The sequence below is a fragment of the Klebsiella sp. CN_Kp066 genome, from assembly GCF_040065135.1.
GTDB classification, from domain to species: Bacteria; Pseudomonadota; Gammaproteobacteria; order Enterobacterales; family Enterobacteriaceae; genus Klebsiella; species Klebsiella oxytoca.
In genome coordinates, this window is record NZ_JBEAIU010000051.1 from 1 (window position 1) to 56,333 (window position 56,333).

General features: G+C 55.5%; 56 protein-coding genes, 1 tRNA gene, 1 other RNA gene and 1 pseudogene (1 of these 59 running past the window's edge). 32 read left to right on the forward strand and 27 right to left on the reverse strand.

Features of this window, described 5'->3' with window-relative positions; all coding sequences use genetic code 11:
• On the forward strand, positions 1-276 hold a 276-nt coding region (locus tag ABLV75_RS19630; RefSeq protein WP_348855115.1), incomplete at its 5' end, for a transketolase C-terminal domain-containing protein.
• Positions 277-487: 211 nt separating this feature from the next.
• Here ABLV75_RS19630 and ABLV75_RS19635 read toward each other — a convergent pair.
• From ABLV75_RS19635 to ABLV75_RS19655, 5 genes are read right to left on the reverse strand one after another with little or no spacing between them, the layout of a single operon-like run.
• Positions 488-1,144: an ATP-binding cassette domain-containing protein gene (locus ABLV75_RS19635; RefSeq protein WP_004105638.1), complete on the reverse strand. Its 657-nt coding sequence runs from the start codon at positions 1,142-1,144 to the stop codon at positions 488-490.
• The gene (locus ABLV75_RS19640) at positions 1,138-1,815 is read right to left on the reverse strand and encodes an energy-coupling factor ABC transporter ATP-binding protein (RefSeq protein ID WP_047720691.1); all 678 of its coding nucleotides are present in this window, start codon (positions 1,813-1,815) and stop codon (positions 1,138-1,140) included. Before ABLV75_RS19640 ends, ABLV75_RS19635 begins: the two co-directional genes overlap by 7 nt.
• Positions 1,803-2,510: an energy-coupling factor transporter transmembrane component T gene (locus ABLV75_RS19645; protein ID WP_004105636.1), complete on the reverse strand. Its 708-nt coding sequence runs from the start codon at positions 2,508-2,510 to the stop codon at positions 1,803-1,805. Before ABLV75_RS19645 ends, ABLV75_RS19640 begins: the two co-directional genes overlap by 13 nt.
• Positions 2,511-3,089 (reverse strand): ECF transporter S component, encoded by a 579-nt coding sequence (locus ABLV75_RS19650; RefSeq protein WP_004105634.1) that lies wholly within the window; start codon positions 3,087-3,089, stop codon positions 2,511-2,513.
• A 22-nt stretch (positions 3,090-3,111) separates the two neighbouring features.
• Positions 3,112-3,537, reverse strand: a complete 426-nt coding sequence (locus tag ABLV75_RS19655; RefSeq protein WP_004105632.1) for a PPC domain-containing DNA-binding protein — start codon at positions 3,535-3,537, stop codon at positions 3,112-3,114.
• Positions 3,538-3,914: 377 nt separating this feature from the next.
• Here ABLV75_RS19655 and epd point away from each other — a divergent pair, with 377 nt between their 5' ends.
• The 7 genes from epd to ABLV75_RS19690 all read left to right on the forward strand — a co-directional run bounded on the left by epd (position 3,915) and on the right by ABLV75_RS19690 (position 11,020).
• Positions 3,915-4,934: an erythrose-4-phosphate dehydrogenase gene (gene epd, locus ABLV75_RS19660; protein ID WP_004105629.1), complete on the forward strand. Its 1,020-nt coding sequence runs from the start codon at positions 3,915-3,917 to the stop codon at positions 4,932-4,934.
• A 51-nt stretch (positions 4,935-4,985) separates the two neighbouring features.
• Positions 4,986-6,149 (forward strand): phosphoglycerate kinase, encoded by a 1,164-nt coding sequence (gene pgk, locus ABLV75_RS19665; RefSeq protein WP_004105627.1) that lies wholly within the window; start codon positions 4,986-4,988, stop codon positions 6,147-6,149.
• 97 nt (positions 6,150-6,246) lie between these two features.
• Complete coding sequence (gene fbaA / locus ABLV75_RS19670) at positions 6,247-7,326, forward strand: class II fructose-bisphosphate aldolase (RefSeq protein ID WP_004105626.1); 1,080 nt, start codon at positions 6,247-6,249, stop codon at positions 7,324-7,326.
• A 189-nt stretch (positions 7,327-7,515) separates the two neighbouring features.
• Entirely contained in the window at positions 7,516-8,373 is an 858-nt protein-coding gene (locus ABLV75_RS19675) for a small-conductance mechanosensitive channel MscS (protein ID WP_004105624.1), read from the forward strand.
• A 148-nt stretch (positions 8,374-8,521) separates the two neighbouring features.
• On the forward strand, positions 8,522-9,157 hold the full coding sequence (gene argO, locus ABLV75_RS19680) for an arginine exporter ArgO (RefSeq protein WP_016809856.1): 636 nt from the start codon (positions 8,522-8,524) through the stop codon (positions 9,155-9,157).
• A 90-nt stretch (positions 9,158-9,247) separates the two neighbouring features.
• The gene (locus tag ABLV75_RS19685; protein WP_004105619.1) at positions 9,248-10,003 is read left to right on the forward strand and encodes an oxidative stress defense protein; all 756 of its coding nucleotides are present in this window, start codon (positions 9,248-9,250) and stop codon (positions 10,001-10,003) included.
• 120 nt (positions 10,004-10,123) lie between these two features.
• Positions 10,124-11,020, forward strand: a complete 897-nt coding sequence (locus ABLV75_RS19690; protein WP_004105617.1) for a LysR family transcriptional regulator — start codon at positions 10,124-10,126, stop codon at positions 11,018-11,020.
• Here the strand turns inward: ABLV75_RS19690 and ABLV75_RS19695 are convergent.
• The 5 genes from ABLV75_RS19695 to argP all read right to left on the reverse strand — a co-directional run bounded on the left by ABLV75_RS19695 (position 11,017) and on the right by argP (position 17,527).
• Complete coding sequence (locus ABLV75_RS19695; RefSeq protein WP_004105615.1) at positions 11,017-12,483, reverse strand: acetyl-CoA hydrolase/transferase family protein; 1,467 nt, start codon at positions 12,481-12,483, stop codon at positions 11,017-11,019. The genes ABLV75_RS19690 and ABLV75_RS19695 overlap by 4 nt on opposite strands.
• A 23-nt stretch (positions 12,484-12,506) precedes the next feature.
• Complete coding sequence (gene scpB / locus ABLV75_RS19700) at positions 12,507-13,292, reverse strand: methylmalonyl-CoA decarboxylase (protein ID WP_004105613.1); 786 nt, start codon at positions 13,290-13,292, stop codon at positions 12,507-12,509.
• A 10-nt stretch (positions 13,293-13,302) separates the two neighbouring features.
• Positions 13,303-14,298, reverse strand: coding sequence for a methylmalonyl Co-A mutase-associated GTPase MeaB (gene meaB, locus ABLV75_RS19705; RefSeq protein ID WP_004105611.1), 996 nt, complete (start codon positions 14,296-14,298; stop codon positions 13,303-13,305).
• Positions 14,291-16,435 carry a methylmalonyl-CoA mutase gene (gene scpA / locus ABLV75_RS19710; RefSeq protein WP_004105609.1) on the reverse strand — a complete coding sequence of 715 codons (2,145 nt, stop codon included), beginning with the start codon at positions 16,433-16,435 and terminating at the stop codon, positions 14,291-14,293. The genes meaB and scpA overlap by 8 nt, the downstream gene beginning before the upstream one ends.
• Positions 16,436-16,633: 198 nt before the next feature.
• A complete protein-coding gene (gene argP, locus ABLV75_RS19715) occupies positions 16,634-17,527 on the reverse strand; it encodes a DNA-binding transcriptional regulator ArgP (protein WP_004105608.1) in 894 nt (297 codons plus the stop codon).
• Positions 17,528-17,696: 169 nt separating this feature from the next.
• Here argP and rpiA point away from each other — a divergent pair, with 169 nt between their 5' ends.
• Together rpiA and serA are read left to right on the forward strand one after the other, a co-directional pair.
• The gene (gene rpiA, locus ABLV75_RS19720) at positions 17,697-18,356 is read left to right on the forward strand and encodes a ribose-5-phosphate isomerase RpiA (protein WP_004105606.1); all 660 of its coding nucleotides are present in this window, start codon (positions 17,697-17,699) and stop codon (positions 18,354-18,356) included.
• Positions 18,357-18,625: 269 nt separating this feature from the next.
• A complete protein-coding gene (gene serA, locus ABLV75_RS19725; protein ID WP_004105602.1) occupies positions 18,626-19,858 on the forward strand; it encodes a phosphoglycerate dehydrogenase in 1,233 nt (410 codons plus the stop codon).
• Between the two features lie 375 nt (positions 19,859-20,233).
• Here serA and ABLV75_RS19730 read toward each other — a convergent pair whose 3' ends face one another.
• From ABLV75_RS19730 to zapA, 3 genes are all read right to left on the reverse strand, one after another.
• Positions 20,234-20,830, reverse strand: a complete 597-nt coding sequence (locus ABLV75_RS19730; RefSeq protein ID WP_004105600.1) for a 5-formyltetrahydrofolate cyclo-ligase — start codon at positions 20,828-20,830, stop codon at positions 20,234-20,236.
• Between the two features lie 100 nt (positions 20,831-20,930).
• A non-coding RNA gene (ssrS, locus tag ABLV75_RS19735) (6S RNA) lies at positions 20,931-21,114 on the reverse strand.
• Positions 21,115-21,155: 41 nt separating this feature from the next.
• A complete protein-coding gene (zapA, locus tag ABLV75_RS19740) occupies positions 21,156-21,485 on the reverse strand; it encodes a cell division protein ZapA (protein WP_004105598.1) in 330 nt (109 codons plus the stop codon).
• A gap of 165 nt (positions 21,486-21,650) precedes the next feature.
• Here zapA and ABLV75_RS19745 point away from each other — a divergent pair, with 165 nt between their 5' ends.
• The 8 genes from ABLV75_RS19745 to ABLV75_RS19780 all read left to right on the forward strand — a co-directional run bounded on the left by ABLV75_RS19745 (position 21,651) and on the right by ABLV75_RS19780 (position 31,711).
• Entirely contained in the window at positions 21,651-22,229 is a 579-nt protein-coding gene (locus tag ABLV75_RS19745) for a YecA family protein (protein WP_016809851.1), read from the forward strand.
• A 28-nt stretch (positions 22,230-22,257) separates the two neighbouring features.
• On the forward strand, positions 22,258-23,574 hold the full coding sequence (gene pepP / locus ABLV75_RS19750; RefSeq protein ID WP_004105594.1) for a Xaa-Pro aminopeptidase: 1,317 nt from the start codon (positions 22,258-22,260) through the stop codon (positions 23,572-23,574).
• Positions 23,571-24,749: a 2-octaprenyl-6-methoxyphenyl hydroxylase gene (gene ubiH, locus ABLV75_RS19755; protein ID WP_004105592.1), complete on the forward strand. Its 1,179-nt coding sequence runs from the start codon at positions 23,571-23,573 to the stop codon at positions 24,747-24,749. Before pepP ends, ubiH begins: the two co-directional genes overlap by 4 nt.
• Before the next feature lie 10 nt (positions 24,750-24,759).
• Complete coding sequence (gene ubiI / locus ABLV75_RS19760) at positions 24,760-25,962, forward strand: FAD-dependent 2-octaprenylphenol hydroxylase (RefSeq protein ID WP_032734294.1); 1,203 nt, start codon at positions 24,760-24,762, stop codon at positions 25,960-25,962.
• A 420-nt stretch (positions 25,963-26,382) separates the two neighbouring features.
• Positions 26,383-27,477, forward strand: a complete 1,095-nt coding sequence (gene gcvT / locus ABLV75_RS19765) for a glycine cleavage system aminomethyltransferase GcvT (protein ID WP_004105587.1) — start codon at positions 26,383-26,385, stop codon at positions 27,475-27,477.
• A 22-nt stretch (positions 27,478-27,499) separates the two neighbouring features.
• Complete coding sequence (gcvH, locus tag ABLV75_RS19770) at positions 27,500-27,889, forward strand: glycine cleavage system protein GcvH (RefSeq protein WP_004105585.1); 390 nt, start codon at positions 27,500-27,502, stop codon at positions 27,887-27,889.
• 144 nt (positions 27,890-28,033) lie between these two features.
• A complete protein-coding gene (gcvP, locus tag ABLV75_RS19775; RefSeq protein WP_004105583.1) occupies positions 28,034-30,907 on the forward strand; it encodes an aminomethyl-transferring glycine dehydrogenase in 2,874 nt (957 codons plus the stop codon).
• A 60-nt stretch (positions 30,908-30,967) separates the two neighbouring features.
• On the forward strand, positions 30,968-31,711 hold the full coding sequence (locus tag ABLV75_RS19780; protein ID WP_004105581.1) for an SDR family oxidoreductase: 744 nt from the start codon (positions 30,968-30,970) through the stop codon (positions 31,709-31,711).
• 109 nt (positions 31,712-31,820) lie between these two features.
• Here the strand turns inward: ABLV75_RS19780 and ABLV75_RS19785 are convergent, their stop codons facing one another.
• The 3 genes from ABLV75_RS19785 to ABLV75_RS19795 all read right to left on the reverse strand — a co-directional run bounded on the left by ABLV75_RS19785 (position 31,821) and on the right by ABLV75_RS19795 (position 34,783).
• A complete protein-coding gene (locus tag ABLV75_RS19785) occupies positions 31,821-32,312 on the reverse strand; it encodes a protein disulfide oxidoreductase (protein ID WP_004105578.1) in 492 nt (163 codons plus the stop codon).
• Between the two features lie 188 nt (positions 32,313-32,500).
• Positions 32,501-33,934 (reverse strand): 6-phospho-beta-glucosidase, encoded by a 1,434-nt coding sequence (locus tag ABLV75_RS19790; protein WP_004105576.1) that lies wholly within the window; start codon positions 33,932-33,934, stop codon positions 32,501-32,503.
• A gap of 120 nt (positions 33,935-34,054) precedes the next feature.
• Positions 34,055-34,783: a MurR/RpiR family transcriptional regulator gene (locus tag ABLV75_RS19795; protein WP_064352017.1), complete on the reverse strand. Its 729-nt coding sequence runs from the start codon at positions 34,781-34,783 to the stop codon at positions 34,055-34,057.
• A gap of 50 nt (positions 34,784-34,833) precedes the next feature.
• Between ABLV75_RS19795 and yqfB the strand changes: the two genes are divergently transcribed.
• Both yqfB and ABLV75_RS19805 read left to right on the forward strand, forming a co-directional pair.
• The gene (yqfB, locus tag ABLV75_RS19800) at positions 34,834-35,145 is read left to right on the forward strand and encodes a N(4)-acetylcytidine aminohydrolase (protein WP_004105571.1); all 312 of its coding nucleotides are present in this window, start codon (positions 34,834-34,836) and stop codon (positions 35,143-35,145) included.
• A 161-nt stretch (positions 35,146-35,306) separates the two neighbouring features.
• Positions 35,307-35,966 (forward strand): hemolysin III family protein, encoded by a 660-nt coding sequence (locus ABLV75_RS19805; RefSeq protein ID WP_004105569.1) that lies wholly within the window; start codon positions 35,307-35,309, stop codon positions 35,964-35,966.
• A gap of 127 nt (positions 35,967-36,093) precedes the next feature.
• On the opposite strand, the gene ygfZ is transcribed toward ABLV75_RS19805, so the two are convergent.
• Complete coding sequence (gene ygfZ / locus ABLV75_RS19810) at positions 36,094-37,077, reverse strand: tRNA-modifying protein YgfZ (RefSeq protein ID WP_004105567.1); 984 nt, start codon at positions 37,075-37,077, stop codon at positions 36,094-36,096.
• 243 nt (positions 37,078-37,320) lie between these two features.
• On the opposite strand from ygfZ, the gene sdhE reads away from it, so the two are divergent.
• Positions 37,321-37,587 carry an FAD assembly factor SdhE gene (gene sdhE, locus ABLV75_RS19815; protein ID WP_004105561.1) on the forward strand — a complete coding sequence of 89 codons (267 nt, stop codon included), beginning with the start codon at positions 37,321-37,323 and terminating at the stop codon, positions 37,585-37,587.
• Positions 37,568-37,978, forward strand: coding sequence for a protein YgfX (locus ABLV75_RS19820; protein ID WP_004105559.1), 411 nt, complete (start codon positions 37,568-37,570; stop codon positions 37,976-37,978). The genes sdhE and ABLV75_RS19820 overlap by 20 nt, the downstream gene beginning before the upstream one ends.
• 8 nt (positions 37,979-37,986) lie before the next feature.
• On the opposite strand, the gene fldB is transcribed toward ABLV75_RS19820, so the two are convergent.
• Positions 37,987-38,508: a flavodoxin FldB gene (gene fldB / locus ABLV75_RS19825; protein ID WP_004105557.1), complete on the reverse strand. Its 522-nt coding sequence runs from the start codon at positions 38,506-38,508 to the stop codon at positions 37,987-37,989.
• 121 nt (positions 38,509-38,629) lie between these two features.
• Between fldB and xerD the strand changes: the two genes are divergently transcribed.
• The 5 genes from xerD (at position 38,630) to lysS (ending at position 44,712) form a co-directional block, all read left to right on the forward strand.
• The gene (gene xerD, locus ABLV75_RS19830) at positions 38,630-39,526 is read left to right on the forward strand and encodes a site-specific tyrosine recombinase XerD (protein ID WP_004105555.1); all 897 of its coding nucleotides are present in this window, start codon (positions 38,630-38,632) and stop codon (positions 39,524-39,526) included.
• Between the two features lie 22 nt (positions 39,527-39,548).
• A complete protein-coding gene (gene dsbC, locus ABLV75_RS19835) occupies positions 39,549-40,262 on the forward strand; it encodes a bifunctional protein-disulfide isomerase/oxidoreductase DsbC (protein ID WP_004105554.1) in 714 nt (237 codons plus the stop codon).
• A 5-nt stretch (positions 40,263-40,267) separates the two neighbouring features.
• Positions 40,268-42,001 (forward strand): single-stranded-DNA-specific exonuclease RecJ, encoded by a 1,734-nt coding sequence (recJ, locus tag ABLV75_RS19840; RefSeq protein WP_004105553.1) that lies wholly within the window; start codon positions 40,268-40,270, stop codon positions 41,999-42,001.
• Between the two features lie 85 nt (positions 42,002-42,086).
• Positions 42,087-43,185 (forward strand): peptide chain release factor 2 gene (prfB, locus tag ABLV75_RS19845; protein WP_097365639.1). Its coding sequence is split into 2 segments (ribosomal slippage): positions 42,087-42,161 and positions 42,163-43,185, totalling 1,098 coding nucleotides; the frame shifts between segments, so codons are not numbered across the junction.
• Positions 43,186-43,194: 9 nt separating this feature from the next.
• Positions 43,195-44,712 carry a lysine--tRNA ligase gene (gene lysS, locus ABLV75_RS19850; RefSeq protein WP_004105551.1) on the forward strand — a complete coding sequence of 506 codons (1,518 nt, stop codon included), beginning with the start codon at positions 43,195-43,197 and terminating at the stop codon, positions 44,710-44,712.
• A 105-nt stretch (positions 44,713-44,817) separates the two neighbouring features.
• On the opposite strand, the gene idi is transcribed toward lysS, so the two are convergent.
• The 4 genes from idi to ABLV75_RS19870 are packed head-to-tail and all read right to left on the reverse strand — an operon-like array spanning position 44,818 to position 48,234.
• A complete protein-coding gene (idi, locus tag ABLV75_RS19855; RefSeq protein WP_004105550.1) occupies positions 44,818-45,366 on the reverse strand; it encodes an isopentenyl-diphosphate Delta-isomerase in 549 nt (182 codons plus the stop codon).
• Positions 45,367-45,418: 52 nt separating this feature from the next.
• Positions 45,419-46,135, reverse strand: a complete 717-nt coding sequence (locus tag ABLV75_RS19860; protein ID WP_004105549.1) for a DUF554 domain-containing protein — start codon at positions 46,133-46,135, stop codon at positions 45,419-45,421.
• Between the two features lie 14 nt (positions 46,136-46,149).
• On the reverse strand, positions 46,150-46,728 hold the full coding sequence (locus ABLV75_RS19865) for a UbiX family flavin prenyltransferase (protein ID WP_004105547.1): 579 nt from the start codon (positions 46,726-46,728) through the stop codon (positions 46,150-46,152).
• 12 nt (positions 46,729-46,740) lie between these two features.
• Positions 46,741-48,234, reverse strand: coding sequence for a UbiD family decarboxylase (locus tag ABLV75_RS19870; RefSeq protein ID WP_004105546.1), 1,494 nt, complete (start codon positions 48,232-48,234; stop codon positions 46,741-46,743).
• A 215-nt stretch (positions 48,235-48,449) separates the two neighbouring features.
• On the opposite strand from ABLV75_RS19870, the gene ABLV75_RS19875 reads away from it, so the two are divergent.
• The 5 genes and pseudogenes from ABLV75_RS19875 to ABLV75_RS19895 all read left to right on the forward strand — a co-directional run bounded on the left by ABLV75_RS19875 (position 48,450) and on the right by ABLV75_RS19895 (position 51,464).
• Positions 48,450-49,346, forward strand: coding sequence for a LysR family transcriptional regulator (locus ABLV75_RS19875; RefSeq protein WP_016809684.1), 897 nt, complete (start codon positions 48,450-48,452; stop codon positions 49,344-49,346).
• An 89-nt stretch (positions 49,347-49,435) separates the two neighbouring features.
• Positions 49,436-50,161, forward strand: a complete 726-nt coding sequence (gene actS, locus ABLV75_RS19880; RefSeq protein ID WP_004105542.1) for an amidase activator ActS — start codon at positions 49,436-49,438, stop codon at positions 50,159-50,161.
• A gap of 80 nt (positions 50,162-50,241) precedes the next feature.
• Positions 50,242-50,315: transfer RNA gene (locus ABLV75_RS19885), tRNA-Gly, on the forward strand.
• A gap of 163 nt (positions 50,316-50,478) precedes the next feature.
• A pseudogene (locus tag ABLV75_RS19890) lies at positions 50,479-50,544 on the forward strand (DUF4102 domain-containing protein); the annotation flags it as partial.
• Positions 50,545-50,570: 26 nt separating this feature from the next.
• Entirely contained in the window at positions 50,571-51,464 is an 894-nt protein-coding gene (locus tag ABLV75_RS19895; RefSeq protein ID WP_004105540.1) for a LysR family transcriptional regulator, read from the forward strand.
• A gap of 68 nt (positions 51,465-51,532) precedes the next feature.
• Here ABLV75_RS19895 and tal read toward each other — a convergent pair whose 3' ends face one another.
• The 5 genes from tal to ptsP form a co-directional block, all read right to left on the reverse strand.
• Positions 51,533-52,483, reverse strand: a complete 951-nt coding sequence (gene tal, locus ABLV75_RS19900) for a transaldolase (RefSeq protein ID WP_001515339.1) — start codon at positions 52,481-52,483, stop codon at positions 51,533-51,535.
• An 84-nt stretch (positions 52,484-52,567) separates the two neighbouring features.
• Positions 52,568-53,821 (reverse strand): class II D-tagatose-bisphosphate aldolase, non-catalytic subunit, encoded by a 1,254-nt coding sequence (locus tag ABLV75_RS19905; protein ID WP_001515338.1) that lies wholly within the window; start codon positions 53,819-53,821, stop codon positions 52,568-52,570.
• A 9-nt stretch (positions 53,822-53,830) separates the two neighbouring features.
• The gene (locus tag ABLV75_RS19910; protein WP_001515336.1) at positions 53,831-54,934 is read right to left on the reverse strand and encodes a PTS fructose transporter subunit IIC; all 1,104 of its coding nucleotides are present in this window, start codon (positions 54,932-54,934) and stop codon (positions 53,831-53,833) included.
• Between the two features lie 167 nt (positions 54,935-55,101).
• Positions 55,102-55,422, reverse strand: a complete 321-nt coding sequence (locus ABLV75_RS19915) for a fructose PTS transporter subunit IIB (protein WP_001515335.1) — start codon at positions 55,420-55,422, stop codon at positions 55,102-55,104.
• A 60-nt stretch (positions 55,423-55,482) separates the two neighbouring features.
• On the reverse strand, positions 55,483-56,333 hold the end of the coding sequence (gene ptsP, locus ABLV75_RS19920) for a phosphoenolpyruvate--protein phosphotransferase (protein ID WP_004105536.1). The gene runs 1,660 nt beyond the window's last position; only the last 851 of its 2,511 coding nucleotides appear in the window; its start codon lies off the right edge, out of view — the gene reads right to left on this strand; it ends in the stop codon at positions 55,483-55,485.

Genomic DNA, 56,333 nt, shown 5'->3' on the forward strand with positions numbered 1-56,333 from the left:
GCCGAAGGCGTGAAGGCGCGCGTGGTTTCCATGCCGTCCACCGATGCGTTCGACAAGCAGGATGCGGCTTACCGTGAAGCGGTGCTGCCGAAAGCGGTCTCTGCGCGCGTGGCCATCGAAGCGGGTATCGCCGACTACTGGTTCAAATACGTGGGCCTGAACGGCGCGATCGTTGGCATGACCACCTTCGGTGAGTCAGCGCCGGCGGAGCAGCTGTTTGAAGAGTTTGGCTTCACCGTGGACAACGTTGTCGCGAAAGCGAAAGCGCTGCTGTAGTCCTTTCCCCCTTCCCGGGGGCGGCGCGGTAAAGCCGCGCCTTGCCCGGGCTACGGGGCCAGCGCGGTCGGGTAGTCCGGACCGGTGCGCGGCACCGCCAGCGGGAAAAGCATCTGGTATCACCGTGGAAAACGCGGTTGCCAGAGCGGAAGCGCTGCTGTGATTATTCTCACAGCCTGATAAAACGGGTCGCTCAGGCGGCCCGTTTTTTTTAAACCACTCGCAGCAGTCTGCCTTTTTCCATGCGCACCTGGCGGGAAAAGTGCCGCTGTGTAAAAGCCGCGTCATGGCTGATAGCCACTACGCTGGTTCCTCTTTTGCGGCAAACCGTCAGCCACGCTTCAAATATTGCCAGCCAGTGCCGATCAAAATCGCGGCTGGGTTCGTCGAGCAGCAGAATCTCTGGCGCCATGGCTTCCAGACAGGCAACGGCGACCATACGGCGCTGGGCGGTATGCAAATCCAGCGGATGCGCATCAGCTACGCTCTCCAGCCTGCATAAACGCAGCGCCGCCGCGGTGCGTTGCGCAACTTCCGCTGCCGGTAATTTCTGTAACCGCAGCCCATAGGCGACCTCTTCAGAGACTTTGCTGTGGAAGAGCTGGTTTTCGGCCTCCTGAAACAGGACGCCGATAATTTTGGCGCGCTGACGATTTTTATACTGCGCCATCGGCTTATTTAACAGATTGACGCTACCGGACTTTGCCGACAGCAGCCCGGCCATTACCCGCAGCAGGGTGGATTTTCCCGCGCCGTTATCGCCGGTAAGCGCCAGCCATTCGCCCTGGCCGAGCGTCAGGGAGATGTTTTGCAAACAATCATCCGCCGCGCCGGGCCAGCGCCAGGTTACCTGATTCAACGTCAACATAGCGGGGAAAGCGCTCCATCATGTAGTCGCCATCCCTGCTGACACCAGGCAAGAAAAGGCGAAGGGGTGCGTTCAAAAAGGATGATCAGTGAATGCTGCTCCAGCGCCCAGTCCCGCAGACGTGTCAGAAGCATGGCGGTAGCTTGCGCCGTCAGGCGGCTAAAGGCTTCATCAAGGATCAGTAGCGTTGGCTGCATAGCCAGCGCGCAGGCGATCGCCACGCGCTGGGTTTCTCCACCGGAGAGCGTGGACGGATGGCGGTGACGTAACTCCTGGCACTCCATCAGCGAGAGCGCCGCGTCAACACGACACATAATCTCGTCTTCGTGAAGGCAAAGATTTTCAGGGCCAAAAGCGACCTCTTCTTCGACGCTGAAGGTACAACCGGAAAGCTGGAGATAGGGGGATTGCTGGACCAACTGGATGGTCTGCGCCCGTTCGACCAGCGGTTGCTGTCCAATAGGGATGCCAAGCAGAGTGCCATGACCTTCGATATCGCCGGGCAGAAAATCCGGATACCAGCCCGCCATGATCTGCGCCAGAGTGCTTTTCCCGCTGCCGTTATCGCCAAAAATCGCCACCATGCCGGGCTGCGAATAATGGAAATCAAAGCATGATGAAGGACCCGTTGCCCGGGTCGGGTGATAACGGAACTGTTCTAACGTAACCATAGCCAGGCTCCCGCTTCAGCGACCATCGCCAGCAGCATGCCGCAACGCGCCAGACGTTGTAAGGTGCTGTCTTTCGGCGCCCAAAGCGTAGTGCGCCGACGATGTAAACGAAATGCCCGCATATCCAGCGCCGCCCCGCGTATCGCCAGATCGTTAAGCGCGTTATGGGTCAGAGGGATAATGAGCGCAGGCATTGCGCGCAGCCGCTGATATCCATTCTCGTCCAGCGGTACGCCGCGGGCGCGTTGGGCTTCGTGGATAATCGTCAACTGGCGCTTTAGCTGTTCGACAACCAGCAGCGGGCCAGCGAACAGATAAGCGACGCCCGGCGGCAGGCGTGAGGCAAACAGGGCGCGAATAAAGCGCTGTACCGGTACGTACTCCATCCAGAGCTGTGACGTGGAAACAATCGCCAGAATTCTCAGCCACAGCGTGATGGCGTTCGCCCAGCGCTGCGGGTCGCGGGGCTGGCCGCTCAGCCACTGGGTAAACCAGCCGCCGTGGACCAGCCACAGGCCAATGCCCAGCGAGAGTAGTAGCCAGGCGACATATTTTGCCCGCCGTCGCGTCGCTTTTAGCAGCACTAAACTAAGAAACGCCGCGGTGCTATACACCGGCAGCACCGTATCCGTCGGTAGCAGCAGCGTGGTCACTGCCGCCAGCGCCCAAAGCGTTAAGGAGGTAAAAGGGTGCATTTAGCGTACGGCGGACATAGCAGGAAAATGGCGCAACGTACGCAGCGGCAGCTGGCGCAACAGGGTCCAGACGATAATCGCGGTAAGAATTTTATCCACCAGATTGGCGCCTAAGACTGTAATCGCCACCGACTCCAGCAGATTCTGACCTACCGAATGCATCCAGGCGACGAACAGATCCGCACCGCTTCCCGTCACGCCGCCAAACAGCGCCGTCCGCAGCGGCACGGCAACCACGGTCACGGCGAGGGTAATGACAATCCCGCTAACGATCACCTTAGGTAAAGTGCGGAACCATCCCGCTCTCGCCAGCCATCCGGCAACCAGGCCAATCACCATAGCCACTGGCGCGAAGGCGGCGGCAATCGGATCGGTCAGCAGACCCCACAGAAGATTGGTCAGTAAACCGGTCAACATGCCAATGACCGGTCCGAGTAGAACCGCGCTGATTAAGGTGCCGATTGAATCGAGAAAAATGGGAAGTTTTAACATACTGATGAGCTGTCCGCCGATCATGTTGATGGCGACGGCGATCGCAATCAGCACCAGGGACTGGCTGGTAAATTGGCGACGAGCCATAGAAACCTCTTTAAGGGAAAAGTTATCGGGATGAGATGACCAGTTCGTCATAGCCGGAAAGCGCGCAAGGCTGACGGCTAAATGCCAGGGAGGTCAGTTCGCCTATCACCAGCTCAAGGGTGGTGCGGACGGTACAGCCGGGCATCATATGGCCGCCGAGCATCGCGCCTTGCGGATCGGATATCGCTAAATGAAGATGTTCTCCTTTCAATTCCAGCGTGCCATTCAGCGAGATAACCTCGTAGGTTCCGTTCAGTAAGGTGGTCTCATCCTGGCCGGCAAAACGTAGTGCCGCATTGCTTAAGCTACCGGTACAGCCGGCGATCCAGGCTGCCTGAATATGGTGCAGTTGCAGGAAGGCGCGCAGGCGTGAAAAAACCTCCTCGCCCGGAAGTAAGCGAAGCGCATAGTAACGTGCCGCAGAGGGCTGCAAGTGGGGAATGGTCATCTTTTTCGAGGGACTCCGAGACTCGGACGTAGCGGCAATAATATCGCCGCTGTTCAGTATGGTTTCTGATATAAATCAGTAATTGCGGCACGACAACGAAAAGATCTTGCTACGCTTATTCGTAATTCTGGAATATGGAATAAATGCCGCCCCAGAAGGGGTAAAAGTGTGATGTAAGTCAGATAAATGGTTTCTCCAGCTGGACAATCATTCCTTTTATTCCTCGTTTGGCTTATTCTAGCTGAAGCGTTTCAGTCGTCTAAATGTTCGACAATTAATCAATCAGTCGCAGTTTGCGACAGGTAAGGTTCCCCTTAGAGCGTCGCTGCATTACTCTGTCAGCCACCTCATATCATGGATAGCCTTGCAGGAGACCTATGACCATACGCATTGCGATTAATGGCTTCGGTCGCATCGGGCGTAACGTGGTTCGTGCTTTGTATGAATCCGGACGTCGTGCGGAAATCACCGTGGTGGCAATCAATGAACTGGCGGATGCTGCCGGCATCGCGCATTTATTGAAATATGACACCAGCCATGGACGCTTTGCCTGGGATGTGCGCCAGGAGAGAGAGCAGCTGTTTGTCGGCGATGACGCCATCCGTCTGCTGCATGAATCTTCCCTTGAGGCGTTGCCCTGGCGGGAACTGGCGGTTGATGTGGTGCTTGACTGCACCGGCGCTTATGGCAGCCGCGAGCATGGCGAAGCCCATCTTCAGGCCGGCGCGAAGAAAGTGCTCTTTTCACATCCTGGCGGCAACGATCTCGACGCGACGATCGTGTTTGGCGTCAACCATGATGAGCTGCGCGCTGAGCACCGTATCGTCTCCAACGCCTCCTGCACCACCAACTGCATTATTCCGGTCATTAAGCTGTTAGATGATGCCTACGGCATAGAGTCAGGAACGGTAACCACGATTCACTCCGCGATGCACGATCAGCAGGTTATCGATGCTTACCATCCGGATTTGCGCCGGACGCGAGCGGCCAGTCAGTCGATCATCCCGGTTGATACTAAGCTTGCTGCGGGGATCACGCGTATTTTCCCTCAGTTTAACGATCGCTTTGAAGCTATCGCAGTCCGTGTACCGACGATTAATGTGACGGCGATCGACCTTAGCGTCACGGTGAAAAAACCGGTAAAAGCGAGTGAAGTCAACCAGTTGCTGCAAAAAGCAGCACAGGGTGCATTTCATGGTATAGTTGACTATACGGAATTGCCGTTAGTCTCGATAGATTTCAACCACGATCCGCATAGCGCCATCGTCGATGGCACGCAAACGCGGGTAAGTGGCGCGCATTTGATCAAAACGCTGGTCTGGTGCGATAACGAATGGGGCTTTGCTAACCGGATGCTCGACACCACGTTAGCGATGGCCGCACAAGGTTTCAGGTAAGGCGCTCAGGCGCCTGCAAAACTTTATCAAGAATCAACGAGAGGATTCACCATGTCTGTAATTAAGATGACCGATCTGGATCTGGCTGGTAAACGCGTTTTTATCCGTGCGGATCTGAACGTACCGGTTAAAGAAGGGAAAGTAACCAGCGATGCGCGTATCCGTGCTTCTCTGCCGACCATCGAACTGGCCCTGAAACAGGGTGCGAAAGTGATGGTCACTTCCCACCTGGGTCGTCCTACCGAAGGCGAGTACAACGAAGAATTCTCTCTGCTGCCGGTTGTTAACTACCTGAAAGACAAACTGTCTAACCCGGTACGTCTGGTTAAAGATTACCTGGACGGCGTTGAAGTCGCTGCCGGCGAGCTGGTGGTTCTGGAAAACGTTCGCTTTAACAAAGGCGAGAAAAAAGATGACGAAGCGCTGTCGAAAAAATACGCTGCGCTGTGCGATGTCTTCGTTATGGATGCGTTCGGTACCGCTCACCGCGCGCAGGCTTCTACTCACGGTATCGGCAAATTCGCTGACGTCGCTTGTGCAGGTCCGCTGCTGGCCGCTGAGCTGGACGCCCTGGGTAAAGCGCTGAAAGAACCGGCTCGTCCGATGGTGGCTATCGTCGGTGGTTCTAAAGTTTCTACTAAACTGACCGTTCTGGACTCCCTGTCTAAAATCGCTGACCAGCTGATCGTCGGCGGCGGCATCGCCAACACCTTCGTTGCCGCTCAGGGCCACAACGTGGGTAAATCCCTGTACGAAGCCGATCTGGTTGACGAAGCTAAACGCCTCCTGACGACCTGCGATATCCCGGTTCCGACTGACGTTCGCGTAGCGACCGAGTTCTCTGAAACCGCAACCGCTACCCTGAAATCTGTTAACGACATTAAAGATGACGAACAGATTCTGGACCTGGGCGATGCTTCCGCAGAGAAACTGGCTGAAATCCTGAAAAATGCCAAAACCATCCTGTGGAACGGCCCGGTCGGCGTGTTCGAATTCCCGAACTTCCGCAAAGGGACTGAAATCGTGGCTAACGCCATCGCAGATAGCGAAGCGTTCTCCATCGCAGGCGGCGGCGACACCCTGGCAGCAATCGACCTGTTCGGCATTGCTGACAAAATCTCCTACATCTCCACCGGCGGCGGCGCATTCCTCGAATTCGTGGAAGGTAAAGTTCTGCCGGCAGTAGCCATGCTCGAAGAGCGCGCTAAGCAGTAATTCAGTTCAGGCGGGGAGACCCGCCTGTTTTTCAGCGCGCGTAAAAGCTCGCGAACCTTCTTCAACGGTCGAAGATACAGATACAGGACTACGTAACATGTCTAAAATTTTTGATTTCGTAAAACCGGGCGTCATCACTGGCGACGACGTTCAGAAAGTGTTCCAGGTAGCTAAAGAAAACAACTTTGCTCTGCCAGCGGTAAACTGCGTGGGTACTGATTCCATCAACGCCGTTCTGGAAGCAGCTGCAAAAGTTCGTTCTCCGGTTATCGTTCAGTTCTCTAACGGCGGCGCAGCGTTCATCGCGGGCAAAGGCGTGAAAACTGACGTTCCTCAGGGCGCAGCCATCCTGGGCGCTATCTCTGGCGCGCATCACGTTCATCAGATGGCTGAACACTACGGTGTTCCGGTTATCCTGCACACTGACCACTGCGCTAAGAAACTGCTGCCGTGGATCGACGGTCTGCTGGACGCGGGTGAAAAACACTTCGCCGCGACCGGTAAACCGCTGTTCTCTTCTCACATGATTGACCTGTCTGAAGAGTCCCTGCACGAAAACATCGAGATCTGTTCTAAGTACCTGGCGCGTATGGCCAAAATGGACATGACTCTGGAAATCGAACTGGGCTGCACCGGCGGCGAAGAAGACGGCGTGGACAACAGCCACATGGACGCTTCCGCTCTGTATACCCAGCCGGAAGACGTTGATTACGCCTACACTGAGCTGAGCAAAATCAGCCCGCGTTTCACCATCGCCGCTTCCTTCGGTAACGTACACGGCGTTTACAAGCCGGGCAACGTGGTGCTGACCCCGACTATCCTGCGCGACTCTCAGGAATACGTTTCTAAGAAACATAACCTGCCGCACAACAGCCTGAACTTCGTCTTCCACGGCGGTTCCGGTTCTTCCGCTCAGGAAATCAAAGACTCCGTAAGCTACGGCGTGATCAAAATGAACATCGATACCGATACCCAATGGGCAACCTGGGACGGTATCCTGCAGTACTACAAAGCTAACGAAGCTTACCTGCAGGGTCAGCTGGGCAACCCGAAAGGCGAAGACCAGCCGAACAAAAAATACTACGATCCGCGCGTATGGCTGCGCGCTGCACAGACGTCCATGGTGACTCGTCTGGAGCAGGCATTTAAAGAGCTGAACGCGATCGACGTTCTGTAAGAAAGTTTCGTTTCTTACCCGGAAGCCCGCAGAAATGCGGGCTTTTTTATTATCTCAACGACATGAAATGTTGCTAAATAAATGTGATCAATTTGGCAAAACGGACTCTTTTTGTTTACCCTTAACCTGTTTGCAATTATCAGGTTTGGTTATTTTATTTCCCGTCCGGGTATCCATAAGGAAAGTTGAATGGAAGATTTGAACGTTGTCGATAGCATAAATAACGCCGGTTCATGGCTGGTGCGCAATCAGGCATTACTGCTGAGCTATGCCGTCAACATTGTCGCGGCCATCGCGATTATTATTGTTGGTCTGATCGTGGCGCGGATTGTTTCCAACACCGTCAATCGCCTGATGCGGGCTCGACATATTGATGCCACCGTTGCCGATTTTCTTTCTGCGCTGGTACGCTACGCCGTCATTGCTTTCACGCTGATCGCCGCCCTCGGCCGCGTGGGTGTGCAAACCGCTTCGGTTATCGCGGTACTTGGCGCCGCGGGCTTAGCCGTCGGTCTGGCGCTGCAGGGGTCGCTGTCTAACCTTGCCGCTGGGGTCCTGCTGGTCGTTTTCCGCCCATTCCGCGCTGGTGAATACGTTGACCTTGGCGGTATCGCGGGTACCGTGCTGAACGTGCAGATTTTCTCCACGACCCTGCGCAGCGCAGATGGCAAAATTGTGGTGGTACCGAACGGTAAAATCATTGCCGGGAATATCATCAACTTCTCTCGCGAGCCGGTACGTCGCAACGAGTTTATTATCGGCGTGGCCTACGATGCGGACATCGACAAAGTGAAGCAGCTGCTCACCAACATCATCGAATCGGATGAACGTATTCTCAAAGATCGTGAAATGACCGTTCGCCTGAATGAACTGGGCGCTTCATCTGTGAACTACGTGGTGCGCGTATGGAGTAAGAGCAGCGATCTGCAAAGCGTGTACTGGGACGTCCTGGAGCGTATTAAGCGCGATTTTGACGCCAACGGCATCAGCTTCCCGTATCCGCAGATGGACGTTCATGTCATTCGTCCGCAGGAAAAAGCAGAATAATTTCCCTTTTAATACAGGCCGGTATATCCGGCCTTTTTTGTACCCAGTATTAGTCGTCCTTATTAGCGATTAAAATTTTCAATTTCCTCTAATGATTTCTGCACGCTATATTCCCCGGCATTGACTCTTTCAGTGGAAATTCCTCTCGATGTTATCGTATTACTTTCAGGGCCTTGCCCTGGGAGCGGCTATGATTTTGCCGCTCGGTCCGCAAAACGCTTTTGTGATGAATCAGGGTATTCGTCGTCAGTACCATCTGATGATTGCTTTGCTATGCGCCATCAGCGATCTGCTGCTTATCTGCGCCGGAATTTTTGGCGGCAGCGCGCTGCTGATGCAGTCCCCGTGGCTGCTGGCGCTGGTGACCTGGGGCGGCGTCGCTTTTTTATTGTGGTACGGTTTTGGCGCGCTGAAAACGGCCTTTAGCAGCAATCTGGAGCTGGCCAGCGCGGAGGTGATGAAGCAGGGGCGCTGGAAAATCATCGTCACCATGCTGGCGGTGACCTGGCTGAATCCTCACGTTTATCTGGATACGTTTGTGGTGCTCGGAAGCCTCGGCGGACAGCTGGAGATGGAGCCAAAGCGCTGGTTTGCCCTGGGCACCATCAGCGCCTCATTCTTATGGTTCTTTGGTCTGGCCCTGCTGGCCGCCTGGCTGGCCCCGCGCCTGCGCACGGCAAAAGCGCAGCGAATTATCAACGTGCTGGTCGGTCTGGTCATGTGGATCATCGCGCTGGAGCTGGCGAAAGACGGCTTCGCTCATGTGCAGGCGCTGCTTAACTAAGCCTTGTCCGATGGACTTTCTCCGCGTAAGCGCTAAGCTTGCAGGCATGCGTCTGCGTATAGACGACCAATGTAAGATGGAGAAACGACAGTGAAGTTAAAAGTCATGGCCCTGGCGGCGGCACTCGGATTTAGCGCAATGGCAGTTCAGGCCAATGAATTGCCAAACGGCCCACATATTGTTACTTCAGGTACCGCCAGCGTCGCTGCGGTTCCTGATATCGCCACGCTGGCGATTGAAGTTAACGTCTCCGCGAAAGATGCGGCATCCGCTAAAAAACAGGCAGATGAACGCGTGGCTCAGTATCTCTCCTTCCTGGAGAAGAGCGGCATTGCGAAGAAGGATATTAACTCTGCCAACCTGCGTACCCAGCCTGATTATGATTATCAGAACGGCAAAAGCATTCTTAAGGGCTATCGCGCGGTGCGTAGCGTTGAAGTCACGCTGCGCCAGCTGGATAAGCTCAACGGGTTGTTAGATGGAGCATTAAAAGCCGGTCTGAACGAGATCCGTTCGGTCTCACTGGGCGTGGCGCAGCCGGACGCTTACAAAGATAAGGCGCGAAAAGCGGCGATTGACGATGCGATTCATCAGGCTCAGGAGCTGGCTAGCGGATTCCACGGCAAACTGGGGCCGGTTTATAGCGTTCGCTATCATGTCTCCAACTACCAGCCGAGCCCGATGGTGCGGATGATGAAAGCCGATGCGGCGCCGGTATCTGCTCAGGAAAGCTACGAGCAGGCGACCATTCAGTTTGATGACCAGGTGGACGTGGTGTTTGAGCTGCAGCCGACCCAGCCTGCGTCGCCAGCGAAACCGGCTGAAGAGCCAAAAGCAGCGCAGTAATCCTCCCGCCCGGCCTTCGCGCCGGGCTTTTTCTGTGACTATCTGTAAAAATGAGAGCGCAGCACAAGTCTTTTCCCTGAATGAGGTAAGGATAGATCCCTGTCTTCCTGTGAGGTGAGCATGGATATCTTTATTTCTAAAAAGATGCGCAATTTCATTCTGTTGGCGCAGACCAATAACATCGCCAGAGCGGCGGAAAAAATCCATATGACCGCATCGCCCTTTGGCAAAAGCATTGCTGCGCTTGAGGATCAGATCGGCTATACGTTATTTACCCGCAAAGATAACAGCATCAGTCTCAATAAAGCGGGGCAGGAGCTCTATCAGAAGCTGTTTCCTATTTACCAGCGCCTATCGGCCATCGATAACGAAATACACTATTCCGCGCGCCGCTCGCGCAACGTTGTTATCGGCATCGACAACACCTATCCGACGATAATTTTCGACCAGCTCATCAGCCTGGGCGATAAATACGATGGCGTGACCACCCAGGCCGTGGAGTTCAGCGAGAATGGCGTGATTGATAATCTTTTCGACCGTCAGCTGGATTTTATTATTTCGCCGCAGCATGTTTCGCCCCGCGTGCAGGAGCTGGAAAATCTGACCATCAGCGAACTGGCGCCGCTGCGTCTGGGGTTTCTTGTTTCTCGCCGTTATGAAGATAAGCCGCCGCAGGATCTGTTACGTGAACTGCCCTGGCTGCAGATGCGTTTCCAGAATCGGGCCAATTTTGAGGCGATGCTGGACGCCTATATGCGCCCCTGCGGAATCAACCCGACGGTTATCTATCGCCCCTATAGCTTTATGGCGAAAATTAGCGCCGTAGAGCGGGGGCAGTTTTTAACGGTTATTCCTTACTTCGCCTGGCGTCTGGTAAATCCGGCGAAGCTGAAGTACTTCGACGCGCCCGGTAGCGCCATGTATATGCAGGAGTATCTCTATTCGCTGAAAAACCATCGCTATACCGCCACGATGCTTCAGCACATAACTGAAGATCGCGACGGTACGGAGGGCTAACCGAGCATTGAACCGTGCTCAAGCAGATTACGATGCAGGTCGAAGGCGTGGGTGAGGTCGTGGTGAATATGCCCGCCGGGAGCGCTCTGCAGATAGCGATGTAAATAGTCCCGGTAGAGCGGATGCGCGCAGTTATCAATGATAGCGCGGGCGCGCTGCAGCGGCGACAGCCCGCGCAGATCGGCGATACCCTGCTCGGTAACGATCGCCTTCACGCTGTGCTCGCTGTGATCGACATGGCTGCACATCGGCACGATAGTGGAGATCTTCCCGTCTTTGGCGATGGACGGCGCCATAAAGATAGAGAGCCAGGCGTTGCGTTCAAAATCGCCGCTACCGCCGATGCCGTTCATCAGATTCACCCCGGCTACGTGCGTGGAATTGGCGTGTCCGTAGATATCAAACTCCAGCCCCACGTTGAGGGCGATAACCCCCAGACGGCGGATAATTTCCGGATGATTGGAGATCTCCTGCGGGCGCAGGACAATGCGGCTGGCGAAGAAATCCATATTGGCGTAAATCTTGCGCAACGAATCGGCGGATATTGTCAGGCTGGAGGCGCTGACGCCGGTGACTTTCCCTGTTTCCAGTAGATGGACTACCGACTCCTGTAAGACCTCGGAGTACATCATAAAAGAGGGAATATCTGGATTCTCACCCAGCCGCGCCATGACCGCGTTATTGATATTACCCACGCCGCTTTGCAGCGGCAAAAATTCAGGCGGGATGCGCCCGCGAGCCATCTCTTCCAGCAGAAAGGTGACCACGTTATCGGCAATTTTCTGACAAACCGGATTATTTTTATCGAGCAGGTTTCCGGCGTCGGGCAGTTCGGTCTCCACGACCGCGACAATTTTTTTCGGATCGATTTGCACGTACCGACTACCCACGCGATCCATCGCATGAAAGATGGCAATGCTGTTGCGCCGCGGCGGGGCGCCGGGGAGCACGATATCGGCCAGCTCGGCAACCCGAGGGCTGTGATAATGATTGAGTTCGATGATCACTTTCTTCGCCCGTAGCAGCCAGGTGGGCGCGTTGCCGATACCGCTGGTGAGCCAGACCCGCCCGTCCGGCGCGATAGCCGAGGCTTCGATCACCGCGACATCAATCTCACCAAAGAAGCCGTAGTTAACCATTTGCGCCACTTCGCTCAGGTGCAGATCGACAAACTTCACCTTCCCCTGATTGATTTTTTGCCGCAGGCCCGACGCGGTCTGATACGGCGCGCGCCACGAGACGGCATCGGCTGCCGATAATGCATCATCGGCGGCGGCGCTAATTGACGCGCCGGTCAGCAGGCGGATCTGGAAAGGCTTCTGCGCCCGATGTAACTCACCGGCGCGGCGAGCGATAGCCGCGGGCAGCGCTTTGGGCGAACCGGCGGGAGTGAAGCCGCTGAACGCCACCATCTGGTCGTGCTGGATAATCTCCGCCGCTTCATCGGCGCTCATCCGTTTCATTTTGCACTCCTTAACCGGGATGATTAATGGCCGACGAATTCAGGTTTACGCTTTTCCATAAACGCGCTCATGCCTTCCCGATAATCCTCACTGTCGTAGACGGCGCGGCGCATTCCCTGAATACGTTCGAACTCATCGGAATTCATGGTGTGCGCCTCGCCAAGCACGCGCAGCTCTTCCTTAATGACCGCTATCGCCAGCGGCGCTTTCTCGGCAATGTGGTGCGCCATCTGTAAGGTAAAATCTTCCAGTTCGCCAGCGTCCACCACGTGATTGAGAATACCGACCGCCAGCGCGCGCTGGGCGGTAATCGGCAGGGCGGTGAAAATCAGCTCTTTCACGATATGAAAGCCAGCGTCACGGGTCAGATTGTGAATGCCGACCAGGTTGTAGGGCACGCCGAGATTCACCGGCGTCATGGAGAACGTTGACGTACTGGCGGCGATGATCAGATCGGAGCTCATGATCATCTCAAACGCGCCGCCCCAGACGCTCCCTTCGACCATGGAGATCACCGGTTTCGGATATTTTTGGATCATGCGGGTAATCTGGCGCAGCGGATCGTCATACGAAAGCGGATCGCGGCGTCCGCCGGGTAATTCGTGGATGTCATGGCCGGCGGAGAAAACTTTTGATCCGCCAGGCGCGCGTAAAATGACGCAGCGAATTTCCGGCCTGTTGAGGTCGCTCAACGCCTGCATCAGGTCGTCGATAAACACCTTGCTTAAGGCGTTAAGCTTGCGGCTATAGTTGAACTCAATCACCGCAACCTTCTGGATAATTTCGACGTTAACATATTGATAAGACATAACTATCCCTTTATGCAAAGTAATGATTCTGGAGGAATTCGCTAATCTGCCGCAGGCCGGTGCGCGGCGAGAGGCCATTGTTTTTCACCGCCTGTAGCGTTTGCTGGAAGTAGCGATCAAAGTCCGCTCGGGCAAACAGCAGATGCAGCGCCTCGGTTTCGGTCTGCTTTTGCAGCCACTCCAGCGCCTGACGCTGGCGCAGCTTTTCAAGATCGCCGCTGTCGGTGAGGGTGGTTTTGAAGTCAAGGATAGCGAGCCAGACGGCTTCGATACCGCGCTGCTCCAGCGCGCTACAGCTCAAAACGCGCGGCTGCCACGCGGCGTGCTTGCGGCGCAGAATATGCAGGGCGGATTCATACATATGGCGGGTGATAGCCACGCTGGCGCGGTTCTCGCCATCATCTTTATTGATAACCACGATATCCGCCATCTCCATGATCCCTTTTTTAATGCCCTGCAGATCGTCACCGCCGCCGGCGATCTGCAGTGAGATGAAGCAGTCCACCAGGCGGGAGACCTCCGTTTCCGACTGGCCGACGCCGACGGTTTCGACAATGACCACGTCATAGCCCGCTGCTTCGCACAGCAGTATCAGCTCCCGCGTGCGCAGGCTGGCGCCGCCCAGATGGCCGCTCGAGGGCACCGGGCGGATAAATGCCGAGTCCGAGCGCGCCAGTTCGATCATGCGCGTCTTGTCGCCAAGAATGCTGCCGCCGCCGATTGGGCTGCTTGGATCGACCGCTATCACCGCGACCCGCAGGCCATGGCGAATTAGCAGCATGCCGAAGGCTTCCAGAAAGGTACTCTTTCCGGCTCCCGGCGTGCCGGTGACGCCGAGGCGCAGGGCGTTGCCGGTGAAGGGCATAATCGCATCCAGCAACTGGGCGCTCAGCGCCTGGTGGCGGGGATGCTGACTCTCTACCAGCGTCATGGCCTGGGCGAGCGTGGCCCGCTCGCCCAAACGTAATCGCCGTATGGCGTCGCTCAGGGTGGATGAGTTAATCATGATGCTGGCTAATCCTCATCAGGACGTCGCGTACGCTCTCCAGCATCGGCGTGCCGGGGCCATAAATAGCGGCCACGCCGCGCGCCTGCAGAAACGCGTAATCCTGCGGCGGAATGACGCCGCCGGCGATGACGCAGATATCTTCCCGTCCCCATTTTTTCAACGCATCGACCAGCTCGGGGATCAGCGTTTTGTGGCCTGCCGCCAGCGATGAGGCGCCAACCACGTGTACGTCGTTCTCCACGGCGAGGCGGGCGATCTCCTCCGGGGTTGAAAACATCGGGCTCAGGTCAACATCGAAGCCAAGATCGGAATAGGCGCTGGCGATCACTTTGGCGCCGCGATCGTGACCGTCCTGACCCATTTTGGCGATCAGAATGCGCGGGCGACGGCCGCGTTCCGCGAGGAATTTTTCGGTTTGCGCAACAATGGCGTCAAACTCGCAGGCGGCTTTATCTGACTGATGGTAGCTTTGCGCAATCACGCCGGTGACGCACTGGCTGGGCACCAGATAGCGGTCAAAGGCCACCTCCAGTGCGTCGGAGATTTCACCCAGCGTAGCGCGCACGCGGGCGGCGTTGATGGCGGCGGCCAACAGATTTTCATTATGCTGCGCGGCGTGGGTGAGGGCGTTCAGCGCGGCTTTTACCGTCACATCGTCCCGACTGGCCCGTATTTTTTTCAGCGAGGCGATCTGCTCGTTGCGTACCTTGACGTTGTCGATCTCCAGCACTGCCGTTTCATCTTCTTTTTCCAGCTTGTACTTATTGACGCCGACGATGACGCGCTTGCCCTGGTCGATCAGCGATTGCTCGCGGGCGGAGGCCTCTTCGATCATCCGTTTCGGCAGTCCGGCTTCGATCGCCTTCGCCATCCCTCCCGCTTCGTCGATCTGCTGCATAATGGCTCGCGCCTGCTTAACGATTTGATCGGTCAGCGACTCGACGTAATACGATCCCCCCAGCGGATCCACGGTGCGGCAGATCTCCGACTCCTCCTGAATGATGATCTGCGTATTACGCGCGATACGTGCGGAAAAGTCGGTGGGCAGGCCGAGCGCCTCATCAAAGGCGTTAGTATGCAGCGACTGGGTGCCGCCGAGCGTGGCGCCGAGCGCTTCGATGGTGGTGCGGATCACGTTGTTATACGGATCCTGCTCGGTGAGGCTCCAGCCGGAAGTCTGGCAGTGGGTGCGCAGGGCTAACGATTTTGGATTGGTGGCGCCGAAGCCGCTCACCGCTTCGCTCCACAGATAGCGAGCGGCGCGCAGCATCGCGACGTTCATAAACAGATCCATGCCGATGCCGAAGAAGAACGACAGGCGCGGGGCGAAGTCATCGATTTTCAGGCCGGCGGAGAGCGCGGCCTTAATGTATTCGATGCCGTCGGCCAGGGTAAAGGCCACCTGCTGCACGCAGTTGGCTCCGGCTTCGCCCATGTGATAGCCGCTGATGCTGATGGTATTAAAGCGCGGCATATTGCCCGAACACCAGGCGATGATGTCGGCAATAATGCGCATTGAGGGCTTCGGCGGGTAAATATAGGTATTCCGGCACAGATACTCTTTCAGAATATCGTTCTGGATCGTGCCGGTGAGCCGTTCCGGCGCAACGCCTTGCTCTTCCGCCGCGACGATATAAAACGCCATTACCGGCAGCACCGCGCCGTTCATGGTCATCGACACGGACATTTCATCCAGCGGGATGCGATCGAACAGAATCTTCATATCTTCGACGGTATCGATCGCTACCCCCGCTTTCCCCACGTCGCCCGCCACGCGAGGATTGTCGGAGTCATAGCCCCGATGGGTCGCGAGATCGAAGGCGACGGAAAGCCCTTTCTGCCCGGCAGCGAGGTTGCGGCGATAGAAGGCGTTGGACTCTTTCGCGGTTGAGAAACCAGCGTACTGGCGGATGGTCCACGGCTGGGCGGTATACATGGTGGCGCGGGGGCCGCGGACGTAAGGCGGCAGGCCGGGCAGGGTGCCGGTCACTTCCAGATTATCAATATCGGCTTCGGTATACAGCGGTTTAACGGCAATCCCTTCTGCCGTCTGTTTTACCAGAGCATCGACGATTTTTCCCCGCCGGCTAAGCTCCTTGTTGGCGAGCGTTTGCCACTCTCGTAACTCTGACATTTTGTGCTCCGTATGCGCAATAAAATAGGGTATTGCAAATACGGTGAGCCTTTTAAGCCGCTCTGTCGCCAGCAAAAAATAGCCATCAGCGCGTCGTTTTTTGCCGCATGAAATGTTCTATTTTGTGATGAATTTCAAAGATATGAATAGAAGAAGGTGGGTCATGCAGGCCGGACGGCGCCGACCTGCCTGGGAGGCTTAATCTTGTCTCAACACTTTATGGCCATAATCGATCAGCGCATCGGTCACCCGGCGCATCATACGGCTTTCCGGCGCAAAACGGTGCCAGTAGAGCATCCGGCGCTGGAACAGGCCCGGCGTGAGATTAATAAGTTCGCCGCTGTTCAGCTCTCGCTCAATTTGCAGATGCGGAATCATACAGCAGGTTGTCCCCTGGCGGGCTAGCTGCACAAAGGCTTCCGAAGAGTTCACGATATGGCAGGGAACGCTGCCCGGCGGCAAATCGAAGTTCTGCTGTAAAAAGGCCTGGTGCATATCATCGAGATGATCGAATGCCACCACCGGCGCTTTGAGCAGCGCCGAGCGGGTCACCCCATTGGGGAAATAGCGCTGGGCAAACTCTTTTGAGGCGACGAACAGATAGTCGAGGGCGCCGAGCTGATCGACCAGGCAGCTTGGCAGCGCCTGCGGCTGGATACTGACCGCGCCGACGACTTCACCGCGGCGCAGGCGTTCCTGGGTTCGGGTCTCGTCCTCCACCTGTAGGTTCAGGCGAATAGGGGAGTCGGAAAGCACGCTGGAGAGCGCGGGCAACAGCCAGGTGGCGAGACTGTCGGCGTTGACCGCCAGCGACAGCAGCAGCGGCGTTGAGCCGGTTTGTTCATCGCCCAGCCACTCCTCTTCCAGCAGTTCAACCTGGCGCAGCAGGGCCAGCAGCTTTTGCCCCTGTTCGGTGGGACGCGGCGGTACGGTGCGTACCAGCAGCGGTTGTCCAAACATGTTTTCCAGCTGTTTGATGCGCTGAGAGACGGCGGACTGCGTAATACAAAGCTTCTGCGCGGCGCGCTCAAACCCTCGTTCCCTGATTACCGCGTCCAGCGCCTGTAGTGTTCTGTAGTCCGGTCGTTTCATTGCTCTGGCGTGCCCCCTAATACTTTTCGTTAACTCGCACTATGACATAAATTTGTTTTTGATGAAGATGAAAAAATGGCGACTGCGTTGTGTGATCGCCGTCGCAGGGACAATGACCCCCCTGATGTTCTATAATGCGCCACAGGAATTCACATCTCGGACCATAATCATGACGCAAGATGAACTGAAAAAAGCAGTAGGCTGGGCGGCATTGCAGTATGTACAACCGGGCACCATCGTTGGGGTCGGCACGGGCTCCACGGCGGCGCATTTTATTGATGCGCTGGGCACCATGAAAGGACAGATTGAAGGCGCGGTTTCCAGCTCTGATGCCTCTACTGAAAAACTGAAAAGCCTCGGTATTACGGTTTTTGATCTTAACAGCGTTGACCGTCTTGGCATCTATGTCGACGGCGCTGATGAAATCAACGGCCATATGCAAATGATTAAAGGCGGCGGCGCGGCGCTGACGCGCGAGAAGATTATCGCTTCGGTCGCTGACAAATTTATCTGTATCGCTGATGCTTCCAAGCAGGTGGACATCCTGGGTAAATTCCCGCTGCCGGTGGAAGTGATCCCGATGGCGCGCAGCGCCGTGGCGCGTCAGCTGGTTAAGCTGGGCGGCCGTCCGGAGTACCGCCAGGGCGTCGTGACCGATAACGGCAACGTGATCCTCGATGTGTATGGTCTGGAAATCCTGGACGCTATTGCGCTGGAAAATACCATTAACGGTATCCCGGGCGTCGTGACCGTCGGCCTGTTCGCCAATCGTGGCGCAGACGTCGCGCTGATTGGCACCGCTGATGGTGTAAAAACTATCACTAAATAGACCAATCCGAGGGAGCGAATGGCTCCCTCGCAAATATTTTTTCTCCAGGCCTATTTTGGTGACTTCTGTCACATTTATGCGCCTTGTCTTAGTAACAACCTACCTTTCTTTTACTTTCTGGTGTTTTGTCCTGCAATTTCCCTCTGATTGATATTTCTTCCGGTTGTCGACGCAAACGTTCATATTGCCGCAATAGTTTTTTTTGATATGTTGCTGAGAAGAACTTTCGTTCCGCACGACATCAGTTAAGACAAAAACAGGACGGGGAAATGGCTAAGGTATCACTGGAAAAAGACAAAATTAAATTTCTGCTGGTTGAAGGTGTGCATCAAAAAGCGGTGGACAGCCTCCGCGCAGCAGGCTACACCAATATCGAATTTCACAAAGGCGCGCTGGACAGCGAAGAGCTGAAAGCGTCCATTCGTGATGCCCATTTCATCGGCCTGCGTTCCCGTACTCATCTGACTGAAGAGATCTTCGCGGCGGCGGAAAAACTGGTTGCGGTTGGCTGCTTCTGTATCGGTACTAATCAGGTTGACTTAAATGCGGCGGCAAAACGCGGTATTCCGGTATTTAACGCCCCGTTCTCTAATACCCGTTCCGTTGCGGAGCTGGTGATCGGCGAGCTGCTGCTCATGCTACGCGGCGTGCCGGCGGCAAACGCCAAAGCGCACCGCGGCGTATGGAACAAGCTGGCGGTTGGCAGCTTTGAAGCACGCGGCAAAAAGCTGGGTATTATCGGCTATGGTCACATCGGTACGCAGCTGGGCATTCTTGCCGAATCGTTGGGGATGCACGTCTATTTCTACGATATTGAAAGCAAACTGCCGTTGGGTAACGCGACTCAGGTACAGCATCTCTCCGATCTGTTGAACATGAGCGATGTGGTAAGCCTGCACGTGCCGGAAAATGCCTCAACGAAGAATATGATTGGCGCGGAAGAGCTGGCGCTGATGAAACCGGGTGCGCTGCTGATCAACGCCTCACGCGGTACCGTGGTAGATATTCCGGCGCTGTGCGATGCGCTGGCGAGCAAGCACCTGGCGGGCGCGGCGATCGACGTGTTCCCGACCGAACCGGCGACCAACAGCGATCCGTTCAACTCTCCGCTGTGTGAGTTCGACAACGTTATCCTGACCCCGCATATTGGCGGCTCAACTCAGGAAGCGCAGGAAAACATCGGTCTGGAAGTGGCGGGCAAGCTGGCGAAATACTCCGATAACGGTTCTACGCTCTCGGCGGTGAACTTCCCGGAAGTGTCGCTGCCGCTGCACGGCGGGCGCCGTCTGCTGCATATCCATGAAAACCGTCCGGGCGTTCTGACCGCGATTAACCAGATTTTCGCCGCGCAGGGCATTAACATTGCGGCGCAGTATCTGCAGACCACTCCGCAAATGGGCTACGTGGTCATTGATATTGAAGCCGAAGAAGATGTGGCGCAGGCTGCGCTGCAGGCGATGAAGGCTATTCCTGGTACCATCCGCGCCCGTCTGCTGTTCTAACTCCTTTTATGCCAGCGGGCAGGTCATCGACCTGCCCCTTTTCTCCTGCTAGACCCTTCTGCAATTTCCCGTCGCCACCCAAAGCTTGCGAGTCTTGCCGCAAACGGCGATTAAAACCGTCGGATGTCGTTGTGCCTGAAAGAAAGGTATTTACGATAAAGACTCAGCGTGGGGCTGAAACGGGAAAGCCCCTACCGAGGCAGGGGCTCTAAAAGGAAAGGGACGATGATGAGACTCTTCATCATGCTGCTTATCCTGTTAATCATCGCCTGGCCAGCATATTAACAGAGAGAATGCAGGAGGGAGGTTCGCCTCCCTCACCCTTTACCCAGGAATTTAGGTGAAAAAAACAGCAATGTCAATTGTTCGGACGTTTTACCAGAGCCAGGTTTTTGACGGCGTGATGACCGCTGGCAGCGGGATATCCCACTGCTCCGTTGGCAGCGCGTCGACCTGCTGGCAATCATGCGCGTAGCCGACCGGCTGCAGGCGATGCTGCCGCCAGTTTTGCAGCGTCCGGTCGTAAAATCCGCCGCCCATACCCAGGCGCTGTCCGGCGGCATCAAATGCTACCAGCGGCGTTACCAGCACATCCAGCTGGCTAAGCGGGAGGACATCGCGCACGTCGAGTTTCGGTTCGCGGATTTTCAGACGATTCACCATCAGCTCGCTGCTTGGGTGGTAGTGCAGAAACAGAAGATTGCCGGGGCTGAACGGATGAAGCACGGGGAGATAAACCCGTTTGCCTGCCCGCCAGAGCTGGTCAATAAGCGGCAGCGTATCCAGCTCGCCATCAAACGAAAGAAATACCGCGACCGTCTGCGCGAGCAGAACCGGCGGATAAGCCATCATTCTGTCCGCCGCCTGGAGGGCGAACTGCGTTTGCTGCTCCGGCGTTAACGCGCGTCGGCGCTGGCGGATCTGCTGGCGAATTTGCTGTCTGGTATAGGGGGCATCTGGCAATAGGGTCATACCTGAGTCTCATCGGTGAGCAAACGATACAAACAGGCGTAGTCTAATACACGACGGTAAAAGCCGAAAATTAACTTATGGGGGATAAAACGAAAGGAAGGGAATCTCCGAGATGCCGCCGCAGGCTGTAACCCTTGAACCCTTGGTTCAAGGTGAATGTGTCGTCACAGTTTTAAGGCTTCTCGGACGGACCGAGCATGCTCACCAACCGTGGAGCGCCACATTCTTGTGGTATGAAATATCGGCTCAGGGGACTGGCCCGCTTGCAAACATCTCAGAGAAATTTTGTTCTTGCGATTACTCTAACACAGTTAAATGCAAAGTGTTATTCAAACTTCTGCCCGGGTCTTTCGCTTATGCGACCTTGCTCAAGCAATGCTTGCTCGATGGTCTGCTGAAGCATCCGAATACGCTGTTCCATGCTGGCGGCGTAGTCGCGGGTTTTCGCTTTTTCCTGAGTCAACTCATAGCTGATGTTCAACGCGGCGATGAAGACCAGCTGCTCAGTATTTGTGACTCTAGTGCGTTCTTTTAAATCTTGCAACCGCTGATTCAGGTCGTCAGCTGCCTGGTTCAGGGCATCCCTTTGTTCAGGCGGGCAATTCACTCGCAGTGAACGGCCAAAAATTTGGAGATCTACGGGTTGTGCAGACATGCCACCTTCCTGCTGATTGACTGCGCGGCCTTCACGCCCTGGGAGGGTCTGCGAAGGGGCGACACTATAGCTACCCTGGTTCTAAGATACAAGCCCTATTCTGGTTCACCAGGGTCCAAAGTGGTAGCATATCATGAATATTCCTCCCAACGATGACGAATGCGCATGTCTATACAGAACGAAATGCCTGGTTACAACGCTGTAGACCAGTTACTGAACCAACAAGGGGTAGGATTAACCCCTGCCGAAATGCACGGTCTGATCAGCGGGATCCTGTGCGGCGGCAATAAAGACAGCAGCTGGCAGCCGTTGGTGCACGACCTGACCAACGAAGGCCTGGCTTTTGGGCATGAGCTGGCGCAGTCGCTGCGTAACATGCATTCCGCCACCAGTGATTCGCTGGAGGACGACGGCTTCCTATTCCAGCTCTACCTCCCGGATGGCGATGAGGTGAGCGTGTTCGATCGCGCCGATGCGCTGGCGGGTTGGGTGAACCATTTTCTGCTTGGGCTGGGCGTAACGCAGCCCAAGTTGGATAAAGTCAAAGACGAAACGGGTGAAGCCATCGACGATCTGCGCAATATTGCTCAGCTCGGGTATGACGAAGACGAGGATCAGGAAGAGCTCGAAATGTCTCTGGAAGAGATTATCGAATACGTACGCGTTGCCGCGTTGCTGTGTCACGACACTTTCTCTCTCCAGAAACCCACTGCGCCGGAAGTGCAAAAACCGACGCTACACTAATTAATCATTAAATCGTTCAGGGGGCGTCATGACTCAGCAGGAATTTCTCTCTCGTCGCCAGGCTCTACTGGCGCAGATGCAGCCAGGCAGCGCCGCGTTAATTTTTGCCGCGCCGGAAGCGGTACGCAGCGCAGATTCGGAATATCCCTACCGCCAGAGCAGCGATTTTTGGTACTTCACCGGCTTTAATGAGCCTGAAGCGCTGCTGGTATTGATTAAAAGCGATGAGACGCATAACCACAGCGTGTTGTTTAACCGCGTGCGCGATCTGACTGCTGAAATCTGGTTTGGCCGACGCCTTGGGCAGGATGCCGCGCCTGAGAAGCTGGGCGTCGATCGCGCGCTGGCATTTAGTGAAATCAATCAGCAGCTGTTCCAGCTCCTTAACGGCCTCGATGCTATCTATTTTGCGCAGGGCGAATATGCCTACGCCGACGAAATCGTGTTCAACGCGCTGGAAAAACTGCGCAAAGGCGTGCGGCAGAATCTGCAGGCGCCAAACTCGGTCATTGACTGGCGGCCGATGGTGCATGAGATGCGCCTGTTTAAGTCGGCGGAAGAGCTGGAGGTGATGCGCCGCGCAGGCGAGATCTCCGCCCTTGCGCATACCCGCGCCATGGAAAAATGCCGTCCGGGGATGTTTGAATATCATCTTGAAGGCGAGATCCTCCACGAGTTCAACCGTCACGGCGCGCGCTATCCCTCTTACAACACCATCGTGGGCAGCGGCGAAAATGGCTGCATCCTGCACTACACCGAAAACGAAAGCGAACTGCGCGATGGCGATCTGGTGCTGATTGACGCTGGTTGCGAATATCGCGGCTATGCGGGCGATATCACCCGAACCTTCCCGGTAAACGGCAAGTTTAGCCCGGCGCAGCGCGAGATTTACGATATCGTTCTTGAGTCTCTGGAAACCTCGCTGAAGCTTTATCGCCCCGGCACCTCCATTAACGAGGTTAATCAGCAGGTAGTGCGGATCATGATTACCGGCCTGGTGCGTTTGGGGATCCTGAAAGGTGAAATTGATGAGCTAATTGCTAATAACGCTCATCGTCCTTTCTTTATGCATGGCCTGAGCCACTGGCTGGGGCTCGACGTACATGATGTCGGCAACTATGACGTCGACCGCTCGCGTATTCTCGAACCGGGAATGGTGCTGACCGTGGAGCCGGGGCTGTATATCGCGATGGATGCCGACGTCCCGGCCCAGTACCGCGGCATCGGCATTCGTATTGAAGACGACATCGTCATTACCGAAGACGGTAATGAAAACCTCACCGCTGGCGTAGTGAAAAAAGCGGATGATATCGAGGCGCTGATGGCGGCGGCGCGCCAGCTATGAGCGTACTGATCGTTGGCGGCGGAATGACCGGCGCGACGCTGGCGCTGGCAATATCTCGTCTGACCGGCGGTAAGCTGCCGGTGCACCTGATTGAAGCAACAGCGCCGGAATCTGCCCGGCATCCGGGCTTTGACGCCCGGGCAATCGCACTTGCTGCCGGCACCTGTCAGCAGCTGGCTCGCGTTGATATCTGGCAGGAAATTGCCGACCGCGCCACGGCTATTCAGCGCGTTCACGTCAGCGATCGCGGTCACGCGGGGTTTGTGACGCTCGAGGCTAAGGACTATGGGCTGGCGGCGCTGGGTCAGGTGGTTGAGCTGCACGACGTCGGCCAACGCTTGTTTGCCCAGCTGCGTAAAGCGCCGGGCGTGACGCTACACTGTCCGGCAAAAGTGGAAAATGTTAGCCGCCGCGAAGAGAGCGTAAGCCTGGTTCTGGACAACGGCGAAACGCTCAGCGGTAAACTGCTGGTCGCGGCCGATGGCTCGCGCTCAACGCTCGGGGCCCGCTGCGGTATCAGCTGGCAGCAAGAGCCCTATGAACAGCTGGCGATTATTGCCAACGTCAGTACCGCTGTGCCGCACAACGGGCGCGCCTTCGAGCGTTTTACCCAACACGGTCCGCTGGCGATGCTGCCCATGTCGCAGGGCCGCTGCTCCCTGGTGTGGTGTCATCCGCAGTCGCGGCAAGAAGAGGTCCTGAGCTGGTCGGACGAACGCTTCTGTCATGAACTTCAGCAGGCATTCGGCTGGCGTCTTGGCCGGATCGTCCAGGCAGGCAAGCGCAGCGCGTATCCGCTCTCGCTCACCCGAGCTACCCGCACCATTGCCCATCGTCTGGCGCTGGTCGGCAATGCGGCGCAAACGCTGCATCCTATTGCCGGACAGGGTTTTAACCTTGGCCTGCGCGACGTGATGAGCCTGGCGGAAATGCTGGCGCAGACGCATGCCGAAGGAGAGGATCCGGGTGGCTATTCGCTACTGAGTCGCTATCAGGCCCGCCGCGCCGCAGATAAAGCCGCCACCGTCGGTGTGACCGATGGGCTGGTGCATCTGTTCGCTAATCGCTGGGCGCCGCTGGTGGCGGGGCGCAACGCAGGCCTGATGGCGATGGAATTATTTACCCCGGCGCGCGATGCGCTGGCGCAGCGTACCCTCGGTTGGGGCCCCCGTTAAGGAGTGAAACGTGCAAAGTGTTGATGTCGCTATTGTTGGCGGTGGAATGGTGGGGCTGGCGGTTGCCTGTGGTTTGCAGGGCAGTGGACTGCGCGTCGCCGTGCTGGAGCAGGCCGCGCCGCAGCCGTTAAGCGCGGATGCGCCGCCGGCGCTGCGGGTGTCGGCAATTAATGCCGCCAGCGAGAAGCTGCTGAATAAACTGGGCGTCTGGGAGGACATAGTCGCCCGGCGCGCCAGCTGCTACCACGGTATGGAAGTGTGGGACAAAGACAGTTTTGGCCGTATCAGCTTTGATGACCAGAGCATGGGCTTTAGCCACCTTGGGCATATTATTGAAAACGCCGTGGTGCATCATGCTCTGTGGCAAAAAGCGCAGCGCTGTACTGACGTCACGCTACTGGCCCCGGCGCAGCTGCAGCAGGTCGCGTGGGGCGAGAATGAGGCCTTTCTTAGCCTGCAGGACGGCAGCATGTTAACCGCCCGGCTGGTGGTTGGCGCCGATGGCGCCAATTCGTGGTTGCGTAATAAAGCCGATATCCCGCTGACCTTTTGGGATTATCAACATCATGCGCTGGTTGCCACTATTCGCACCGAAGAGCCGCACGAAGCGGTGGCGCGTCAGGTATTTCACGACGATGGTATTCTGGCGTTCCTGCCGTTAAGCGATCCTCATCTCTGTTCTATTGTCTGGTCGTTGTCTCCTGAAGAGGCGGAACGAATGCGGCAGGCAGACGAGGCCGCTTTTAATCAGGCGCTGAATATTGCCTTCGATAACCGTCTGGGTTTGTGTTCCGTAGAGAGCGAACGTCAGGTTTTTCCGCTCACCGGCCGCTACGCGCGGCAGTTTGCCGCCCACCGTCTGGCGCTGGTTGGCGATGCCGCCCATACCATTCATCCGCTGGCGGGGCAGGGCGTTAATCTTGGCTTTATGGATGCCGCCGAACTGATTGATGAGCTGAAGCGCCTGCATGCGCAGGGCAAGGACATCGGCCAGCATCTCTATCTGCGTCGCTATGAGCGCAGCCGCAAGCACAGCGCTGCGGTGATGCTCGCGGGGATGCAGGGCTTCCGCGACATGTTCTCCGGCAGCCATCCGGCGAAAAAGCTGCTGCGCGATATTGGACTCAAGCTGGCGGATACTCTCCCTGGCGTGAAGCCGCAGCTTATTCGACAAGCAATGGGGCTAAACGATCTCCCGGCCTGGTTACGTTAAGTACGTCACACTTCTCTTTCCCGGCCTGCGCGCCGGGTTTTCCCTCTCATTTGAAATAATCTAATTTCACCTCTTTTTTCGCATTAGTTTTATTAATGTCACCTTTTTTTTGTTATAGAAATTAGGCTCATCTTTTCGCAGAAAATATCATCATGCTCTGCTTTTTTAACGCTGTTGTTTGTTTTTGTGCGGGCTTAATCGCTTTTTTGTAGGTAAAAATTCTGTAGCCTCTTCGGGTGCTTTTGGTCATAAGCTAATGTGATGTCCTGGCCGGGCTTATGGTTTAGTGCGGATATCGGTGGTAAGTTCAGGCCAAAGAGAACGTTTGCGTCGGCATCCGTTTGCGATGCTGGCGGCGCGTTTCGTGGCGCAATTTTGGCAAAAATAGTGGCTGGTTCCGTTTTATTCGATGAGGAAAAGATGGCTCAACAGACTCCGTTGTTTGAACAACACACGCTATGCGGCGCGCGCATGGTGGATTTCCATGGCTGGATGATGCCGCTGCATTACGGATCCCAGATTGATGAGCACCATGCGGTGCGCGGTGATGCCGGAATGTTCGATGTGTCGCACATGACCATCGTTGATTTTCACGGCAGCCGAATTCGCGAGTTCCTGCGCTATTTGCTGGCTAACGACGTGGCGAAGCTCACCGTCCCGGGCAAAGCGCTCTATAGCGGCATGCTGACCGCCTCTGGCGGCGTCATTGACGACCTGATTGTTTATTTCCTTTCTGAAGATTATTTCCGCCTCGTTGTTAACTCCGCCACCCGTGAAAAAGACCTCGCCTGGATCACCCAGCAGTCTGAATCCTATGGTCTTGAAATGACCGTGCGTGACGATCTTTCCCTGATCGCTGTACAAGGTCCAAAGGCAAAAGAGAAAGCGGCGACGCTGTTTACCGACGCGCAGCGCCAGGCTGTAGAAGGCATGAAGCCTTTCTTTGGCGTGCAGGCGGGCGATCTGTTTATTGCAACCACCGGCTATACCGGCGAAGCGGGTTATGAAATCGCGCTGCCGAACGAGCAGGCGGTGGATTTCTGGCGCGGCCTGCTGGACGCGGGCGTTAAGCCGTGCGGCCTTGGCGCGCGCGATACGCTGCGTCTGGAAGCGGGAATGAATCTTTATGGCCAGGAGATGGACGAAGGCGTCTCTCCGCTGGCGGCTAACATGGGCTGGACCATTGCCTGGGAGCCTGCTGACCGTGACTTTATCGGGCGTGAGGCGCTGGAACTCCAGCGTGAAAAAGGCACCGAACAGCTGGTCGGTCTGGTGATGACCGAGAAAGGCGTTCTGCGCGGCGGCCTGCCGGTACGCTTCAGCGATGCCGAGGGCAATCAGAAAGAAGGCATTATCACCAGCGGGACCTTCTCCCCGACGCTGGGCTACAGTATTGCCCTGGCGCGCGTACCGGAAGGCATCGGTGAAACCGCCGTGGTGCAGATTCGCAACCGCGAAATGCCGGTCAAAGTGACGAAACCCGTTTTTGTACGCAACGGCAAAGCCGTGGTGTGATTTCCCATTTGGAGATGAATTAATGAGCAACGTACCAGCAGAACTGAAATACAGCAAAGAACACGAATGGCTGCGTAAAGAAGCGGACGGTACCTATACCGTCGGAATCACCGAGCACGCGCAGGAGCTGCTTGGCGATATGGTTTTCGTTGACCTGCCTGAAGTGGGCGCCGCCGTTGAAGCGGGCGCCGACTGCGCGGTGGCCGAATCCGTCAAGGCGGCTTCCGATATCTACGCGCCAATTAGCGGCGAAATCGTTGCCGTCAATGAAGAGCTGAATGACTCGCCTGAGCTGGTCAACAGCGAGCCGTACACCGGCGGCTGGATTTTTAAAATTAAAGCCAGCGATGAAGCTCAGGTTGCCGCGCTGCTGGATGCGACCGCATACGAAGCTCTGTTAGAAGACGAATAAATACGCATCTTCCTTCACGTAGCAGTGGCGTTGGCTTCCTGCAACGCGAATGATTTTGCATATTCTGGCCCGGTAAGCATCAGTGCTCGCCGGGCAAACCAGTCAGACAATCACGATTCACCGCACGTTCAGGAACCATCGCTCATGACCCAGACTTTAGGCCAGCTTGAAAACCGTGACGCCTTTATTGAACGTCACATCGGCCCGGACGCCCGACAGCAGCAGGAGATGCTGAATACCGTTGGCGCCGATTCGCTTAACGACCTGATTGGCCAGATTGTGCCGCAGGATATTCAGCTGGCGACGCCGCCGCAGGTGGGCGAAGCAACCACAGAATTCGCCGCGCTGGCGGAGCTGAAGGCGATTGCCGGTCGTAACAAGCGCTTCAAGTCGTACATTGGCATGGGTTACACCGCCGTGCAGCTGCCTCCGGTTATTCAGCGCAATATGCTGGAGAACCCGGGCTGGTATACCGCCTACACGCCTTATCAGCCGGAGGTTTCCCAGGGTCGCCTGGAATCACTGCTGAACTTTCAGCAGGTGACGCTCGACCTGACCGGTCTGGATATTGCTTCGGCCTCGCTGCTGGACGAAGCCACTGCCGCCGCGGAAGCGATGGCAATGGCCAAACGCGTGAGCAAACTGAAAAACGCTAACCGTTTCTTTGTTGCCGCCGATGTTCATCCGCAGACGCTGGACGTGGTGCGTACCCGCGCAGAAACTTTCGGTTTCGATGTGATTGTCGATGATGCCGAGAAAGCCCTCGACCATCAGGACGTCTTCGGCGTGCTGCTGCAGCAGGTAGGGACGACCGGCGAGGTTCATGATTACAGCAAACTGATTGCTGATCTGAAAGCGCGCAAAGTGATTGTCAGCGTCGCAGCCGATTTTATGGCGCTGGTTCTGCTGACGGCTCCGGGCAAGCAGGGCGCGGACATTGTGTTTGGCTCCGCCCAGCGCTTCGGCGTACCGATGGGCTACGGCGGCCCGCACGCGGCGTTTTTTGCCGCAAAAGATGAATTCAAACGTTCCATGCCGGGCCGTATTATCGGCGTATCGAAAGATGCGGCGGGCAATACCGCGCTCCGCATGGCGATGCAGACCCGCGAGCAGCATATCCGCCGCGAGAAAGCGAACTCCAATATCTGTACCTCCCAGGTACTGCTGGCTAATATTGCCAGCCTGTACGCCGTGTTCCACGGCCCGGCCGGCCTGAAGCGTATCGCCAGCCGCATTCATCGCCTGACCGATATTCTGGCCGCAGGTCTGCAGAAAAAAGGCCTCAAGCTCCGCCATGCGCACTACTTTGACACCCTGTGCGTGGAAGTGGCTGATAAAGCGGCTGTGCTGGCGCGGGCGGAAGCGCTGCAGATCAACCTGCGTAGCGATATTCATCACGCCGTCGGGATCACGCTCGACGAAGCCACCACTCGTGAAGACGTTCTGAACCTGTTCCGCGCTATCGTTGGCGACGATCGTGGCCTGGATATCGACGCTCTGGATAAAGACGTGGCCCTGGACAGCCGTTCAATCCCGGCCAGCATGCTGCGCGACGATGCGATCCTCACTCATCCGGTGTTCAACCGCTATCACAGCGAAACCGAGATGATGCGCTATATGCACGCGCTGGAGCGTAAGGATCTGGCGCTGAACCAGGCGATGATCCCGCTGGGCTCCTGCACGATGAAGCTGAATGCCGCCGCCGAGATGATCCCTATCACCTGGCCGGAATTTGCCGAACTGCATCCGTTCTGCCCGGTCGATCAGGCCGAAGGCTATCACCAGATGATCGCTCAGCTCTCCGACTGGCTGGTTAAGCTGACCGGCTATGATGCGGTATGCATGCAGCCGAACTCCGGCGCGCAGGGTGAATACGCGGGCCTGCTGGCGATTCGCCATTACCACGAGAGCCGTAACGAAGGGCATCGCGATATTTGCCTGATCCCAAGCTCCGCACATGGTACCAACCCGGCTTCCGCGCAGATGGCGGGGATGCAGGTGGTGGTGGTCGCCTGCGATAAAAACGGCAATATCGACCTGGCGGATCTGCGGGCCAAAGCCGAGCAGTATGCGGCGAACCTCTCGTGCATTATGGTCACCTATCCTTCCACCCACGGCGTCTACGAAGAGACCATCCGCGAAGTGTGCGAAGTGGTGCATCAGTTTGGCGGCCAGGTTTACCTTGACGGCGCGAACATGAACGCCCAGGTCGGTATTACCTCTCCAGGCTTTATCGGCGCGGACGTCTCGCACCTTAACCTGCATAAAACCTTCTGCATTCCGCACGGCGGCGGCGGTCCGGGGATGGGACCTATCGGCGTCAAATCGCACCTGGCGCCGTTTGTACCGGGCCACAGCGTGGTGCAAATTGAAGGCATGCTGACCCGTCAGGGCGCAGTTTCCGCCGCGCCGTTCGGCAGCGCCTCCATTCTGCCGATCAGCTGGATGTATATCCGGATGATGGGCGCAGAAGGGCTAAAACAGGCAAGCCAGATGGCGATTCTGAACGCCAACTACATTGCTACCCGTCTGAAAAACGCGTTCCCGGTGCTGTATACTGGCCGTGACGGTCGCGTGGCGCACGAATGCATTCTGGATATTCGTCCGCTGAAAGAAGAGACCGGCATCAGCGAGCTGGATATCGCTAAGCGACTGATCGATTATGGTTTCCACGCCCCTACCATGTCCTTCCCGGTCGCCGGCACGCTGATGGTGGAACCGACCGAATCGGAAAGCAAAGTGGAGCTGGACCGCTTTATCGATGCGATGCTGGCGATTCGCGGCGAGATCGACCGCGTGAAAGCCGGCGAGTGGCCGCTGGAGGATAACCCGCTGGTGAATGCGCCGCATACTCAGGGTGAACTGGTGAGCGAGTGGAACCATCCGTACGCTCGTGAACTGGCGGTGTTCCCGGCCGGGCTGAACAATAAATACTGGCCGACCGTTAAGCGTCTGGACGATGTTTACGGCGACCGCAATCTGTTCTGCTCCTGCGTACCGATGAGTGAATATCAGTAATCTGCTGATTAGGCTATTTTTTAAAGGCGCTGCGGCGCCTTTATTTTTTGGGAGAATGGTATGACGATAGCATTGGTGACGGGCGGTAGCCGCGGAATAGGTAAAGCAACGGCGCTGCTGCTGGCGCAGGAAGGCTATACCGTGGTAGTGAATTACCATCAGAATAGCGCTGCCGCGACCGACGTGGTGAATGAGATTCGCGCCTGCGGCGGCAACGCCGTTGCGCTCCGGGCGGACGTCAGCGATGAAGCGCAGGTGATGGAGATGTTCGCCGCTATCGACCGCCTCGGTGAACCGCTTTCCGCGCTGGTCAATAACGCCGGGATTTTATTTACCCAGGGGACGATTGAAAGCCTTTGCGCCGAGCGAATTAACCGGGTGCTGGCCACCAATGTTACCGGCTACTTCCTTTGCTGCCGGGAGGCGGTAAAGCGGATGTCGCACAAGCATGGCGGTAAAGGTGGGGCGATTGTGAATGTTTCATCCGCAGCATCGCGCCTCGGGGCGCCGGGAGAGTACGTGGATTATGCCGCTTCAAAAGGCGCGGTTGATTCCCTGACCACCGGATTGTCGCTGGAGGTCGCGGCGCAGGGCATTCGGGTTAACGGCGTGCGCCCCGGATTAATCTATACCGATATGCACGCCAGCGGCGGCGAGCCGGGACGCGTGGATCGCGTCAAGTCGATGCTGCCCATGCAGCGCGGCGGGCAGCCGGAAGAGGTGGCGCAGGCGATCGTCTGGCTACTGAGTGATAAGGCCTCCTACGTTACCGGCAGCTTCCTCGAGCTGGCGGGCGGGAGATAGCAGGCAATCCATTTCCCGGGGCGCGGCTAACGCCTTGCCCAGGGAACAAAATCGGTATATCGCAGCGAACGGGTAGCCCTGCTAAGCGCAGCGCGAGCAGGGAAATACGCTATGACGCCAGCCATAGCCGCAGGCGCATTCCCCAGTTGCTGGTCCAGCCGGTGGTGACTGACTTCACCTCACCGCGCGAGATAACGATAAGGGTCGGCGTGACCTGTACCTCCCACCCTTGGGATAGCTGACCGCTGGCGTCATTGATCGTCGGCAGCGCTATTTTTTTATGCGCCAGCCAGCGCGCCAGGGTGGCGTTATCGCCCGAACGTAACGCTACCGTCATAACATTACCGCCATCGTCGGCTAAAGCAGCCACCGACGGGGTGGTATAGCGGCATACGCTGCACCAGGTTGCCCAGACGTATAGCAATAAGGGACGCTCCTGGCTCATTGCCGCCAGATCGACCGTTCGGCCATCAAGCGTTTGCAGCGGCATGCTGGAGAAATTCTGCGGCAGTGCGGGCCTGCGTAGATAATCCACCGTCAGACTGACGGCGGCAACAATCAGGATCCATGTCAGGAGCTGTCTGAAGACTTTAAGCATCATTTTTCTACATTGTAATGCGCCGTAACGGCCGGCAGCGTGCGGCGTTGATTCACTGAGTAAACGTCAGCAGCTCAACGATTGTTGCGGTTTATCTTATCGGTTGAGGGCGCGTAAGCAACGCTAATGCTGTAAAGAAGTGTCTGTTTTGTGGGAAGTTTTGCCCCTCCCTAGGGGAAGGGGCAAGATGATTACAGTTTCTCGCCGTTGCTGGCGATAACCTCTTTGTACCAGTTAAAGCTCTTTTTGCGCGAGCGGGACATATCCCCGGTGCCGTCGTCATGCTTGTTGACGTAGATGAAGCCGTAGCGCTTGCTGTACTGACCGGTTGTGAAGGAGACGCAGTCGATGCAGCCCCACGGGGTGTAGCCCATGAGTTCAACGCCATCGTAGGTCACCGCTTTGATCATCTCTTCAACGTGAGCGCGAAGATAGTCGATGCGGTAGTCGTCGTTGATGCTGCCGTCTTCTTCTACTTTATCGTACGCGCCAAAGCCGTTTTCGACGATGAACAGCGGTTTCTGATAGCGTTCATACAGTTCGCACAGCGCATAGCGCAGGCCAACCGGGTCAATTTGCCATCCCCAGTCGGAGGCTTTGACATGCGGATTGGGCACGCTGCCTTCAAAGCCGGAAATTGCGTCGCCGGTGCCGCCTTCCGCTCTCACCGCGTTGGTCATGTAGTAGCTGAAACCGAGATACGCACAGGTGCCTTCACGCAGGATTTGCGCATCGCCTTCATCCATTTTGATATTGAAACCGCGGCGTTCCCACTCGTTCAGGACGTAGCTCGGGTAGTAGCCGCGCAGCTGTACGTCGGTAAAGACGTAGCGTTCACGCATCGATTCCTGCGCAAACATCACATCTTCCGGCTTACAGGAGTACGGATAGAGAGGAACCATCGCCAGCATGCAGCCAACCTGCATTTCCGGGTTGATTTGACGCGCCGCTTTCACCGCCAGCGCGCTGGCGACGAATTGATGATGCAGCACCTGGTACATGGTCTCTTCCGGGTTTTCATGTTCGGTATAGACTACGCCGGAGCAGCAGTAGCCAAACAGCGGCGCGCGCCAGTTACGCTGGTTGTTGATCTCGTTGAAGGTCATCCAGTATTTCACTTTGTGCTTATAGCGCTCGAAGACCGTTTCGGCAAAACGCACAAAGAAATCGACCACTTTGCGGTTGGTCCAGCCGCCGTACTGCTGAACAAGATGCAGCGGCATCTCAAAGTGGGAGAGGGTGATAACCGGCTCGATGTTGTACTTCAGCAGTTCATCGAACATGTCATCGTAAAATTTTAGCCCTTCTTCATTTGGCTGGGTTTCGTCGCCTTGCGGAAAGATGCGCGTCCAGGCGATGGAAGTACGGAAGCACTTGAAGCCCATCTCGGCGAACAGCTTGATGTCTTCTTTATAGCGGCCGTGGAAGTCGATGGCTTCGTGGTTGGGGTAGTATTTACCCGGCTCGACCTGCTGGGTTATCTCACGCGGTACGCCGTGCGCGCCGCCGGTTAGCACGTCGCAGATGCTCGGGCCTTTGCCGTCTTTATTCCAGCCGCCTTCAACCTGATGTGCGGCGACCGCACCGCCCCATAAAAAGTCTTTTGGTAAAGGGATTTTTTTCATCTTTGCTCATCTCGTCATAATGGCTGTTGGCTGCGAGTCTAACAAAGGGAATATAAATGTCACGATATAACAATTTGCCTGAAATGGAATTTGTTACATCGGAAAAACACCCTGTTATTTTCAGACGAGTTTGCGCGCTAATTTACGGCCCAACGTTTCCAGAATATAAATAACCGGGATCTGCGTGGTAATATCGTAGACGCCGCCGATGCGCGTTTGCGGAACGTGCCAGGAGAGATTGAAGTCGGCGAGCTTTGCCAGCCGCGAGTGCTCGTGGCTGGTGATGGACATCACTTTACAGCGATGCAGGCTGAACTGGCTGGCAAAGCGCAGGATTTCTTCGGTTTCACCGGAGACCGACAGCACAATAGCCAGAGCATTACGCGCCATATCATTGGTCACCGGAAAATAAGGATCGTCGATATGATTGCTGAATTTTCCGACGTTAGAAAAGAAACGTGCGCCATATTTTGCCAGCGCGCCGGAGGTGCCGGCGCCGACGAAAATAATTCTTTCCGAAGCGAGTATAATATCAACCGCCTGCTCGAGCAGTTGGTCAAATTCATCGTTATTGATGCTTTTAAAAAAGCTCATTATTTCGCTGGCGCCGATATTTGCCTGTTGAGGCTCATTCTGCTCCAGATATAATTTAAAGCGTACGCGAAACTCCGAGTAGCCTTCGCACTGCAGCTTGCGGCAGAAGCGCAGAACGGTAGTCGTGGAGACTCCGGCCGCTTCCGCCAGCTCGCGGATGGTCATGTACATCACTTTGTCGCGATTTTTAATGACGTAGTGATAGACCATCATCTCAAGATTATTGAGACTGGCGATAGCGGCGTGGGAGAAGATACTCACAGTGGCAAACTCACAATTCATAATGACCAGGACGGAATGATATCATGCAGCCAAATGACATAACCTTTTTTCAGCGTTTTCAGGACGACATTCTCGCCGGACGCAAAACGATTACCATCCGCGATGCTGCTGAATCGCACTTTAAAATGGGCGATGTGCTGCGCGTTGGCCGCTATGAAGATGACGGCTATTTTTGCACTATTCGCGTGGTGGCCACCTCAACGGTAACGCTGGATACGCTGACCGAACTGCATGCGCAGCAGGAAAACATGACACTGGCGCAGCTGCGTGAGGTGATTGCGGAGATCTATCCTGAAGAAAAGCAGTTTTATGTTATTGAATTCGAAAAGCTTTAATAAAATAGTGAACGTCTGTTAGTTGAAATTTTTATGTAAGCTTTTGATTTTATACTGTTCATAAATATTCACCTTTTTATTTTAGCGAACAGGTGTTCACTGGAATCATTCTCAGTTAACCTAAGTGTGCATTGAAAGCGTACGGGTTTTCGGAGTCAAATATGGTTCGCAAATCGTTAATCACACAGGGATATTCTCTGGCAGAGGAAGTTGCCAACAGCATCAGTCACGGGATCGGGCTGGTGTTCGGTATCGTTGGTCTGGTGCTGTTGTTGGTGCAGGCGGTAGATAGCAACGCCGGCGCAACGGCTATCACCAGCTACAGTCTGTACGGCGGCAGCATGATTTTGCTGTTCCTCGCCTCGACCCTCTATCACGCGATTCCGCATCAGCGGGCTAAGCTGTGGCTAAAAAAATTCGACCACTGCGCCATCTACCTGCTGATTGCCGGAACCTACACGCCGTTTCTGTTGGTGGGGCTAAATTCGCCGCTCTCGCGCGGGCTGATGATCGTCATCTGGAGCCTGGCGCTGCTGGGGATCCTGTTTAAGCTGACGATTGCGCATCGTTTTAAGATCCTCTCTTTAGTGACCTATCTGACTATGGGCTGGCTGTCGCTGATCGTCGTTTATCAGCTGGCGATTAAGCTGGCGATTGGCGGCGTGACGCTGCTTGCGGTGGGCGGGGTCGTCTATTCGCTGGGGGTTATTTTCTACGTTTGTAAGCGTATTCCGTACAACCACGCTATCTGGCACGGCTTTGTGCTGGGCGGCAGCGTGTGCCACTTCCTGGCGATTTATTTGTACGTCGGGCAGGCTTAAATTTTGAGAAATCTCCCGGCTCGCGCTACGCTTAGCCGGGCTACAGGTTCACCGTCGTCTGAGGGCTGGTAGCCGGGACAGGCGCGTTATCGCCGCCTCCAGGAAGAAGGCGGCGGGGAATATCGCTTTAACTCTCTTCCAGCGAATACGGCAGCGGCTCAATGCTCAGGCTGCCGGCATCGTCGCGCACGCGGAATACGCTGCCCGGCTCCATATCGTTATTCATCACTACCTGCACCAGCAGGCGACCATCATCCAGTTGCACGGCCGCTAAAACGGTACCGGTACGACGCCAGTTGTCACCCATCTTCATTTCCAGGTCTTCCCCGGCTTCAGGCACGCGGCTGGCGGTCCCGGCCAGATACCACAGGGCGCGCTTGTTGGCACCGCGGAATTTAGCGCGGGCAACCATCTCCTGACCGGTATAGCAGCCTTTTTTGAAGCTGATGCCGCCCAGCGCCTGCAGGTTGGTGGCCTGCGGAATAAACTGCGCGCTGTTGGCGTTGTCGATGACCGGCAGGCCAGCTTCAATATTCAGCGCCAGCCACTGCTGGCTATTGTTTAGCTGTGCTTCGCCGCGCAGCGCGTCGGTGATGCGGGTGGCGGTTGCCACATCGGTCACCAGCAGGAAGCGCTCGGCGGGATGCTCAAACCACAGCACGCTGGTGGCACCTTCGCTGACAACCTGTTTATCGGCATTTGGCAGCTCGTTAAACAGCGGCGTCAGCGCAGCGCGTGCCTGGAACCCGGCAACGCCCAGCAGCACGGATTCATCGTCGGCGGCGATGGTCACTTTAGAGAACACCGCATACTTTTTCAGTTCAGTCAGCTGCGCATCGCGCAGGCTGCGGCGCTCAATCCACGCAAAACCCTCGTTGCGACGGAAAACGCGCAGATTGCTCCACATCTTGCCCTTGGCGTCACAATGCGCGGCAAGCAGATGCTGCTCGTCGGTCAGGTGGCTGACGTCAGCGGTGATCTGCCCCTGCAGATATTTCTCGCCATCCGGCCCGGTAATCGTCGCCAGCGCCCAGTCATCCAGCGTCATCAGCGTTAACGGCAGACGAGCGGAAGAGGAGGGCTGACGCGGAGGAAAAGGTGTAAAAGCCATAGTCATATCCTGAATAGCTTAACGCAGAGTGTGTGACTAATGGTAAAAGAGCTATGGTGCAATGCAAGCGCTTTTGCCAGGCCATTCGTGCCCTCAAAACTGGGCGCTAACGCGAACGAAATTATCAATAACCTGATTATTTTAGAGATTTCATGGAATAGCGCTCGTGAATCTTGATATTCCAGTGAAGTCAGCGGCGAAAACGGGTTAAACTAAGCAATATTTATAAGCAGGAAGTAAAACATGGATATTAACAATAAAGCTCGCATCCACTGGGCATGCCGCCGGGGAATGCGTGAACTCGATATCTCCATCATGCCGTTTTTTGAGCATGAGTACGATACGCTCAGTGATGACGATAAGCGGTTGTTCATCCGCCTGCTGGAAAATGACGATCCGGACCTGTTCAACTGGTTGATGAACCATGGCGAACCGGCTGATGCAGAACTGCAGCGGATGGTAAAATTAATTCAGACACGGAATCGGGAACGTGGTCCTGTGGCAATCTGATTTACGCATCTCGTGGCGAGCGCAATGGTTCTCACTGTTGATGCACGGCGTGGTGGCGGCGCTGGTGCTGGTGTTGCCCTGGCCGCTGAGCTATACCCCGCTGTGGCTGATACTGCTGTCGCTGGTGGTGTTCGACTGCGTGCGCAGCCAGCGGCGGATCCATGCCCGACAGGGGGAAATAAAGCTGCTGATTGACTCTCGCCTGCGCTGGCAAAAAGCGGAGTGGGATATCGTCGGCACCCCGTGGGTAATCAATAGCGGAATGCTGCTGCGTCTGCGAAATACGGAAAACCAACGCACTCAGCATCTATGGGTGGCGGCGGATAGCATGGACGCGGGCGAGTGGCGCGATCTGCGTCGGCTGGTGTTACAGAAACCGACGCAAGATTAAGCCTGGACTCAGGCGAACTGCTCAGCCATTTCGCCGAGGATTTGCTCGCACCAGTTCTGAATACGCTCATCGCTCAGGTCATACTGGTTGGTTTCATCGAGCGCCAGACCAACGAACAGCTGGCCGTCGGCGATGACCGGTTTCGGGCTGGTAAATTCATAGCCTTCGGTTGGCCAGTAGCCGATGAACTTAACCCCTTTTGTTGCCAGCTTATCGTGCAGCATGCCGAGCGCGTCAAGGAACCATTCGCCGTAGCCTAGCTGGTCGCCCATGCCATAGAGCGCGACGATTTTACCCTGCAGATCCAGCGTATCAAGCTGCTGCCAGACCGCCTCCCAGTCCTCCTGGATCTCGCCAAAATCCCAGGTTGGAATGCCGAGGATCAGCACATCATATTGCGTCATCAGGGCAGGGGAATCATCTTTCAGGTTATGCAGCGTCACCAGTTCAGGGCCGATGATATCGCGGATTTTTTCCGCCGCCATTTCTGTGTAGCAGGTGCTGGAGCCGTAAAAAAGACCTATGTTCATCGCGGAAACGTCTCAATTCTTGCTGTGACTTTGCGCTTAGTGTACCAGAAAGGCCGCGCCCGCCTGCAACTCGAATTATTTAGGGTATAATGGCGCCGTTTTAATATACAAAGAGGCCGGAGTGGAACAGGATCTCGCACAAATCGAGCAGTTTCTTGATGCCTTGTGGCTGGAGCGGAATCTGGCGGAAAACACGCTGAGCGCCTACCGCCGGGATCTGACGATGGTCGTGGAATGGCTGCATCATCGTGGCCTGTCGCTTGCTAGCGTCAGCGGCGAAGATCTCCAGTCGCTGCTGGCGGAGCGGCAAACCGGCGGTTATAAAGCCACCAGCACCGCGCGCCTGCTAAGCGCCGTGCGTCGCTTCTTCCAGCATCTGTACCGGGAAAAAATTCGCCCCGATGACCCCAGCGCGCTGCTCGCATCGCCAAAGCTGCCGCAGCGGCTGCCGAAGGATCTGAGCGAGGCGCAGGTTGAACGCCTGCTTCAGGCCCCTTTGGTTGAACAACCGCTGGAACTGCGTGATAAAGCGATGCTGGAAGTGCTGTACGCCACCGGTCTGCGCGTTTCTGAACTGGTGGGCCTGACCATGAGCGATATCAGCCTGCGTCAGGGCGTGCTGCGCGTGATCGGTAAAGGAAATAAAGAACGTCTGGTGCCGTTAGGCGAAGAGGCGGTACTGTGGGTTGAGAATTACCTGGAGTACGGGCGTCCCTGGCTGCTGAACGGCGTGGCTTCCGATGTGCTTTTTCCCAGCCAGCGCGCGCAGCAGATGACGCGCCAGACGTTCTGGCATCGAATTAAGCACTATGCCGTACTGGCGGGAATTGATAGCGAAAAGCTCTCTCCGCACGTGCTGCGCCATGCGTTCGCTACCCATTTACTTAATCACGGCGCCGACTTACGCGTGGTGCAGATGCTGTTAGGACACAGCGATCTCTCCACGACGCAGATCTATACCCACGTGGCGACCGAGCGTCTGCGACAACTCCATCAACAGCATCACCCGCGTGCGTGAGTGCTGAAAAAAAGGACTGAGTATGAAAAAAGGTTTACTGATGTTCACTCTGCTGGCGACCACCTTATCCGGTGCGGCGCATGCCGATAGCGCGGCGATCAAGCAACTGCTGGCGAAGCTTGGCGTGCAGAGCTCGGACGTGCAGCCTTCGCCGGTCAAAGGCATCAGCACCGTGTTGACGGACAGCGGCGTGCTGTACGTCACCGATGATGGTAAACACATTATCCAGGGGCCGATGTACGATGTCAGCGGCGCGCAGCCGGTAAACGTTACCAATGCGCTGCTGGGGGGGAAGCTAAACGCCCTGGAAAAAGAGATGATCGTCTACAAAGCGCCGCAGGAAAAACATGTCATCACCGTCTTCACCGATATTACCTGCGGTTATTGCCACAAGCTGCATGAGCAGATGAGCGACTATAACGCGCTGGGGATTACCGTGCGCTATCTGGCCTTCCCGCGCCAGGGGCTGCAAAGCGAAGCCGAGCAGAATATGAAGGCTATCTGGTGCGCCAAAGATCGCAACAAAGCGCTGGATAACGCGATGAGCGGCAAAGGCGTGCAGCCAGCGAGCTGCGATGTTGATATCGCTAAACACTACACGCTCGGCGTGCAGCTTGGCGTTAACGGCACGCCGGCGATGGTGCTGAGCGACGGTACGCTGATGCCTGGCTATCGCGATCCTAAAGACCTGAAAGCGCTCCTTGATGAGCATCAAAAACAGATAAGCGGTAACTGATTCGCGTGAAACAACAGATACAACTACGCCGCCGCGAGGCGGCTGACGGCGTCGATTTACCTGACGATCTCCCTCCGCTGCTGCAGCGGCTGTACGCCAGCCGCGGCGTGCGTAGCGCGCAGGAGCTGGAACGCGGTGTAAAAGGTATGCTGCCATGGTCGCAGCTGACCGGCGTCGAAAAAGCGGTAGAGATGCTCTACGGCGCATTTAAGCAGGAGCTGCACATTGTGGTGGTCGGCGATTTTGACGCCGACGGCGCTACCAGCACTGCGCTTAGCGTTCTGGCCCTGCGGGGGCTGGGCTACGGCAACGTCTCGTACCTGGTGCCAAACCGTTTTGAGGATGGCTATGGCCTGAGTCCGGAAGTGGTCGATCAGGCTCACGCCCGCGGCGCGCAGATGATAATGACCGTGGATAACGGCATTTCCTCCCACGCCGGCGTCGAGCGCGCCCATGCGCTGGGTATTCCGGTGCTGGTGACCGATCACCATCTGCCGGGGGATACGCTGCCTGCCGCCGAAGCGATTATTAACCCGAACCTGCGGGACTGCGAGTTCCCGTCAAAATCGCTGGCCGGGGTTGGCGTGGCCTTTTATCTGATGCTGGCGCTGCGCACTTTTCTGCGTGATAAAGGTTGGTTTGATGAGCGCGGCATTGCGCCGCCGAATCTGGCGGATTTACTCGATCTGGTGGCGCTTGGCACCGTGGCGGACGTCGTACCGCTGGATGCCAACAACCGTATTCTGACCTGGCAGGGGCTGAGCCGCATTCGGGCAGGTAAATGCCGTCCGGGCATCAAGGCGCTGCTGGAAATCGCCAACCGCGATCCGCAAAAGCTGGCGGCAAGCGATCTCGGCTTCGCGCTTGGCCCGCGCCTTAATGCGGCAGGGCGGCTGGACGACATGTCCGTCGGCGTGGCGCTGCTGCTGTGCGACAACACCGGCGAAGCGCGGGTGCTGGCCAATGAGCTGGACGCGTTAAACCAGACGCGTAAAGAGATAGAACAGGGGATGCAGGCGGAAGCGCTGACCCTGTGTGAAAAGCTGGAACGCAGCAGCGAGACGCTGCCCGGCGGCCTGGCGATGTACCACCCGCAGTGGCATCAGGGCGTCGTCGGCATTCTGGCCTCGCGTATTAAAGAGCGCTTCCATCGCCCGGTTATCGCCTTTGCGCCCACCGGTGACGGTACGCTCAAAGGCTCAGGTCGGTCGATTCAGGGGCTGCATATGCGCGATGCGCTGGAGCGTCTGGATACCCTCTATCCCGGGCTGATTCTGAAGTTCGGTGGTCATGCCATGGCGGCGGGTTTGTCGTTAGAAGAGGCGCGTTTTGAGGAGTTTCAGCAGCGTTTCGGCGAACTGGTGACCGAGTGGCTCGATCCTGCGCTACTGCAGGGCGAAGTGGTCTCCGACGGCCCGCTGGCGGCGGCAGAGATGAGCATGGAGGTCGCACAAATGCTGCGCGACGCCGGGCCATGGGGGCAGATGTTCCCTGAGCCGCTGTTCGATGGCCGTTTTCGTCTGCTACAACAGCGTCTGGTCGGCGAGCGTCACCTGAAGGTGATGGTTGAGCCGGTCGGCGGCGGCCCGCTGCTGGACGGTATTGCGTTCAATGTGGATACTTCCATTTGGCCGGATAACGGCGTTCGCGAAGTTCAGCTTGCCTATAAGCTGGATATCAATGAGTTCCGCGGCAACCGCAGCCTGCAGCTGATCATTGACCACCTCTGGCCAAATTGAGAACAGTATATTAATGAGAGCGCGAATCCGGTAGAATTCCGCTCTTATCACCGCATTTTGACGAATCCATTAAAAGAAACCGACCATGTTTGAAATAAATCCGGTAAAAAACCGTATTCAGGACCTCACGGAGCGCTCGGACGTTCTTAGGGGGTATCTTTGACTACGATGCTAAGAAAGAGCGTCTTGAAGAAGTAAACGCCGAGCTGGAGCAGCCTGACGTCTGGAACGAACCAGAACGTGCGCAGGCGCTGGGCAAAGAGCGTTCCTCGCTGGAAGCCATCGTTGATACGCTGGATCAGATGTCTCAGGGGCTGGAGGATGTTTCCGGTCTGCTGGAGCTGGCCGTTGAAGCCGACGACGAAGAGACCTTTAACGAAGCCGTTGCTGAGCTTGATGTGCTGGAAGAGAAGCTGGCGCAGCTTGAGTTCCGCCGCATGTTCTCCGGCGAATACGACAGCGCCGATTGCTACCTCGACATCCAGGCCGGTTCCGGCGGTACGGAAGCGCAGGACTGGGCGAGCATGCTGATGCGCATGTATCTGCGCTGGGCCGAAGCGCGCGGCTTCAAGACCGAGATCATCGAAGAGTCTGAAGGCGAAGTGGCGGGCATTAAGTCCGTGACCATCAAGATTATTGGCGACTACGCTTACGGCTGGCTGCGTACCGAAACCGGCGTTCATCGTCTGGTACGTAAGAGCCCGTTCGATTCCGGCGGCCGCCGCCATACCTCTTTCAGCTCCGCATTCGTTTATCCGGAAGTGGATGACGATATTGATATCGAAATCAACCCGGCGGATCTGCGCATTGACGTTTATCGCGCATCCGGCGCGGGCGGTCAGCACGTTAACCGTACGGAATCCGCGGTGCGTATCACCCATATTCCGACCGGCTTAGTGACTCAGTGCCAGAACGACCGTTCACAGCACAAGAACAAAGACCAGGCCATGAAGCAGATGAAAGCGAAGCTTTATGAGCTGGAAATGCAGAAGAAAAATGCCGAGAAGCAGGCGATGGAAGATACCAAATCCGACATCGGCTGGGGCAGCCAGATCCGTTCTTACGTGCTGGATGACTCCCGCATTAAAGATCTGCGTACCGGGGTGGAAACCCGCAACACTCAGGCGGTGCTGGACGGCAGCCTGGATCAATTTATCGAAGCAAGTTTGAAAGCAGGGTTATGAGGAACCAACATGTCTGAACAACAAGCACAGGGCGCTGACGCGGCAATTGACCTTAATAATGAACTGAAAGCCCGTCGTGAGAAGCTGGCTGCGCTGCGTGAGCAGGGTATCCCGTTCCCGAATGATTTCCGTCGTGACCACACCTCTGACCAACTGCACGCTGAATTCGATGCCAAAGAAAACGAAGAGCTGGAAGCGCTGAACGTTGAAGTCGCCGTTGCTGGCCGCATGATGACCCGCCGTATCATGGGTAAAGCCTCCTTCGTTACGCTGCAGGACGTTGGCGGCCGCATTCAGCTGTACGTCGCCCGCGACGATCTGGCGGAAGGCGTCTACAACGAGCAGTTCAAAAAATGGGACCTCGGGGACATCATCGCGGCGCGCGGTAAGCTGTTCAAAACCAAGACCGGTGAACTCTCCATCCATTGCACCGAGCTGCGCCTGCTGACCAAAGCCCTGCGCCCGCTGCCGGACAAATTCCACGGCCTGCAGGATCAGGAAGCGCGCTATCGTCAGCGCTACCTGGATCTGATCTCCAACGATGAATCGCGCAACACCTTTAAAGTGCGTTCGCAGATCCTGGCCGGCATCCGCCAGTTCATGGTCGGCCGCGGCTTTATGGAAGTGGAAACCCCGATGATGCAGGTGATCCCCGGTGGCGCTTCCGCCCGTCCGTTCATCACCCATCACAACGCGCTGGATCTGGATATGTACCTGCGCATCGCGCCGGAACTGTACCTGAAGCGTCTGGTGGTTGGCGGCTTCGAGCGCGTGTTCGAAATCAACCGTAACTTCCGTAACGAAGGTATCTCCGTTCGTCATAACCCAGAGTTCACCATGATGGAACTCTATATGGCCTATGCGGACTATAAAGACCTGATCGAGCTGACCGAATCCCTGTTCCGCACCCTGGCGCAGGACGTTCTCGGCCATACCGAAGTGCCTTACGGCGATCAGACCTTTGATTTCGGCAAGCCGTTTGAAAAACTGACGATGCGCGAAGCGATCAAGAAGTACCGTCCGGAAACCGAGATGGCCGATCTGGATAACTTCGATTCTGCAAAAGCCATTGCGGAAAGCATCGGCATTCACGTTGAGAAGAGCTGGGGTCTGGGCCGCATCGTGACCGAGATCTTCGAAGAAGTGGCGGAAGCGCATCTGATTCAGCCAACCTTCATCACCGAATATCCGGCAGAAGTCTCTCCGCTGGCGCGTCGTAACGACGAGAACCCGGAAATCACCGATCGTTTTGAATTCTTCATCGGCGGGCGTGAAATCGGTAACGGCTTTAGCGAGCTGAACGATGCGGAAGACCAGGCGCAGCGTTTCCTCGATCAGGTTAACGCGAAAGCTGCCGGTGACGACGAAGCCATGTTTTATGACGAAGACTACGTCACCGCGCTGGAGCACGGCCTGCCGCCGACCGCAGGTCTCGGTATTGGTATCGACCGTATGGTGATGCTGTTTACCAACAGCCACACTATCCGCGACGTGATCCTGTTCCCGGCGATGCGTCCGGTAAAATAAGTTCTGAACCCTGAATCATTCGAGTTGCATGAAAGCCAACGCACATGCAACCTGAAGTATGGCGGGTAGACTGTAATAAACGAAACCCCAGCAGGCTGGGGTTTTTTATGCCTGGCGGCTAAAGCTTATTAAGGCATTACGCGCATTATCATCCGCAGCCTGCATGACCATCCACGGGCTAAAAGCCCAGGGCGTCGCGCGAATTGCGCTTAAAACATCCTCAAGATGGCTCCACTGAAAATCCATCACTTCGTCAGGATTTATCCGTAACGCGCTGGCTACTCGTGCCGCATAGACCGGACAGACCTCGTTTTCGACAATGCCATTCGGCGCGACGGCCCGGTAACGGAACCCCGGAAAGACCGGGACGATACGGGTTATCTCGACGCCGAGCTCAAAGCGGCAGCGGCGCTCAACGGCCTGTTCAAAGGTTTCACCGGTTTGCGGATGCCCGCAGACTGAGTTCGTCCATACGCCTGGCCAGGCTTTTTTGCCCAGCGAGCGGCGCGTGACCAGCAGTTGGCCTTGTTCATTGAACAGCCAGCTGGAAAACGCGAGATGCAGAGGGGTATTGAGGGTGTGGGCGGCATACTTCTCCAGCATACCTGTAGGCTTATCTTGCTCGTCCAGCAAAATGACATGTTCCCCGGCCATGACAACTCCTGAAATAGAAAATGACCCGGCACAAACCCGCCGGGTCATGTACTCAGGCCACTAGGGTAGCCCATAAATGGGACAAAGGCATTACCAAAACAAGCCCTGGCAACATGTTGGCTACCGGAAAGAGCTTAATGTTACAGATACGCAACCCGGTCGCCACCATCAGCAGCCCGCCGGCGCAGGAGAAATCCGCCATCATATCAGGCGAGATCGACGGCAGAATAACCACCGCCAGCATCGCCAGCGCCACCTGAATAATGACCTGCGGGATAGCAATGGTCATCACCGCGTAGCCCAGCAGCGTCGCGAAAATCCCGGCGGTAAATAGATCGAGAATCGTTTTGATATACAGAATTGACGGATCGCCGCTCATGCCTTCGGTCATCGCGCCGAAAATACCGGTGCCGCTGGCGCAAAACAGAACCAGGATGGCGACAAATTTCTCGGTAAACTCTTCATGGCCGAGGCCATTGACCGGCGGCAGCACTTTGTTGATCAAACCGCGGGTGGAACCTGCGGCTTTACCGATGCCCTTTTCCAGATGCAGCAATTCGCCGAGGATGGCGCCAATCACCATTGCCAGCACGACGGCGGGCATATATTTCACTTTGAGCACCAGCGTAATACCAAGACCAACGGAGCACAGGCCGAAGGTCATCGGCAGCGCCGTTTTGACGCGCTCGGGGAGCTTGCCGCCCGCCGCAGCGCCGATGAGTCCGCCGATAATCACGGCGGCTCCGTTTACATATGGGCCGATTAACATTGAATAATTTCCGGTTAATTAAAACATAGCTCGCCTTCACCCCAGCGGGGGATGTTGTTGACCTGCAGGTCAAACAGATCGAGCGCGCGATTGACGCTATGGGTAACGATGTCGTCCGCCGTTTGCGGACGCTGGTAAAGCGCCGGGACCGGCGGAAAGATAATTCCGCCCATTTCGGTTACGGCGGCCATATTGCGGATGTGGCCGAGGTTCAGCGGCGTTTCCCGGGCCAGCAGCACCAGGCGGCGACGTTCTTTCAGCACCACGTCTGCCGCGCGGGTGAGCAGGTTGTCGGTCAGGCAGTGGGCGATGGCGCCTAAAGAACGCATTGAACACGGCGCGACCAGCATCCCCAGCGTTTTAAATGAACCGCTGGAGATAGCTGCGCCAAGATTGGCGATGGGATGCACCACGTCGGCCAGCGCCATCACCTCGTCCAGGCGGTAATCCGTCTCCAGCTCGCAGGTTTTTTCCGCGCCTTTAGAGACGACCAGGTGGACTTCAACGGGATGCGGGCGCAGTAGCTCCAGCGCCTTAACGCCGTACTGAAACCCGGATGCGCCGCTGATACCAATGATGATGCGTGCCGTCATGAGGTTCTCCTTTTATTCGAAATCCGGCAGGAAGCGCTTCACGTCCACTTCTTTAAATCTGGAGCGCTGGAAGTTGTGCTTCAGATGGAACGGCACGGTGCAGTCGAATATCGTTTTGCAGGACATTCCCTGCTGCAGGATGCTCGGGCTGTATTCCGGTACCTGCGACGGATCGAGCGGATGGCAGCGAACGCCGGGAATAGTGATTGTATCGACATCGCCCTGGTAGCGGGTTTGCATGGCCCAAAGCACGTCGTCGCTGTCGAAAATATCGACGTCTTCATCAACCAGAATGACGTGCTTCAGTTCCGGGAAGGCTGAGAACGCCAGCAGAGCAGCCTGACGCTGGCGCCCTTCGTCCGCCGGGGAGGATTTTTTGAACTGCAGCACCGCCAGCAGCTTGCCGCCGCCAGCCGAATGGGCAAAGACGTTCAGCAGTTTGCCAGGCATCGCGCGTTCGACCATATCCAGAATGCTGGCTTCGGTCGGGATACCGGCCATATTGACGTGTTCTTCGCCTGGTCCTACGGTGGTGCGCCAGATAGGATTGATACGGTGAGTGACGGCTTTCACTTTGATGACCGGAATCGCCTCTTTAGCTTCGCCGGTATAGCCCGGAAACTCAGGCATCGCGCGGCCGGTATGGGTGTTCTGATCTTCTCGTACGCGCGCGTTGGGCAGCAGTTCGCCTTCAATCACGATCTCAGCGTGGGCGATCGCTTTCTCGTTAATGGTTTTACACTGCGTCATCTCCACCGCTTTGCCGCGCAGCGCGCCGGCGATGCTTAACTCGTTGAAGCCCAGCGGGGTGGTCGGCGGCTCGAAACAGGCGGCAATTTCAATGGCCGGATCGACGCCGATGCTGATTGAAATCGGCAGCGGCTGGCCTGCCGCTTCCGCCTTCATGCGAAAAGCATCGATATGGCGGCCGGGCGTTAGCCACATGGAGAGTTCGTCGCGGCTCTGGACGCACAGGCGATGAATGGTGATATCGGACTCATGCGTTTCTGGATCGGAGGCGTAGCACAGGCCCATCGTAATATAGGGGCCGGCGTCTTCTTCGGTATTGGTCGGTGCCGGCAGCAGCTTGCGCAGATCGAAATCGGCATCGCTTGCCAGATGGACCACTTGCTGGCATACCGCTGCGCCCTGGGTCATCACCGGGGCTATTGCGTTTTCTACTGAATCCTTCAGCAGATGCCCCAGTTTAGCCGGTTCACACTGGAGAAAATGGCTGACGCGCTGGCGGGAGCCATTCAGGCCAATCGCCACGCTGATATTTTCAAAGCCTTTGATTTTATTGAAGACCATGACCGGGCCATTCTTGCGGGTCGGACGCTGGCAGGTCCCGCCGGCGCCTACGTAACGATAGACGCCGGAGAGTTCGGCGTGCGGGTCGACTTCGGTATTGGTTTCAACATACTCGCCGGGAAGCGTTTTCAGCAGCTCCAGCGCGGAGCGTAAATCATGTACCGATGAGGGTGTTTTGTTATCATTATTTGTCATGGGATATTCCTTCGGAAAAGAAGCTTTGCTCCCGGCACAATATTTTCCCTGGCGCGGATAAACAAATACCGTTTACCGGATGGTCAGTAGATCAAAAAAGTTTATTTTAACAAGGTGTTAAATAATGATTAATTAATATGAGGAGCAACGCTGCGGCTTTTTATTTCTCCGGCTAAGTGTGATACTGGTGATAAATTACACTGCGGATAATGATGATGGATTTAAAGCGCTTACGCTATTTTTGTCGGGTGGTGGAACAAGGTTCGGTGAGCCAGGCGGCGAAGTCGCTGAACATGGCGCAGCCGCCGCTCAGCAAGCGAATTCAGGAGCTGGAAGAAGAGCTTCAGGTATCGCTTTTTGTTCGCCGGGGAAACCGCATTGAGCCTACGGAAGCCGGTTTTTTTCTCTATCGAAAAGCGTGTGAAATATTACGCCAGGTAGAGGATACGGCGCGGGAAACGACGGATATTGCGCACAAAAACAGAACTGAATTGAGAATCGGCTTAACTCATCTCTATCAGAATTATTTTAAAGCATTGCTGATGGAGGTATATCGACGTCATCCCGACACTTCCATAAATATTTCCGTTACTGACTCCAGCCATCTCGAAACGTTATTAACCGAGGGCGCAATTGATTTAGCCTTAATCCAGCGCCCCTACCGTAGCGAAGGCTTTGATTATGTCTCTTTTGACCCGATTAAGCTGGTCGCGGTGATCAATAAAAGCTGCCTGCCGGAGCCGCCGTCTAATCCGTATAGCTACACATCGCTGGCGGCGCTGCCGCTGGTATTACTTCATAGAGCAAAAGATTCAGGAACTTACGAGATGCTAATGGAGCTGTTTCGTAAGTCAGGGGTCAACGCGAAGGTGATTATGCACATTACGCAGCCGGGCGTAATTCTCGACTGGCTGGAGTCCGGACTGCAGGCTGCGACGCTGCTACCTTCTTCTGAAGTGGATGCTGATAAGCTTAACCAGTGCTACGTGGTCGATGTTTTCCCCTCGCCGCAAATATTCTACCCGGCGCTGGTAAAATTGCCGTCTATGCCTTATCTGCCCGCGTTGATGGATATTATTACGCATGGCTATCCGTTTAATACTTCTGTATGAAGGGTAGCGATTGGGGATTGCCTTAGGGACTGGTATGATAATCGCCTCTGGTTGAGAGGTGAATGTACGTGTTAAGCGCAGGACGCCTGATGAGAAAACGCTTTGTTATTGCAATAATGTTGCTGAGCAGCCTGATCGTCGCGGGGTGTTCCAGCTCATCCGATTCCGGGTCCACCTACACCGTGAAGCGCGGCGACACGCTGTACGCTATTTCACGTTCCACTGGCACCAGCGTCAGGGATCTCGCCCGTCTCAATAATATTTCACCTCCCTATACCATCGAGGTTGGGCAAAAGCTGAAGCTGAACAGTGGTTCAGGGGCCACGGCGAAGGCGGGGGCATCCGGCAAGAAATCCTCCGCGAAGCGCACCGCTGCCGTGACGCCATCTTCGGCGGTGCCGCAATCCTCCTGGCCGCCGGTCGGGCAACGCTGCTGGCGCTGGCCGACCAGCGGCAAAGTTATACTGCCGTACTCCACCAGCGATGGCGGCAATAAAGGTATCGATATTGCCGGTAAGCGCGGCCAGCCGGTGTATGCGGCAGGGGCGGGCAAAGTGGTGTACGTGGGTAACCAGCTGCGCGGCTACGGCAACCTGATTATGATTAAACATAATGAGGACTATATCAGCGCCTATGCACACAACGACAAGCTGATGGTGAATAACGGCCAGAGCGTGAAGATCGGCCAGCAGATTGCCACCATGGGCAGCTCGGATGCGGATTCCGTACGCCTGCACTTCCAGATTCGCTACCGGGCGACGGCGATCGACCCGCTGCGCTATTTGCCGCCGCAGGGCAGTAAGCCTAAGTGCTAAAAGGTTATTTTATCGACAGTTAGCCTGTTATGGGCTTGTCAGCGGGTGCGTAAGGTCTATAATGACCCTCGCACCTCCTCGCGGGCGTAGTTCAATGGTAGAACGAGAGCTTCCCAAGCTCTATACGAGGGTTCGATTCCCTTCGCCCGCTCCAGACTCAAGTCTCCTGAAGTCTATCAAACTCAATTTTCCCTTGATAAATCAGCAGTTATAGCATTCTATTAGTCTATTGAACTCAATTGTACTCCCCCAGGGTCAAGCTCAATGTGGGGGTATGGATGGGGGTATAATTGTACCCCCTGCTGAGAGGTACCCCAATGAAGCTGACTGCTCGTCAGGTTGAAACTGCTAAACCCAAAGAGAACCCCTGGAAACTGGCTGATAGCGTTGGTTTTTAAGGAAATCGCCGATGCTCAAAGAAAATTTCAACGAACTGCAAATCTTTCTTGTAGTAGCAAGGGAGCGAAGTTTCACCAAAGCGGCGGGTAAACTGGGCGTTTCTCAGTCTGCACTCAGCCACGCGATGAAGGCCCTGGAGGAAAGGCTGAATATACGCCTTCTGACCCGTACGACCCGAAGCGTTGCCCCTACAGAAGCCGGTGAGAGAATTATTGCCTGCCTTGAACCGCGTATTGCCGATCTTGAGCAGGAGCTGGAATCGCTGGTTCAACTGAACGGCACCGCCTCCGGCAATATTCGTTTATCTGCCGGGGAGCATGCCGCGCGAAGTCTGGTATGGCCGAAGTTAAAACCCTTCCTCAGGGAATATCCGGAAATCAATCTCGAACTGGAGGTGGATAACGGCTTTGTCGATATTGTTGAGGGGCGTTTTGATGCCGGGATCCGCCTGGGCGAAAGCGTGGATAAGGATATGATTGCGGTAAGAATTGGCCCGGACATGAGAATGGCAGTGGTGGGAGCGCCGTCTTATTTTGCTGCAAACACTGCACCTGAAACGCCGCACGAGCTACAAAATCACCGGTGTATCAATATGCGCCTGCCGACAGCCGGTGGTCTTTACCACTGGGAGTTTGAGAAGGATGGAAAACCGTTACGGGTCAGAGTAGAAGGGCAGGTCACGTTTAATCTGCAAGCGGAACGAATTGATGCGGCGTTATCCGGTTTTGGCATTGCCTGTATACCCGAAGACAGGGTGCAGGATTATATCAAGTCAGGAGAACTTATTCAGGTTCTGCAGGACTGGTGTCCGTCTTTCCCCGGATATTATCTTTACTATCCGAGCCGTAAGCAGCATCCGCCCGCTTTTGCGCTGATGATCGATGCACTTCGCTACGTGGAATAATGGGTCCGATATTTACTGCGGACCCGTCTAAGAATCAACTACCTGCATAGGATATTTGCAAGGGGAGCTTACAGATATTGACTCAGCAGTGCCTCAAGACTGTTCTGGTCCACGGCAAACAGGCGAATACCTTCGGCGAGCTTTTCCACTGCCATCGCATCCTGATTATGAGCCCAGTAGAACTCAGCCTCGGTCATCGCTGTGGGCTTCGCCTGGATTTCACCTTCATACGTCAGCGGCATTGGTACCGCCCCCTGAGTTTGCTGCAACTGCGCCAGCAACGCCGGGGAAACGGTCAGACGATCGCATCCGTTAAGCGCCAGCACCTGTTCCGGCGTACGGAAACTGGCCCCCATCACCACGGTGCGGTAGCCGTGCATTTTATAAAAGCGATAGATCTTCTGCACTGATTCGACACCCGGATCGTTCTCGACGGTGAAGGTGGTATCAGGGTTGTTTTTCTTGTACCAGTCGTAGATACGGCCCACAAACGGGGAAATCAGGAAAACATTGGCATCGGCACAGGCTCTGGCCTGGGCAAAGGAGAACAGTAGCGTGAGGTTACACTGGATACCCTCTTTTTCCAGCGTTTCTGCGGCACGGATCCCTTGCCAGGTGGCAGCAAGCTTAATCAAAACCCGATCTTTGCCAATACCTTTCTCTTCATACAGTGCAATAATTTCCCGCGCTTTAGCAATACTGGCCTGGGTATCAAACGAGAGGCGAGCATCCACTTCAGTTGAAATACGACCCGGAACGTTTTTCAGGATCAGCACCCCGATACTCACCGCCAGGTAATCGGCAATATCCGCAGGCTGTACCGGCTTTCCATTCTGGCGGGACTTCACTGCCGCGACGGCATCTTTCACCAGTTTCTGGTATTGCGGAAGCTGCGCCGCTTTATAAATAAGCGAAGGGTTGGTGGTCGCATCTTCAGGCTGGTAAGCCATAATGCTGTCAATATCCCCGCTGTCGGCAACAATTGTGGTTCGCTGCTTTAGTTGTTCAAGCTGATTCATGGCATAAACCTGTATTTCATAATTGGGCAGCAAATAGCAAGGAGGGGCCAGAGCCCGCTCCTTATTGCTAAGCTGGATAGGTGGTTATTTTGCCTGCGCGACGCGGGTGGTCAGGCCTGGCATATTGAAGCACTCTGCTTCGTTCTGGATCATATCTTTAATTTTATTAACCACATAACGCTCGGGTTCGACACCAAACGACTTCAGATTAGCAAACATGGTCTGCATCTCTTTGACTACCGCTGGTTTTTCGTAGTTGTAGTGGCCGCTGAGTTCGAGAATCTCTTTCAACAATTCCGGCTCGTTAAAGATCTGTTCCTCGGACTTATTTTTGTGCTCATCGGTCATCCATTTTTCCCATTTGTGGCTCAGCACGCACTCGCGGGTCAGGACGGTTTTTAAATCAGATGCTGACTTGATAAAGCCTTTCGCTGCCAGATCTTTCTCGACTTCCGCCAGCTTCAGATAAGCGCGGGTTTCAATGGTGCCGTAGGCTGGGGCGACGTTCATTGCCGTGATGCCCAGACCTGGATGTTTCAACAGGATCTCATCCGGAAGATAGTCACCATTATGCTCTTTCAGACCGACGCCGTGACGGGTGCTGATAGCCGAAAGCTCTGCGGACTGCTTATCATTAAAATGGCCAACGTTTTTGGTCAGGCGGGTCAGGGTTCCGGTCTGACCAACGATAAACAGCGGCTGCGGTAGCGATTCGGCAGCAAGACGCTTATTCAGCTCAATAATAAACCCTTCATAGGCGCTGACGTCGGTCAGGCCGCCATTGGTCTCTTCAGTTCCGACTTCATAGAAGAACTCCTTCAGGTTATTTGCCTTACGGTACTCTTCGCAGAAGCGGATCAGCTCAACGGTACGACTCAGCACCAGTTCGATATCAATGACTTTACCGACGACATACGGGTCTTTTGTCGGGTCGATATGCAACAGGTCGAAACCGGCGTCCATATCTACCTGATAAGAGCGGCGCGCTAGCGCCATCGCTTCGGCTTCCGGAATATGGTCTTTACGTTCTTTATCACGCTGCCATGGGCCACCATGGTCACGACAGAGGAAGTAATCACCGTCGAAGCCGACTTTTTCCGCCATCGCTTTCAGGTCGGCGGCAAAGCGAAATTGATCCCAGTTGTTAACGTAACCCGCGCCAAACTCATCTGCATCAACCTGGTTGCGGCTGGCAATAAACATCAGCGGCAGGTCTTTTTCTTTACCCAGCTCAAAACAGGCCTGAATTAATGCCGGAGACATGGGGCCAATTCCCAGCATTGTTGATTTTCCACCGTTAACAATATAATCGACGTACTGTTTCATTGTGTTTTTCATGATGACTCCTCAGACTTTATTCATATCAGAAGTGATTGTTTTTTTAGCCGACTCTTTTTTTACCGGCTCGCTTATGTTGGGGCGCAGAATATATAGGCAGATTGCGGTGACAATAACGCCGATAACCATATCGATGGCATACCATACAGGTGCTTTATTGACGCCTGCGATAGCAATTAACCCGCCGTGGGGAACCATAGATTCAACGCCGTGAACCATTGCCAGGCCAGCACCGACAGCGCTGCCGATAATTATTGATGGCAGAACGGTCTTCAGGTTTTTAACGGCGAAAGGAATGGCGCCCTCGGTAATGCCAATTAACCCCATAAAGGCAGCAGAGGTTCCCATTCGTCTTTCATCTTCAGCCCATTTACGTGGTGAAATAAAAGTAGAGAGAGCAATGCCCAGTGGCGGAATAGCGCAGGCAACACGGTAAGCGCCGTTAGGACCATAAATACCTTCAGCCATTAATGCGAGAGTAAATGCCGTTGCGGTTTTATTTACCGGGCCACCCATATCAAAGGCTGCCATGGCACCGACAATCAGACCAAGTACCAGTCCACTGCTTCCCTGCATATGGGAGAGCATGGAAACCAGCCATTTCATGGCAAAACCGATGGGTCCAATCAGTACATACAGATAGAGCATGCCGACGATGACGCTTGAGACGATAGGAATAATCATGATCGGCATAACCGGCATCAGCACCTTACCGACTTTCCAGCCTTTTACCCATTTAGCCACGTAGCCGCTGAGAATACCGAGCAGCATCGCCCCCAGAAAACCGGTTACCACGTGATCTGCGCCCAGCGGCGTGCTGGCCATAAAACCGGTGATTAAACCCGGAGTCAGCCCCGGTTTACCGGCGATAGAGTAGGAGATATAAGCCGCCAGCACCGGGATCATCATTCCGAGGCCCGCGCTGCCGATAGCGCCGAGGTTTAATAAGAATGGGTTGGTCACCACCATGCCTTTACCCGCGACCGGCTCACCCCCAATCAAGGAGAGTGCCAGGCAGATACCGCCGACCACCACCACCGGCATCATATATGACACCCCGGTACTGAATGCTTTAACTAAATCATCCTTGATGACTTTCATTTTTTCCGACATTTTCATCCTCCAGGACCCTTTATTTTTATGATGACTGCGATATTCAGGCACAATCATCCCCGGACGCGTTTGCGTCGTAATTTAAATAAAGAGTTCGCAGAAATTTAATTAACGTTATTATTCACCGGTACCGAATGTCGAAAGTAAATAAGGACCGGTGGGTTGTTTTATTGCACCAGTTTTTCAGCCCGGTCAATAATCGCTGCTGGATCGCGAACCACTTCTGCCGGGTTCAGCGAAATAACCAGTCCGGCGTCTTCTTTTTCTTCAAAACGCTCGACGCCTTCTATACCAATAGCAATCGCCAGAATAACCACGTCCGCTTCGGCAATCTCATCTTCGCTTAATTCATTTTCAATTCCCATGCCGCCCTGAGTTTCGACCTTGACGTCATAACCTCTTTTTTTGCACTCCTGCTCGATAGCTTCCTGTGCCATATAGGTGTGGGCGACACCGGTAATGCATGCTGCGACTCCGACAATCTTCATGAGTGACTCCTGATTTTTTATTTGGCTGTGGTTTTAAACATTGCTTAATAAATCCTGATTTCATACGGCCAAAGTATTGGCCATCAGGTTGTAGAGTACGTTGACGTTTTCGGCCTGTTTTATTTCATTGCGGAAATCCTCTTTCATTAGCTTTCGGGCAAGCGTGGAGAAATATTTCATATGCTCATTAGGGTCGGCGGATTTACTCACCGTCAGCATGAATACGGTTTCGACTTCCTGATCGCCCCACATAATGGGCGACGCAAGGGTTGCCATACTGATGGTGGAGTAGTGAATATGGTCTGACTTGGTGTGCGGAATGGCGAAGCCATAGCCCACGGCGGTGGAGAATGAGTCTTCGCGGGCCCAGATATCATCGGTTAATTGATCCCGATTATCGGTGCGATGGTGCAGCCACAGATTGTCGGTCATCTTTTTGATAACTTCGTTTTTATCGCTGGCCTGTAGTCCGCAGAGAATAAACTCTGGAGCGAGGATCGGCTTTTTGCTGACCGCTTTTACGTCCGGTGAACTCAGCGCGACTTTGACATCAGCGGAACGTTTTAACGCCACAATATCCTGTACCAGCCCCTGGCATTTGGCAAAACTCAGCTCCCGCAGCGCATGTTTTACACCCGGAATAGAGGTGCCACTCATGCTGAGTTCGTCAAAGCCCATGCCAACGAACAGCGGCAGAAAATCTTTGCTGGCACCCAGCTCTCCGCAGATACCTATCCACTTGCCCGCGCGGTGGACTTCGGCGGCGGCATACTGCATGGCGCGCAGGAATGCCGGAGCATAGTTATCGTATACCGCCTCAACCTGCGTATTTCCACGGTCGGCGGCAAAAAAGTACTGCGTCAGGTCGTTGCTGCCCACGCTGAAGAAATCTGCGTATTCCGCTATTTCAC

What these genes read in the sequence shown, in the direction of transcription:
- ABLV75_RS19635 (WP_004105638.1), bottom strand. Translation starts at nt 1,144, where the DNA reads ATGTTGACGTTGAATCAGGTAACCTGGCGCTGGCCCGGCGCGGCGGAT.
- ABLV75_RS19640 (WP_047720691.1), bottom strand. Translation starts at nt 1,815, where the DNA reads ATGGTTACGTTAGAACAGTTCCGTTATCACCCGACCCGGGCAACGGGT.
- ABLV75_RS19645 (WP_004105636.1), bottom strand. Translation starts at nt 2,510, where the DNA reads ATGCACCCTTTTACCTCCTTAACGCTTTGGGCGCTGGCGGCAGTGACC.
- ABLV75_RS19650 (WP_004105634.1), bottom strand. Translation starts at nt 3,089, where the DNA reads ATGGCTCGTCGCCAATTTACCAGCCAGTCCCTGGTGCTGATTGCGATC.
- ABLV75_RS19655 (WP_004105632.1), bottom strand. Translation starts at nt 3,537, where the DNA reads ATGACCATTCCCCACTTGCAGCCCTCTGCGGCACGTTACTATGCGCTT.
- epd (WP_004105629.1), top strand. Translation starts at nt 3,915, where the DNA reads ATGACCATACGCATTGCGATTAATGGCTTCGGTCGCATCGGGCGTAAC.
- pgk (WP_004105627.1), top strand. Translation starts at nt 4,986, where the DNA reads ATGTCTGTAATTAAGATGACCGATCTGGATCTGGCTGGTAAACGCGTT.
- fbaA (WP_004105626.1), top strand. Translation starts at nt 6,247, where the DNA reads ATGTCTAAAATTTTTGATTTCGTAAAACCGGGCGTCATCACTGGCGAC.
- ABLV75_RS19675 (WP_004105624.1), top strand. Translation starts at nt 7,516, where the DNA reads ATGGAAGATTTGAACGTTGTCGATAGCATAAATAACGCCGGTTCATGG.
- argO (WP_016809856.1), top strand. Translation starts at nt 8,522, where the DNA reads ATGTTATCGTATTACTTTCAGGGCCTTGCCCTGGGAGCGGCTATGATT.
- ABLV75_RS19690 (WP_004105617.1), top strand. Translation starts at nt 10,124, where the DNA reads ATGGATATCTTTATTTCTAAAAAGATGCGCAATTTCATTCTGTTGGCG.
- ABLV75_RS19695 (WP_004105615.1), bottom strand. Translation starts at nt 12,483, where the DNA reads ATGAAACGGATGAGCGCCGATGAAGCGGCGGAGATTATCCAGCACGAC.
- scpB (WP_004105613.1), bottom strand. Translation starts at nt 13,292, where the DNA reads ATGTCTTATCAATATGTTAACGTCGAAATTATCCAGAAGGTTGCGGTG.
- meaB (WP_004105611.1), bottom strand. Translation starts at nt 14,298, where the DNA reads ATGATTAACTCATCCACCCTGAGCGACGCCATACGGCGATTACGTTTG.
- scpA (WP_004105609.1), bottom strand. Translation starts at nt 16,435, where the DNA reads ATGTCAGAGTTACGAGAGTGGCAAACGCTCGCCAACAAGGAGCTTAGC.
- argP (WP_004105608.1), bottom strand. Translation starts at nt 17,527, where the DNA reads ATGAAACGACCGGACTACAGAACACTACAGGCGCTGGACGCGGTAATC.
- rpiA (WP_004105606.1), top strand. Translation starts at nt 17,697, where the DNA reads ATGACGCAAGATGAACTGAAAAAAGCAGTAGGCTGGGCGGCATTGCAG.
- serA (WP_004105602.1), top strand. Translation starts at nt 18,626, where the DNA reads ATGGCTAAGGTATCACTGGAAAAAGACAAAATTAAATTTCTGCTGGTT.
- ABLV75_RS19730 (WP_004105600.1), bottom strand. Translation starts at nt 20,830, where the DNA reads ATGACCCTATTGCCAGATGCCCCCTATACCAGACAGCAAATTCGCCAG.
- zapA (WP_004105598.1), bottom strand. Translation starts at nt 21,485, where the DNA reads ATGTCTGCACAACCCGTAGATCTCCAAATTTTTGGCCGTTCACTGCGA.
- ABLV75_RS19745 (WP_016809851.1), top strand. Translation starts at nt 21,651, where the DNA reads ATGTCTATACAGAACGAAATGCCTGGTTACAACGCTGTAGACCAGTTA.
- pepP (WP_004105594.1), top strand. Translation starts at nt 22,258, where the DNA reads ATGACTCAGCAGGAATTTCTCTCTCGTCGCCAGGCTCTACTGGCGCAG.
- ubiH (WP_004105592.1), top strand. Translation starts at nt 23,571, where the DNA reads ATGAGCGTACTGATCGTTGGCGGCGGAATGACCGGCGCGACGCTGGCG.
- gcvT (WP_004105587.1), top strand. Translation starts at nt 26,383, where the DNA reads ATGGCTCAACAGACTCCGTTGTTTGAACAACACACGCTATGCGGCGCG.
- gcvH (WP_004105585.1), top strand. Translation starts at nt 27,500, where the DNA reads ATGAGCAACGTACCAGCAGAACTGAAATACAGCAAAGAACACGAATGG.
- gcvP (WP_004105583.1), top strand. Translation starts at nt 28,034, where the DNA reads ATGACCCAGACTTTAGGCCAGCTTGAAAACCGTGACGCCTTTATTGAA.
- ABLV75_RS19780 (WP_004105581.1), top strand. Translation starts at nt 30,968, where the DNA reads ATGACGATAGCATTGGTGACGGGCGGTAGCCGCGGAATAGGTAAAGCA.
- ABLV75_RS19785 (WP_004105578.1), bottom strand. Translation starts at nt 32,312, where the DNA reads ATGATGCTTAAAGTCTTCAGACAGCTCCTGACATGGATCCTGATTGTT.
- ABLV75_RS19790 (WP_004105576.1), bottom strand. Translation starts at nt 33,934, where the DNA reads ATGAAAAAAATCCCTTTACCAAAAGACTTTTTATGGGGCGGTGCGGTC.
- yqfB (WP_004105571.1), top strand. Translation starts at nt 34,834, where the DNA reads ATGCAGCCAAATGACATAACCTTTTTTCAGCGTTTTCAGGACGACATT.
- ABLV75_RS19805 (WP_004105569.1), top strand. Translation starts at nt 35,307, where the DNA reads ATGGTTCGCAAATCGTTAATCACACAGGGATATTCTCTGGCAGAGGAA.
- ygfZ (WP_004105567.1), bottom strand. Translation starts at nt 37,077, where the DNA reads ATGGCTTTTACACCTTTTCCTCCGCGTCAGCCCTCCTCTTCCGCTCGT.
- sdhE (WP_004105561.1), top strand. Translation starts at nt 37,321, where the DNA reads ATGGATATTAACAATAAAGCTCGCATCCACTGGGCATGCCGCCGGGGA.
- fldB (WP_004105557.1), bottom strand. Translation starts at nt 38,508, where the DNA reads ATGAACATAGGTCTTTTTTACGGCTCCAGCACCTGCTACACAGAAATG.
- dsbC (WP_004105554.1), top strand. Translation starts at nt 39,549, where the DNA reads ATGAAAAAAGGTTTACTGATGTTCACTCTGCTGGCGACCACCTTATCC.
- lysS (WP_004105551.1), top strand. Translation starts at nt 43,195, where the DNA reads ATGTCTGAACAACAAGCACAGGGCGCTGACGCGGCAATTGACCTTAAT.
- idi (WP_004105550.1), bottom strand. Translation starts at nt 45,366, where the DNA reads ATGGCCGGGGAACATGTCATTTTGCTGGACGAGCAAGATAAGCCTACA.
- ABLV75_RS19860 (WP_004105549.1), bottom strand. Translation starts at nt 46,135, where the DNA reads ATGTTAATCGGCCCATATGTAAACGGAGCCGCCGTGATTATCGGCGGA.
- ABLV75_RS19865 (WP_004105547.1), bottom strand. Translation starts at nt 46,728, where the DNA reads ATGACGGCACGCATCATCATTGGTATCAGCGGCGCATCCGGGTTTCAG.
- ABLV75_RS19870 (WP_004105546.1), bottom strand. Translation starts at nt 48,234, where the DNA reads ATGACAAATAATGATAACAAAACACCCTCATCGGTACATGATTTACGC.
- ABLV75_RS19875 (WP_016809684.1), top strand. Translation starts at nt 48,450, where the DNA reads ATGGATTTAAAGCGCTTACGCTATTTTTGTCGGGTGGTGGAACAAGGT.
- actS (WP_004105542.1), top strand. Translation starts at nt 49,436, where the DNA reads ATGAGAAAACGCTTTGTTATTGCAATAATGTTGCTGAGCAGCCTGATC.
- ABLV75_RS19895 (WP_004105540.1), top strand. Translation starts at nt 50,571, where the DNA reads ATGCTCAAAGAAAATTTCAACGAACTGCAAATCTTTCTTGTAGTAGCA.
- tal (WP_001515339.1), bottom strand. Translation starts at nt 52,483, where the DNA reads ATGAATCAGCTTGAACAACTAAAGCAGCGAACCACAATTGTTGCCGAC.
- ABLV75_RS19905 (WP_001515338.1), bottom strand. Translation starts at nt 53,821, where the DNA reads ATGAAAAACACAATGAAACAGTACGTCGATTATATTGTTAACGGTGGA.
- ABLV75_RS19910 (WP_001515336.1), bottom strand. Translation starts at nt 54,934, where the DNA reads ATGTCGGAAAAAATGAAAGTCATCAAGGATGATTTAGTTAAAGCATTC.
- ABLV75_RS19915 (WP_001515335.1), bottom strand. Translation starts at nt 55,422, where the DNA reads ATGAAGATTGTCGGAGTCGCAGCATGCATTACCGGTGTCGCCCACACC.